The following is a 55,455-nucleotide window of genomic DNA, read 5'->3' as shown; positions in this document are numbered from 1 at the left end:
GTCGAAGCCTCCATGCGCGCTTCCTTCCCCACCAAGACCTTTCCCAATCACTGGGCCATCGTCACCGGCGACCGGCCCGACCGCAGCGGCATCGTTGCCAACAATATGGAGGATTCCTCGCGGCCCGGCGAGAAATTCACTATGGCGACCGACGATCCCTATTGGTGGAACGAGGCCGAACCGATCTGGGTCACGGCGGAAAAGACCGGCGTGCGCGCGGCGACCCTGTTCTGGCCCGGCTCCAACGTCGCCTGGGGCGGGACGAAGACTGCGGACTGGCCCCATCGGATCACCGGCGGCACACGCCCCAGCGACTGGGCGCAGTTCAACGAGGCAATTTCCGGGGAGCAGCGCGTGAACGGCGTGCTGGACCTGCTGCGCCGCCCGACGAACATCCGACCGCGCTTCCTGACGCTCTATTTCGATGCCGTCGATACGGCAGGCCATGAAAATGGACCGGACTCGTCGGAAGCGACGCAGGCCGTGGCAGAGGTGGACGGGCAAATCGGCCGATTGATGGCCGGTCTGAAGGAGTTGGACCAACCGGCCAATCTGGTCATCGTCTCCGACCATGGGATGGCGCAGAAGAGCAGCGAACGGGTGGTGGCGATGGACAGGGTTGCGAACCCCGCCGATTATCGCATCGTCGAGAGCGGCCCTTATGCCAGCCTCGCCGCGCAGCCGGGACGTGAGACGGCTTTGGAAGCGAGGCTCCTGAAACCGCAACCGCACATGCAATGCTGGCGGAAGGGCGAGATGCCCAACCGTTTCCACTATGGCACGCATCGGCGCATTCCGCCCTATTTCTGCCTGGCGCAAACCGGCTGGATTATCCAGCCGACTGCACCCGCCAAGCCCTTTGCCGGCGGCGATCATGGCTGGGACGACAGGGCACCGGAGATGCAGGCGCTGTTCATCGCTTATGGTCCAGCCTTCGACACCCGCTTTCGCGCGCCGGCGGACTTTACCAATGTCGATGTTTATCCTCTGCTGGCGCGCCTGCTGGGGATTGCTGCCGTGGCGAGCGACGGTGACGCGGCGGTGCTCGCGGGCCTCATAAAGAATTGACGGTGTCGCCGACGGCAACTTGACGGAAACGTAAAGCATTCCTAAGTTTCGGCCCGTTGCAGAAGGAAACGGGTGTGAGCGAGATCGTGTATTTTGAAGATGTCCAGATTGGCGACCGGAACGAATTCGGTCCAGTCAGTGTCGACCGGGAGCAAATCCTGGCCTTCGCCGCCGAGTTCGACCCGCAGCCCTTTCACCTGTCGGACGATGCGGCGGCGCAGACCCATTTCGGCAGCCTGGCCGCCAGCGGTTGGCACACCACGGCGCTTTCTATGAAGATCATGGTCGCCGCCTGGCAGAAGGACCCCGGCGTTCAGGCGGCAAGCCTGGGCGCGATGGGCGTGGACGAACTGCGCTGGCTGCAACCCGTGCGGCCGGGCGACACGCTGCGCGGCACATCCGAGGTGATCGAGAAAAAAGCGTCGAGAAGCCGCCCCGAAATGGGCATCGTCAAGTCGCGGATCACGCTGTTCAACCAGCGCGACGAGCCGGTACTGACGATGATCCCCATCGCCATGTTCCGAACGCGGCCTATGTGAATTACCGGACGCGTGGCTGGTTGGCGCGGGCGTCTGCCACCATGATGCGGATGGTCGATCGGGGTGCACCCGCAACCTGGACGGTATGAAGCCCCGATGGAAGGTCGAACCAGACGATCTTGCCGATGCCCGAACAATCCGGACCATGACCATGATCGACGGAAGGGAGCGCCGTCGATCCCGTCGCTACATCGACCCATGCGCTTTCCGATAGGGCGATGCCAATCCGCGCGGCATCCTTCACGGCCAGGGTGAAGAGGCCGGCATAGCTTTTCGGCACCATTTTGCCTGGCGGAACGGCGAACTGGACCTGAGCGCCGGGACGCAGGTTGGCCGTGACCGGCTTGCCCAGGATCAGGCGCGGCGCGGTGGAGGCTGTGCCACCGGCCACCGCCGCGCCGTTTTGCGTCCAACTGGTCCAGGGTTCCGCCAATCGTGGCGCGTCAGCGCAGGGGGTGGGTGCGGCTTGCACCGCCATCGGCCAGAGCGCCATCAGCAACAGCAGCCGCTTCATCCTGTTCCTCCCCGAAAACTCTGCAACGTCGCCATGTCCCGGCAGCACACAGGTTGGTGCAGGAAATGAGATTTGGCAATGTTCGGGGCGGATGAAAGGCGGGATATAAAGCTACCTTGCGCGCTCCATCCGCACGACTTTCCCCCTTTTCACCCGATAATCAAAGCCGCCCCATCTGATCCGGCTTGAACAAGCGGCCGCCAATTGCATCCCAAAATGCGCCCAGCACACGGCAAAGGGCGCCAGCACATCCCACCAGAGCGATCGCCGCGCCGCCCGGACCTGCTCCACCTCCAGCACGGCGGCAACGATCCGCCGCCGCAGCAGCATCCGTCCGACCGCCGCGCCATAGCCCACGGCCACGGCGCCCAAACCGCCCCAGACCAATGCCCAGACCCAGCCCAGCGCCTGCGCCGCAACCACCGCGCAGGCGATTTGCCACATGCCCGGACTGTTCGTCACGATATGCCGATATTGCCGCACCCCGAAATCAAGCGCGCCCCGCGCCTCCAGCGGCGATCCCACCAGCAGGTCCCGCACCGGCCGCAGCCGCAGCTTCGCGCGCCATCCGGCAAGGCCAATCGTCATGTCATCGGACAGGCGCCCCGCCAGCGCCGCATCCAGGTCAAGCCGTTCCGCCACCTCCCGCGTCAGCGCCATGGCGCCCCCCCACGGCATAGTCGCGCTCGCGGCACGCGGCAGGGTCGCCAACTGCATTTCCACCGCCCCCACCAGCGCGGCCACGACCCGCGCCTCCGGCAGCAACAGTCGGTAGCCGGTCGTGATGTCCGCCTTTCCGCGCACCAGAGGAAAGAGCAATCGCCCCACCAGCCGCGCCGGAGGCTGGATATCCGCATCCACGAAAACCAGATAGCGATCCTCCGGCCGCAACGCCCGCAAGGCCGCTCGCAGCTTGTGCACCTTCTGCCCCTCATCCACCGCGACGCCCGCGCGGACAAGCTGCACCCATTCTCGCTCACGGGCTGCCAAAGCCTCCGCCGCCGCGCAATCCCCGGAAGTCGCGATCACCAACCGGAACCGCGCCGTCTGCGCCCTCAACCGCGCGATCAGTTCCGCGCCGCCATCCCAGTCATCCCGGACCGACAGCAGCAACACGACACCCTCCGGCGCCTCTTCCTGCCGATTTGCGGGAACATGCCGCCAATAATTCAGCACCCCGGCCACGCTCAGCCCTTGCAACAGCATCCACAGCCAAAAGGCGAAATTCATCGCGAAGACCCAAACCCTTTACCACCCCGACCGCTGCTGTATGACGCTTGGGAAGATGCTCTCCAACCCCTTTCTCTTCACGCTGCTCCGCCTGCTGCCCGCCTCCGTCGCGTCCTGGCTGGGTGGCTGGCTGTCCGCGAACATCGCCCGCAAAAACATGAAGCTGCGCGATCGGCGCGCCCGCGCAAACCTGAACATCCTCCGCCCCGATCTGGACGAAGCCACTTGTGAGGCGATGCTCACCCGCCGCTGGTTCAACCTGGGTCGCACCATGGCGGAACTCACCAACATCGACCGGCTGATCGAGAAGAACCATATCACGGTGGAAGACCGCGACGGCTATCAGGCGATATTGGACGCCCCCGGCCCGCTGATCGCGCTGGCCGTCCATCTCGGCAATTGGGACCTGCTCGCCGCGCATATCAAGGCGTCGACCGACCGGCCCGGCCTGGGCGTCTATGACCCGCCCGAAAACGCGGAACAGGCCGCCATGCTGAAACGCGCCCGCTCCAGCTATATGGGGGAGGCCATCACCGGCGACGGCGCCGCCCGCGGCATCCTCAAGCATCTCACCACCAAAGACCGGGCGACCCTCTACATCTTGCTCGATGAGCGCCGCGATAGGCAGGTCTGGTTCCCGCGCTTCGGTCGCGACCTGCCACCCTCAGGCAACCTTTCCGTCGCGCTCCGGCTTGCGCGCAAGGTCGGCGCGAAATTCCTTCCCTTCTATCTGGTCCGCACACAGGGGCCGAATTTCCGTGTTCGCTGGCACGCCCCGCTCGATCCGGCGATCCTGACCGACGACCAGATCATGGATCAGGTGGATGCCTTCCTCGGCAAAGCCTGTATCGACCATGCCGACCAATGGCTCGCCCTGCACGACATGGACCTGACGCAGCCAACCGCCTAAAGCGCCTGCATGTCCCGACTCGCCATCAAGATCTGCGGTCTTTCGACGCCCGACACGGTAGGCGCCGCCATCAAGGCCGGCGCGACCCATCTGGGCTTCGTCCACTTCCCCAAAAGCCAGCGCCATGTGGAAGCGGAGCAGTTGCGCGCCCTCGCCGCGCCCGTGCCCTCCCATATCGCGCGCATCGCCGTGCTGGTGGACCCGACCGACGAAATTCTCTCCGAACTCGTCGCCACCGACGCCCTCACCGCGCTGCAACTCCATGGCCAGGAAAGCCCGGAGCGGTCCGCCGCCATCCGGGCGCGGTTCGGTCTTCCCGTCTGGAAGGCGATTTCGGTCAAGACCCGCGCGGACATAGACGCCGCCAGGACCTACACCGGCGCCGCCGACCGGCTGCTGTTCGACGCGAAGACCCCGGAAGGCGCGGCGCTGCCGGGCGGCATGGGACTTCGCTTCGACTGGACGCTGCTGCGCGGCGTTCCCATATCCGCTCCATGGGGCCTGTCGGGCGGTCTTGGCATCGACAATGTCGCGCAAGCCATCCGCATCACCGGCGCCCCGCTGGTCGATGTTTCGTCCGGCGTCGAAAGCGCGCCGGGCATCAAGAGTGTGGACAAGATCATGGCCTTCTGCAATGCGGCGTCCTCATGAGGCAGTTCTTCACCGCAAAGCGCATCGGTACCCGATGGCGTTGATCGCTTCCCCCGAGCGAAGTGATCCCCATCCATGCCTGACGAAAGTGAAGCGATGACCGATACCCCCATTTTGTCCAACAGCCTGCGCTCGCAGCCGGATGCTTCCGGCCATTTCGGCTCCTTTGGCGGCCGCTATGTCGCCGAAACGCTGATGCCGCTCATCCTCGAGTTGGAAAAGGTCTATAAGGAAGCCAGGCAGGACCCGGCCTTCGACGCCGAGTTCAGCGAACTGCTGCGTTCCTATGTGGGCCGCCCCAATCCGCTTTATTATGCTGAGCGCCTGACCGAAGCCCTCCGCGCCGACGCGCCTGAGGGCAAGGGCGCGAAAATCTACCTCAAGCGCGAGGAACTGAACCACACCGGCGCGCACAAGATCAACAATTGCATCGGTCAGGCCCTCCTCGCCCGCCGCATGGGCAAGAAGAAGGTCATCGCCGAAACCGGCGCGGGCCAGCATGGCGTCGCCACCGCGACCGTCGCCGCCCTGTTCGGCATGGAATGCAAGATCTTCATGGGCGCGAAAGACGTCGAGCGGCAGAAGCCCAACGTCTTCCGCATGAAGCTGCTGGGCGCGGAGGTCATTCCCGTGATCTCGGGTTCCCAGACGCTCAAGGACGCGATGAACGATGCCCTGCGCCACTGGGTTTCGAACGTCCACGACACCTTCTACATCATCGGCACGGCGGCAGGCCCGCACCCCTATCCCGAACTGGTCCGCGACTTCCAGTCGATCATCGGCAAGGAAACCCGCGAGCAGATCATGGCTCTGGAAGGCCGGCTGCCCGACATGCTGATTGCGCCGGTCGGCGGCGGTTCCAACGCCATCGGCCTGTTCCACCCCTTCCTCGACGATGCCGAGGTCAGGATGATCGGTGTCGAAGCCGCAGGCGAAGGTCTGCACGGCAAGCATGCCGCATCCCTTGCCGGCGGCAAGTCAGGCATCCTCCACGGCAACCGCACCTATCTGCTCCAGGACGAAGACGGTCAGATCACCGAGGCGCACAGCATTTCGGCGGGTCTCGACTATCCCGGCATCGGCCCCGAACATAGCTGGCTGCACGAAATCGGCCGGGTCGAATATATGCCCATCACCGACGAAGAGGCGCTGGCCAGCTTCCAGAAGCTCTCGGCGCTGGAAGGCATCATCCCCGCGCTCGAATCCGCCCATGCCGTCGCCAGCGCCGAAAAGATCGCCCCGACGCTCGACGCGGACCAGATCCTCGTCGTCAATCTTTCCGGCCGTGGCGACAAGGACATCTTCACCGTCGCCAGCGCCCTTGGTGTTGAAATATGACCTCCGCGATGACCGACCGCCTCTCCGCCCGTTTCGCCGCCTGCAAGACAGCAGGCCGTGCCGCCCTTATCACCTTCGTGACGGCGGGTGATCCGACCGTGGCCGACATGCCCGCGATCCTTGACGCACTGGTGGAGGGGGGCGCCGACATCATCGAACTCGGTATGCCCTTCACCGATCCCATGGCCGATGGTCCGGCAATCGAACTCGCCAATCTGCGCAGCCTGGGTTCCGGCACGAAGACGAAGGACATCTTCGCCATCGTCACCGCCTTCCGCGCCAGACACCCTGCGGTTCCGCTGGTTCTGATGGGCTATGCCAATCCGATGCTGGTGCGCGGGCCCGAATGGTTCGCCGACCAGTGCAAGGCCACAGGCGTCGATGGCGTCATCTGTGTCGATGTGCCGCCGGAGGAAGATGCCGAAATCGGTCCGGCCCTGCGTGCTGCGAACGTCCATCTGATCCGCCTGGCGACACCGACCACCGATGCGGCGCGCCTGCCCGCCGTGCTGAACGGCGCCAGCGGCTTCCTCTACCATGTCGCCGTCGCGGGCATCACCGGCAAGCAGCAGGCCGCGCAGGCCGCCGTGGAGCAGGCCGTCGCGCACCTCAAGGCCGCCACCGACCTGCCCGTCGCGGTGGGTTTCGGCGTCCGCTCCGCCGAGCAGGCCGCCGCCATCGGCCGGGTCGCCGATGGCGTGGTCGTAGGTTCCGCCATCGTGGACATTATCGGCTCGCACGGCGATGCCGCCGCGCCCTTCGTCAAGGATTTCGTCGCCGCCCTGCGCGGCGCGCTCAACGCCAACAGCCCTCATTTCCGGGAGACCGCCCTGTGAGCTGGATAAACCGCGTCCGCAACGCCCTTCCCTTCATGGCCAAGAAGGAAACCACGGCGGAAACGCTGTGGCACAAATGCCCGTCCTGCGCCGAGATGATCTTCATCAAGGAATGGGAAGACAACCTGTCCGTCTGTCCGCGCTGCGACCATCATGGCCGCATCGGTCCGTCGGAGCGTTTCGAGCATATCCTCGACGCCGGCTTCATCCTCCTGCCGACCCCGCATGTGCAGGAAGACCCGCTCAAATTCCGCGATTCCAAGCGTTATCCCGACCGCATGAAGGCCGCCCGCGCCTCGACCGGCGATCAGGATGCGCTCATCAACGCGCGCGGCGCGATCGATGGCGTGCCGCTGGTCATGGGCGTGCAGAATTTCGCCTTCATGGGCGGCTCCATGGGCATGGGCGTCGGTGCGGCGTTCATCCAGGGCGTCAACGAAGCCATCGCCCATAAATGCCCCTATGTGATCTTCACCGCGGCGGGTGGCGCGCGCATGCAGGAGGGTATCCTCTCCCTCATGCAGATGCCGCGCTCCACCGTCGCGATCCAGAAGCTCCATGCTGCGGGCCTGCCCTATATCGTGGTGCTGACCGATCCGACCACCGGCGGCGTGACCGCCAGCTACGCGATGTTGGGCGACATTCAGATCGCCGAACCCAATGCCCTGATCGGCTTCGCGGGCCAGCGCGTCATCGAAAGCACGATCCGCGAAAAGCTGCCCGATGGCTTCCAGCGTGCGGAATATCTGCTGGAACACGGCATGCTCGACATGGTGGTTCACCGCAGCGAATTGCGCGATACGCTCGCCCGGGTGATCGGCTACCTCACCCCCCGCGCCGCCGCGTAAACACATTGTAACGCATCATCATCGCGCAAAACCGGTTCCCACTTTGCGCGGGATGCTTGGGGAAAAAGCGCCAATGCCCGACCATGCCGTCTCCGACGATCCGGGCGTCCAGGCCCAGCTTGACCGCCTCGCGACACTGTCTCCCGGCGCGGACATATTGGGCCTGGACCGCATCACCCGCCTGCTGGAGCGTATCGGCAATCCTCACCGTTCGCTGCCCCCGGCCTTCCACGTCGCGGGCACCAACGGCAAAGGATCGACCTGCGCCTTTCTGCGCGCCGCGATGGAGGCCGACGGCAAGAGCGTTCATGTTTTCACCTCCCCGCATCTGGTCCGCTTCAACGAGCGCATTCGCATCAACGGCACGCTGATCTCGGACGAAGCGCTCGCCCACTATCTCTCACGCGTCCTCGACGTGGCGGAAGGCATCGGCGCCAGCTTCTTCGAAGTCACCACCGCGGCCGCCTTCCTGGCCTTTGCTGAACGTCCTGCTGACGCCTGCATCGTCGAAGTGGGTCTGGGCGGTCGCCTCGACGCCACCAATGTCATCGAGAAGCCGGTGATCTGCGGCATCGCCCAACTCGGCCTCGACCATCAAAGCTTCCTTGGGCACACGCTGAAGGACATTGCCGCCGAAAAGGCCGGCATTGCCAAGCCCGGCGCACCGCTGGTCACGCAGCGCTATTCCGATTCCCTGTTCCCCGTGATGCTGGATGCCGCCGCCCGCAACCGCACCCAATGGTTCGCCATGGGCGAAAGCTGGGACGCCGCCATCTATCGTGACCGCCTCCATTATCGCGACGATCACGGTCATCTCGATACGCCGCTGCCGCGCCTCCCCGGCGCGCATCAGGCTCAGAACGCAGCGCTGGCCTTCGCCATGTTGCGTCATCAGAGCGTCATTCCGATCAGCGAAGCAGCGTTGAAGGCCGCTCCGCTTTGGGCGCACTGGCCGGCTCGCCTACAAAGGCTCGAGCACGGCCCGTTACTGGAAACGCTGCCGGAACGCGCCGAGGCGTGGTTGGACGGCGGCCATAATGCGGGCGCGGGCGAAGCGATCGCCGCCTTCTTCACCCCCGACCGGCTGGAAGGGCAGAAGCTCCAGCTTATCATCGGCATGCTTTCGAACAAGGATCTGGACGCTTATCTCATCCCCTTTGCAGGCCGCGTCGCCCATATCCACGCCCTGCCTGTTCCCGGTCATGACCATCACCCGCCGGAACGATTCGCCGCTATCGCCGACCTTTGGGGCATATCCTGCACTCCGCATGACCACGCCGCCGACGCCATCGCCGCTGTTGCGGGAGAGAATCAGCCCGCGCCCAAGCTGTTGATTGCGGGATCGCTTTATCTGGCAGGCGAGATTTTGCGTCTGAACGACCAATATCCAGATTGAATTTACTTGCGATTGACTCGCAATAGCGTACTCTTGCCTTCCAACGACAAGGCAGAAGGTACCAACGCATGGCGCATGGAGAGTCCCCCTCCCTCGATCAGCCCAGCCCAATTCCCGGAAGCTATGGCAACCGGCTGTTTCTCTATGTGATGCGCCGGATGGCGACCGCCGGGGTCAATGACGCCCATGCCGCCAACGCGATGCTGGGCGCTTTCGGAAGAAGCTATCGCCGCCCGCTGGTCCTGATGCGCGCCATGATGTTGGAACTGGCCCGCATGTCGAGCCGCAAGATTCTGGTCGCCCCCTGCTGCTGCTCCCGCATGACGACGGACGAAGCGTTGATGATGCAGGCGGTCGGAAATGCCCTGCGCGACCCGCGTGCCGCCTATGACAAGGTTGCGACGCTGCTCGGCAACGACCATGCCTTGGGAGCGCTCACCTGCCTGCAAGCGGTGGCCCAAGCCCACAATGATCTGGGCCGTCCGCTCGATCTTTATGCGGCGGGCTGAGTTGCATCCCCCGCCGCGCTGCCGACGCTGGTTTCAACCAGCCCGGCGCGCATCAGCAGCCAGAACAACAGGATGCCCGGCAGCGCCAGGACGGTCGTGAGCAGATAAAAGTCCACATACCCAAAACGCTCGATCAACGCTCCGGCGGTGGTCCCGGTCAGGAACCGCCCCAATATGCTCGCCGCCGCCGAGATCATCGCATATTGGGCCGCGGTAAAGCGCAGATCGCACAGCGCCGAGAAATAGGCGACCACCGCGACCCCACCGATCCCGCTGGCGAAATTCTCGAAGCCAATGGCACCGGCCATGCCGAAATTGCTTTTCCCCGCCGCCGCAAGCGCCGCGAAGCTGAAATTGGAAATGGCCATCAGGATCAGGCTGACCATGACCGACCGCTTCAGCCCCAGCCGGGCATAGAGCACACCGCCCACGAAAATGCCCGCGAGCAGCGCCCAGAAACCCACGCCGACATCGTAAAGCGCGATCTCGTCATTGCTATAGCCCAGATCGTTGAAGAGCAGACGGAACGTCAGATTGGCCAGCGTGTCGCCGATCTTGTGAACGATGATGAATAATAGGACGAGCAGCGCGCCCCTGCGCTGGAAGAAGTCGATGAACGGCCCGACAATCGCCTGCGCCAGATTGCCGACGCTTTGGCGCGTCGCAATCTCGCGATGCCGTTGCGGTTCCCCGACCACCAGTGCCGCCAATATCGCGGGCAGCGCGAAGAGCGAACAGGCAAGATAGGCCACCGTCCAGTTCCAATGCTGCGCGACCACCAGCCCCACGGCACCGGCCGCCGCCGCGCCGATCCGCCAACCATATTGCGACATGCCCGCGCCGATGCCCAATTGCTCGGGCTTCAATATCTCGATGCGATAACCGTCGATGATGATGTCAAAGGTGGCGCCCGCGATGCCCAGCAGGATCGCGGCCCGCACCGTGCCCATGATGTCGGCCGCCGGATCGACCATCGCCAGATTGATCACGGCCGCCATCACCAGCAATCCTGCCACCAGCATCCAGGACACGCGCTGCCCCATGCGGTGCAGCAGGGGCAGCTTCACCCCCTCAATCACCCAGGCCCACAGCCATTTGAAATTATAGGCCAGTAGAACCAGGCTGAAGGCGGTGACGCTTTTCTTGTCGATCCCGTCCTGCGCCAGCCGCGATGCCAGATTGGCCCCGATCATCGCAAAGGGAAAACCGGAGGATATCCCCAGGAAAAGCGCTGCCAGAGGCGCTTTTTCGACATAGGGTTTGACCGCATCCAGCCAATTTCCGGTACCCTTGGCGATGTCGGTCATAAGTGCGTGCGCCCCCACATGGTTTGATCGGGGCCACCATATGGGCAAATGCGCCTGAGGCAAGCGGCGCAGCGCGTCTGGAGCATCGGACAGAAAAGTGGCAAACGGTTTTCTGCTCAAAAGGATGCAACAACAAGATTGAGAGCGTGCGTCTTGGCCTCCGCTTTAACGCAGCGCACTCTAAAAATTCAGCCAATTTCCTCGAACAGATGCAACCCCTCCGGGAAACGCGGCAATGTCTTTCCACGCAGCAGCGCGTCGATCACGTCAATCGCGCCCAGCAAGTCCCGGGGCGCATAAGGCTTTGCAAGACAGCCCAAAGCCACTTCCTGCGCATCGACGGGACAGGCGCCCGTCACGAACAGCACCGACACCCCCTTGCCGCTGGCAAAGCGGGCGAGGTCGATTCCGGTCCTTTTGCCGTGCAATGTCACATCCGCAATGACCAGATCGACATTTTCCTCCTCGATCACGCTAACGGCATGGGCATATTCATCGACCGTCGCAGCCACGCGATAGCCGGCCGTTTCCAGCGCATGTTCATTGTCGAAAGCAACCAGCGGCTCATCCTCGACTACCAGGATGCTCCGAATGGCCTTGCGGCGCCCTCGCGCCCCGGCTTCCCCTTTTACCAGCCCGAAAAACATTTGCCGATCCGCCCCAATTGCGCCATTCAGCCAACCAACGTGCAACGCCCAAGAGCGTTTCCTATCGCTCCTGCGCACAGGCGCAGGCACAGCACCATTGGTCAATTTTCCGGCCCTCCCGATATGGGAATGCCACCCCGTTTTGAAAAGGAACTCTTCCGTGGAACCGCCGAAAAAATCTGGACCGCCGCGCCGGTCAGGCCCCGGCGGTCCCAAACGGACTGGGACCCCCGGGCCCGCAGCCTCGCGCCCGTCCCGCCCGCCCTTCAAAAAGGCGAAGACGGCGCCGAAGACCCCCGCAAACCCGCATCCGGCCCGCGCGGCGGCGGCCGCCAGCGGCAAGAACGAGCCGCAGCGTATCGCAAAACTGCTCGCCCGCGCCGGCGTCGCCTCGCGCCGGGAGATCGAGCGGATGGTGGAGGACGGCCGGATCACGCTGAACGGCGAAGCGATCACCACGCCGGCGACGCTGCTCACATCGCTGCAGGGCATCGCGGTCGATGGCAATCCGGTCGCGGCTCCTGCGCCTACGCGCCTGTTCCTGTTCCACAAGCCATCGGGCTTCCTCACCACCGAGCGCGACCCGCGCGGGCGCCCGACCATTTATGACAAGCTGCCGGCGGATTTGCCGCGTGTCATGCCGATCGGCCGGCTCGACATGACGACCGAGGGCCTGTTGCTGCTGACCACCGACGGCGAATTCAAGCGCCAGATGGAACTGCCCTCCACCGGCGTTCCGCGCACCTACCGGGCGCGCGCCTTCGGTGAAATCAGCCAGAACCAGCTTGAGGACCTGTTCGAAGGCATAGAGATAGACGGCATTCGCTACGGTCAGATCGAGGCCAATCTGGAACGCCGCACCGGCCGCAACCAGTGGATCGAAATGACCCTGACTGAAGGCAAGAACCGCGAAGTCCGCCGCGTGCTCGAACATCTGGGGCTTCAGGTGAACCGCCTGATCCGCACCAGCTATGGCCCGTTCCATCTTGGTGAACTGGCTTCCGGCGCGGTCGAGGAAGTGCGCCAGCATGACCTTGTCCTGTTCCGCAAAAACCTGAAGGCGCCGAAATGAGGATCATTGCAGGGCAATGGCGCGGCCGCCCGCTGGCCGCGCCCAAAGGCGACGCCACGCGCCCGACGGCGGACCGCACCCGCGAAACGCTTTTCTCGATGTTGCTGAGCCGTATCGGCTCCTTTGAGGGGTTGGCCGTGGGCGACTTCTTCGCAGGCTCCGGCGCGCTGGGCTTCGAGGCCCTGTCGCGCGGCGCGGCGAGCTGTATCTTCGTGGAGCAGGACCGCGCCGCGCTCGACGTGATCCGGGCCAATGGCGACAAATTCGGCCTGCGCCCCGACATCCGCCAGAGCAGCGTCCTGTCCCTCGGCCCGACGACGCAACCGCTAGACCTGATCTTCATGGACCCGCCCTATAATACGGGAGCGGGATCGGTGGCGCTGGACAAGCTGGGCCGTCTGGGTTGGACTGGACCCGCCACCTGGATCAGCATAGAAACCGACCGGCGCGAGGATGTGGAGGTCAAGGGCTTCACCGTCGAGGCAACCCGCGACGTCGGCAAAGCCCGTCTGACCCTCTTGAGGGCGACGGCTTAAGCCGCTTCCGCATCCTCATAAGCCTGGGCTTCCTTGCCGATCAATATGTTGGCGAGGAACCAATAAGCCTGCCCCCAGGCATTGAGCACGGCATCGGTCGCCCCGTCTTCGCCCAGCACGTCGCGGATCGCCGGCAGCAGCGCTTCGGCCACCTGGGATAATGTTCGGCCTTCACGCCCGTTTCGATATGCCGCTGCACCATCCGCGCGACCGCGCCGTTCAGCGTCTGCAACTTATCGATATTCTCCGCATAACCCAGAATGGCGGCGGCCAGGCGCTTGGGCTGTTCGCCGCTTTCCTGCGCAGCCTCATCGAACATGCCCTTGATCGACTCGTCCTGAAACAGCCTGGCGTACATGGCCGTCGTGATCTCCACCCCATGCTGGCGCAGCAGGGGCGCGGTAGCCTTGACGATGGCGATGGTTTCGGCGGTCAACTGGGTCATTCATGCACCTTTCCGTGAGACTCGATAAGGTGCATTTACGTTGCATCTTTTAAGATGTAAACAGAATGAATGTTTGAAAAGCGATGTTTCCGCTTCTAACGGTGACGTCATGCAATTAACCCGCCATACCGACTATGCCCTGCGCGTCCTGATCCATCTGGCGGTGAAGCCTTCCGGCCGCGCCACGATCCCGGAGGTCGCGGACGCCTACGGCCTGTCGCGCAATCATCTGATGAAGGTCGTTCATCATCTGGGCCAAGGCGGCTTCCTCGATACCCAGCGCGGGCGCGGCGGCGGGTTCACCCTCGCCCGCCCCGCCGAAACCATCAGCATCGGGGAAGTGGTCCGTCACGCCGAACCCGATATGAACATGGCCGATTGCGGTTCCTGCGCGATCCGTCCCGCCTGCGGCCTGTCCGGCATTTTGAAGGCGGCCACCGCCGCCTTCCTGGCCGTCCTCGACCAGCACAGCCTGGCCGATGCGGCGCGCGACCGGGCCGGGCTGGCGGCGATCATCGCTGCCCTGCCCAACCCGAACACCTTAGCTACCGATGCCTGCGCGTCGCCTTCTTCATCGCCCGCGGAGCCTCGCTCGGATTGATGCAGCTATCCTGTATCGTCTTGCTGCACATCGGATAGTCTTTCGCCTCGGTCGGAGGCGGCGTCATATTGCCACCGACTGTTGCAGGATTGGCCGAAGTGCCTACAGGCGCGGTCGGGTCCTTGGGCACGCCCGCAGGCGCGGGCGCCATGCCTGTATCCGGCGGTACGGCACCGGTCGGCTGCCCCGCATTGGGATCCATGCCGGGAGCCGGCGTGGCCGGCGCTGAAGGAGGCGCAGGCGGCGCGGCCTGATCGGGCGGAGGCGGCATTTCGGTCGCCGGCGGCTGCGTGGACGCAGGCATGTCCTGCGCGACCGCGACGCCGGCACCAAAGGTCAGTATTGCCGCGCCCGCCAATAGGATCGATTTCATCGGGATCATCCTTTCCTTGTTCTTCACCCCGTTCCGCCGCTTGGGCTGAGGGAAAAACCGGAATTGTGACGCCAGCGTTCCAGCCACGGCGACGAACCGTGGCGGACGCGCCGCCAGATGAACCTTGTTGCTTCAAACCTCTGGATAGCGATCGAATTTCGGCAATTCATGGGCCGATCCCATCCAGGGCGCGGCTTCCGCAAATTGCACGTGGATGGAGGGCGGAAAGGCCGACTGGTCATCGAGCGTCGCCGACTGGATATCCACCCTGCCCGGAAAAGCCACCGCATTGCGATAGAACAGCCCTGTGCCGCATGTCCCACAAAATTGCCGCGTCGCATGTTCAGACGACTGGTAACTCACCGGATCACCGTGGACCGTGACCATGTTTTCGGGGAACAATGTCCAACCGACCATGGGCGCTCCCGCACTTTTCCGACAATCGGAACAATGACAAAGCGCGCTATGGGACGGTTCGCCCCGCGCTTCATACTGGATCGCTCCGCAGTGGCACCGCCCCGTAACCATGGCCTTTCTCCTTGCATGATTCTGCTTTTGTTCTCATAAACGGCGGACCGGCGCAAGGCCGCTCGCCCTTGCCGCCCTTCGTTCCGCACCTTAGTTGATGGCCTATGACCCTGCCCGCTCCCTCGCCCGACGACCCCGCCTATCTTCAGGGCCTCAACGAACCCCAGCGGGAAGCCGTACTCACCACCGAAGGCCCGGTGCTGGTCCTCGCGGGCGCGGGGACCGGCAAGACGGCGGCGCTTACCGCCCGCCTCGCCCATCTGATCGCCACTCGCCGCGCCTATCCTTCGGAAATCCTTGCCGTCACCTTCACCAACAAGGCGGCGCGCGAAATGCGCGAGCGCGTCGGCCGCATGATCGGCCCGGCGGTCGAGGGCATGCCCTGGCTCGGCACCTTTCATGCGATCGCCGCCAAGATGCTACGCCGCCATGCCGAACTGGTCGGGCTGCAATCCAATTTCACCATCCTCGACACCGACGACCAACTTCGCCTGATCAAGCAACTCATCCAGGCGGAGGGGATTGATGAAAAGCGGTGGCCCGCCCGCCAGCTTGCGGGGCTTATCGACCAGTGGAAAAACCGGGGCTGGACGCCAGAGGAAATCGGCGCCGGCGAAAGCGAGGGCTATGCCAATGGCCGTGGGCAGAAGCTTTATGCCGCCTATCAGGCCCGTCTGCGTGACGTAAATGCGTGTGATTTCGGTGACTTGCTGCTGCATGTTCTGACGATCCTCAAACGCCACCGCGATGTGCTGGAAAGCTATCAACAGCGGTTCCGTTACATCATGGTCGACGAATATCAGGACACGAACAGCAGCCAATATCTCTGGCTGCGCCTGCTCGCCCAGCAACGCAAGAACATCTGCTGCGTGGGCGACGACGACCAGTCCATCTATTCATGGCGTGGCGCAGAAGTGGCCAATATCCTGCGGTTTGAAAAGGATTTTCCGGGCGCGAAGATCGTCCGCCTCGAACAGAATTACCGCTCGACTCCGCATATCCTCGGCGCAGCCTCCGGCGTGATCGCGGAAAATGGCAACCGCCTCGGCAAAACGCTCTGGACCGAGATCGACGTGGGCGAGAAGGTCCGCATCATCGGCGTCTGGGACGGCCCGGAGGAAGCGCGCCGGGTAGGCGATGAAATCGAATCGATCGAACGCAGCGGCCAATCGCTGGACGAAGTCGCCATCCTCGTCCGCGCCCAGCATCAGACCCGCGAATTCGAAGACCGCTTCATCCAGATCGGCCTGCCCTATCGCATCGTCGGCGGCTTCCGCTTTTACGAGCGCGCCGAAATCCGCGACGCGCTGGCCTATCTGCGCCTGGTCAACCAGCCGGCCGACGATCTTGCCTTTGAACGAATCGTCAACGTCCCCAAACGTGGCCTTGGCGACAAGGCGGTAGAGAAACTCCACCGCCTCGCCCGCGCCGAGGGCATCCCGCTGGCGCTCGCCGCCGCGCGCATACTCGATACCGACGAGATGACACCGCAAGCGCGGCGGTCGTTGGGCGCGTTTATCGGCGACCTTGCCCGCTGGCGCGACCGGGCGACGCAACTGCCTCATGCGGAACTTGCCCGGCAGATATTGGACGAAAGCGGCTACACCGCGATGCTTCAGGCCGAACGCACGGCCGAAAGCGCGGGCCGCCTCGAAAACCTCAACGAACTCACCCGCGCCATGGAGGAATATGAGACGCTGGGCGCGTTCCTCGAACATGTGTCGCTGGTCATGGACAATGAAGCGCAGGCGGACGAGCGCAAGATCACGATCATGACCATTCACGCCGCCAAGGGGCTGGAGTTCGACACGGTCTTCCTCGCGGGCTGGGAAGAAGGCATCTTCCCCTCCCAGCGCGCACTCGACGAAGGCGGGCTGAACTCCCTGGAGGAAGAGCGCCGCCTCGCCTATGTCGCGCTCACCCGCGCGCGGCGGCGCTGCATCGTCCTCCACGCCGCCAACCGCCGCATCTACGGCCAATGGACCAGTTCCATCCCCTCGCGCTTCGTAGGCGAACTCCCGCCCGAGCATGTGGAGGAGGAAAGCAGCATGTCCGGCGGCGCCTCGCTCTGGCGCGCCAACTGGTCGGAACGGGCCGACCCCTTTGCCAATGTCCAGCGCGGAACGGGAAGAGGCCCGGGCTGGCAACGCGCCCAGCAAAGCGGTCCATTCGCGAAGGAACCCATCCGCATCGTCGAAGCCCGTACCTCAGCAGTATCGCTGGGCAATAAAGGCCGCGACGACATGAGCGTGGGCCTGCGCGTCTTCCACCAAAAATTCGGCTACGGCACCGTCGCGGAAATTGAAGGCAACAAGTTGGAGATCGACTTTGAAACGGCGGGACGGAAGCGAGTGATGGACAGCTTCGTGCAGCCTGCATGACCGGTCATTGGAGGCCAATGCGCGGGCCTGACCTGCCAGCGGTCAAAGCCATCTCCGACGCCGTCCATGGCCCGTATACGGAAGACGAAGCCATCTATGCGGAAAGGCTGGCGCTGTATCCTTCGGGCTGCCTGATCTTGGAACGCGACGCAGTGCCGGTCGGCTATCTCATAGCGCATCCCTGGCACAGCCGGACGCCACCGCCACTGAACAAGCCCCTGGGCGCCCTACCCGATGATGCAGACACTTATTATCTGCATGACATCGCCCTGCTGCCCGTTGCCCGAGGCAGCGGCGTAGGCGTCAAGGGTACCATGCTGGCATTGAGCGAGGCCGCAAAAGCCGGATTCGACACGGTCACATTGACGGCGGTGAACGGCGCCGATCGCTTCTGGTCATCGCAAGGCTTTACAGCAGTCGAAAGCCAGCCAGACCTTTACGATCCTGCATCGCAGTTCATGCGGCGTCGCTTGTCCCGCTAACCGCCGAATCAGCGTATTGAACCGTGGAAATCGCGGAAGGAATTGGGCGCGCAGCCGCATTTTTCTGCGGCCTCATCATGTCACTGTCATCGTCCAAATCCTACAGGCACGCAAAGGACCAAAGCAAAAAGCCCCGATCCGAACCGGATCAGGGCGCGCTGTTCAAGGATGTAGGAATAACCGCAGCCCTCGCCTGCGCTCGGGAGTTTTGCCGGAAGCCATCTCCCCGGACGGCTGCTGCTTTTGTTTTTCGGTGAAATCGAAAATTGGTGGAGCCTAGCGGGATCGAACCGCTGACCTCCTGCATGCCATGCAGGCGCTCTCCCAGCTGAGCTAAGGCCCCATCGTTTCGCGGCATTATACCGCATCCCAATGGATCAGGCCATGACCGGCAAATGCCGTCGGCCGCATGTCCGTTTTTCGGTTAAACCGAAAATTTGGTGGAGCCTAGCGGGATCGAACCGCTGACCTCCTGCATGCCATGCAGGCGCTCTCCCAGCTGAGCTAAGGCCCCGTTTCCAGTGTGGCGCCGTTGGGTTCGGCGCCTCGGAGGTCGCTGCCATTAGGTGGCGGCTTCCTCCTTGGCAAGCACAAAATTCAATTAATTGTCGTCGCCGTCATCATCGCCGCCAGCGTCGACACCCAGATCGTCGTCGCCGCCCAGATCGACGTCATTATCCGGCGAATCGCCGTCATCATCCACGTCCAGATCCAGGTCCAGATCGTCGTCCGCCGTCTCGCGTTCACCGTCAGCGGTTTCGATGACCTTCTTGGGCGCTTCCTCATAAGGCAGCGGCTGTTTCGACTTCAACACCGGTTCGGGTTCCCAGGCGGTTGCGCAGTTAATGCAGGTGACCGGGTCATCCTTGCCCAGGTCGTAGAAGCGCGTGGCGCATTTCGGGCAGGTACGCTTCGTGCCCCATTCAGCCTTGACCATGTCCGGCCTTGTCCTTCTCGCGAGTGCTCAAAATAGATATTACGCGGCACGACTGGGTCGCCCGCGAAGAGACGGCGCCTTGCCATAGCCAAACCGCGCTGTCAAAAGCCGGGCGCATTTTTTCAAGTTTTGCAGACGGATTGACCGTGACCGCTTCTTCAGACCAGCCTACCCCCATGACCTTCACCGCCGCTCCGGCGCTTTCCGGCTCGATCACCGTGCCCGGCGACAAGAGCATTTCGCACCGCTCGCTGATGCTTTCCGCTCTGGCCGTGGGCGAAAGCCGGGTCGAAGGGCTGCTGGAGGGGGAGGACGTGCTGGCAACCGCCGCTGCCATGCGCGCCATGGGCGCCGACATTCAGCGCGACGCCGATGGCATCTGGCATATCCATGGCGTTGGAGTCGGCGGCCTGCTCCAGCCGGAAAGCGCGCTCGACATGGGCAATAGCGGCACGTCCACCCGTCTGCTGATGGGCCTGATCGCCAGCCACGCGATCACGGCGACCTTCGTGGGCGACGCAAGCTTGAGCAAGCGCCCCATGGCCCGCGTCACCGACCCCTTGTCCCGCATGGGCGCCAGCTTCACGACCAGTCCCGGCGACCGCCTGCCGCTCACCATGCGCGGCGCCTGTCCGGCGGTACCGCTCGACTATCGCCTCCCCGTCGCCTCGGCGCAGGTCAAATCCGCGATCCTTCTCGCGGGCCTCAACGCCCCCGGCACCACCCGCATCGTCGAGCCCATCCCGACCCGCGACCATAGCGAACGCATGCTCAAGGGCTTCGGCGCAGACCTGAATGTGGAGATCGAAGCCGACGGCACCCGGATCATCACGCTGAAGGGCGAAGCCGAACTCCGCCCGCAGTCGATTATCGTGCCCGGCGATCCCTCCTCCGCCGCCTTCCCGATGGTGGCCGCATTGCTGGTCCCCGGATCGACGGTCACCATCGCCAATGTCGGCCTCAACGCGACCCGCGCCGGCCTGATCGACCTGCTGCGTGAAATGGGCGGCGATATCGTCATCGAAAATCCGCGCGAAGTCGGGGGAGAGCCGGTAGGTGACCTCCTCATCACCGCGTCGTCTCTGAAAGGCATCGAACCCGACCCGGCCCGCGCCCCGTCGATGATCGACGAATATCCCGTCGCCTTCATCGCCGCCGCCTTTGCGGAAGGGCGCAGCATCTTCCGCGGGCTGGAAGAACTGCGCGTCAAGGAATCGGACCGCATCGCCACCATGGCGACCGGCCTGCGTGCCATCGGCGTTCAGGTGGAGGAACTGGAAGACGGCATCGTCATTCAGGGCAGCGGCGGCGCGCTTCTGCCCGGCGGCGGCCCCATTTTCACCAAGCTCGACCACCGGATCGCGATGAGCTTCGCGGTGGCGGGCCTTGTGTCGAAAAACGGCGTCGCCATCGACGATATGCGCCCCGTCGCCACCAGCTTCCCCGGCTTCACCCACCTGCTGCAAACACTCGGCGCCATGGTATGATCTTCGACCTCGCCAACATCATAGGCCTGATCGGCAGCGGCCTGATGGTTGCAGCCTATGCCTATAGCAATGTGGCGAAGGCGCTGAATTTCACGCTCTTCAACTTGCTGAACCTCGTCGGCGCCCTGCTGCTCATTTCATCACTGACGGTTCACTTCAACATCGCATCGATGGCGATGGAAATCATCTGGGCTGTCATCGCCCTCATCGGCCTTGCCAAGGCCTTGTGGAAAGGCAAAGCATCATGATCATCGCCGTCGACGGCCCCGCCGCATCGGGCAAAGGCACGATCGCCAAGGCGCTCGGCCACCATTACGGCCTGCCCGTCCTCGACACCGGCTTGCTCTACCGGGCGGTCGGACTGGCGGTCCTCAAGGCCGGCGGCGATCCCGATCATGAAGCGGACGCCCTTGCCGCCTGCGATTTCGAGGATGCCGTCCTGACAGACCCCGCCCTGCGCAGCGAAGCGGTAGGCTCCCTCGCCTCGCGCGTGTCCATTCACCAGAGCGTCCGCCAGGCACTGGTGCAGCGCCAGCGCGACTTCGCCACCCAGCCCGGCGGCGCGATCCTCGACGGCCGGGACATCGCGACCGTCATTGCCCCTGACGCCAATGCCAAGATCTTCGTCACCGCCAGCGTCCACGTCCGCGCCCAGCGCCGCTATGACGACGCCCTGTCCCATGGCGGCCATCCCGACATGGACAGCCTGATCGCGGACATTCAGGCCCGCGACACCCGCGACATGAGCCGCGACCATGCCCCGCTGCGCATGGCCGATGGAGCGGACTTGCTCGATACCAGCAATTTGACTATAGACGCCGCCGTCCAGCAGGCCATTGCACTGGTGGACGCCCAGTTGGAACGTCGGCAACAGGCCTGACGCGATGCCGGGTGCCGGGGATTCCCAGGCGCCCTTTTCGCTTATCCACGGGGCGTCGACTCGTCAGGGCCGAACGGATGTTCGCGCGCTATTCGGGCGCGCGGGCGGTTTGGCCTGAAAGACCACCGGACACAACCGGTAGGCCAGTAATGACGAGTGAAGGAAAACTGCATGGCCTCTACGGCATTCCCCTCGCGCGACGATTTCGCCGCGCTTCTCAATGATTCTCTCGGCGGTGAGGACGGCGGCTTCGAAGGCCGCGTCGTCAAGGGCACCGTGACCGGCATCGAAAACGACATGGCGCTGATCGACGTCGGCCTGAAGTCGGAAGGCCGCGTGCCGCTGCGCGAATTCGCCGCACCCGGCCAGAAGGCTGACTTGAAGGTCGGCGACGAAGTCGAAGTCTATGTCGACCGCGTCGAAAACGCCCATGGCGAAGCCATGCTGTCGCGCGACCGCGCGCGCCGCGAAGCCGCCTGGGACAAGCTCGAAGCGGAGTTCACCGAAAGCGCCCGCGTCGAAGGCGTCATCTTCGGCCGCGTCAAGGGCGGCTTCACCGTCGACCTCGACGGCGCCGTGGCGTTCCTGCCCGGCAGCCAGGTCGACATTCGCCCGGTTCGCGACGTCACCCCGCTGATGGACATTCCTCAGCCCTTCCAGATCCTCAAGATGGATCGCCGCCGCGGCAACATCGTCGTGTCGCGCCGCGCCATTCTGGAAGAAACCCGCGCCGAACAGCGCAGCGGCCTCATCCAGACGCTGGCCGAAGGTCAGATCATCGAGGGCGTCGTCAAGAACATCACCGATTACGGTGCGTTCGTTGATCTGGGCGGCATCGACGGTCTGCTGCACGTCACCGACCTGTCGTACAAGCGCATCAACCACCCGAACGAGATGATCAACATCGGCGACACCGTCCGTGTCCAGATCATCCGCATCAACCGCGACACCCAGCGCATCAGCCTCGGCATGAAGCAGCTGGAAAGCGATCCGTGGGAAGGCGCCGCCGCCAAGTACCCGGTCGGTGCGAAGCTGTCGGGCCGCGTCACGAACATCACCGAATATGGTGCGTTCGTCGAACTGGAGCCGGGCATCGAAGGTCTGGTCCACGTTTCGGAAATGTCCTGGACCAAGAAGAACGTCCACCCCGGCAAGATCGTTTCGACCAGCCAGGAAGTCGAAGTTCTGGTTCTGGAAGTCGATCCCGAAAAGCGCCGCATCTCGCTCGGCCTCAAGCAGGCTCAGAACAACCCCTGGGACAGCTTTGCCGAACGTCACCCGATCGGTTCGACCGTCGAGGGCGAAGTCAAGAACGCGACCGAATTCGGCCTGTTCATCGGCCTGGACGGCGACGTCGACGGCATGGTCCACATGTCGGACATCGCCTGGGGCATTTCGGGCGAAGACGCTCTGGCTCTGCACCGCAAGGGCGAGACGGTTCAGGCCGTCGTTCTCGACATCGACGTCGAGAAGGAGCGCATCAGCCTCGGCATGAAGCAGCTTGAGCGTGGCGGTCCTGCCGCTGGTGGCACTGCTGCTGCGGCTGCCGGCCTCAACAAGAACTCGATCGTCACCGTGACGGTTCTGGAAGTCCGCGACGGCGGTCTGGAAGTCCAGGCTGGCGAAGACGGCGCTGCCGGCTTCATCAAACGCAGCGACCTTGGCCGCGACCGCGACGAACAGCGTCCGGAACGCTTCCAGGTCGGCCAGAAGTTCGACGCCATGGTCACCGGTTTCGACCGCGCCAAGAAGCCGACCTTCTCGGTCAAGGCGATGCAGATCGCCGAAGAGAAGCAGGCTGTGGCGCAGTATGGCTCGTCCGACAGCGGCGCGTCGCTGGGCGACATCCTTGGCGAAGCGCTGAAGGCCAAGAACGAAGGCTAAAGTCTCCTTCGATATCTAACCAAAGTAATAGAGCCCGCCGGAACTTAACTCCGGCGGGCTTTTTCTATTCTCATAATGAGAAAAACATACCGATATTGGCCAATTGTCAGAAGGTTGGAGATTCAGTATAAATTAAACGGGAACCAGAAGGGGGAGTCTGGAGGACCGATGATACGCTCGGAACTGATACAGAAACTGGCTGAGGAAAATCCAAACCTCAACCTCCAGGAAGTCGAAAGGATCGTCGATCTCTTTTTCAAGGAGATTGTCGACCGCCTTTCCAGCGGCGGACGCGTGGAGCTGAGAGGCTTTGGCGCGTTCACAACCCGCGCCCGCGACGCACGCACCGGTCGCAATCCGCGCACCGGCGAACAAGTGTCCGTGGACGCCAAGCGCGTTCCCTATTTCAAGCCCGGAAAGGAAATACGGGAACGGTTGAACGACAAGCCGCTCTAAGATTTCCGCGAGGTTTCAGGCCGGAACAGGCCCATGCCTGATGCGCAATCGAAACGAGGCGCATGCCTCGTTTCGACATTATTTCAGCCGCCGGCTCCAGACGGCCGTGGCAGATCGATCCTCGCCACTTGAACTGCTCGTTCAGGCACATCTTGACCTGTGTGTCTTTAGCCTTCAGGGGATGTTTGCCCAAGCGGACGTGGCGAAATCGGTATACGCAGCGGACTTAAAATCCGCCTCCCCCCGGGAATGCGGGTTCAAGTCCCGCCGTCCGCACCATTTGCGCAGTCGACAAAGCATCGGCGCAGGCTATTTTCTCAACCTTAAAGCTGGATGTTTGCGGCATTTGTCGCAATGATTGACCATGGCCGGCGCGATCAATCCCCAGAGCTTCAGCGATTCCCTTGTTATTCTGGGCGCGGCGGGGCTGGTCATCCCGGGTTTTGCGCGGTTCCGCATCAGCCCGGTGATCGGCTTCATTCTGGTCGGACTGGCGGTCGGACCGTCGGGATTGGGCGCTTTGGTCGGCCAATATCCCTGGCTCTACCATGTCACCATTTCCAATAGAGAAGCCATCGAGCCTTTTGCGGAACTTGGCGTCATATTGCTGCTGTTTTCCATTGGGCTGGAATTGAGCTTCCGGCGCCTGTGGACCATGCGAACACAAGTATTCGGAGTCGGCGCCGCAGAATTAATCGGCGGCGGGACGCTCATTGCGCTTGGTCTTTACTTGCTGGGACAATCGTCTGCGGGTGCTTTTGGCCTGGGGCTTGCCCTGGCGCTGTCGTCCACGGCGGTTGTGCTTCCCATGGTCGGCACGCAAAGCGCCGTCGGCCGCGCGGCCTTTTCCATGCTGCTTTTCGAGGATCTGGCACTCGTCCCGATCATCTTCATGCTGGGCGCGCTTGCCCCTTCGGTCGCCGCCAGCCCGGACGGTCCGTGGGACCAACTGGCCGATACGCTGGTCAGGAGCGGCATCACCATCGCCATCATGCTGGTGCTGGGACGCGTCTGCCTGCCGCATATTTTCCGCCAGGCCGCGCGCACCAAAAGCCCGGAAGTATTTCTGGCGGCAAGCCTGCTGGTCGTCATCGTTTCCAGCATGGCGACGTCGATCGCCGGGCTCTCGCCCATTGTCGGCGCCCTGCTGGCAGGCCTGCTGATCGCCGAAACGGATTATCATGGCGAGGTCGAGGTGATGACCGCCCCCTTCAAGGGGCTGGCGCTCGGCGTGTTCCTGATCACGGTCGGCATGGGGCTGGACGTTCGTGTGATCCTGGCCAACTGGCCGACGCTGGTGCTGGCGGTGGTGGGCGTCGTCCTGACGAAGACCATCGTGACCGCCGCGCTTCTCTATGTTTCGGGCGCGCGCAAGGCCGTCGCGCTGGAGGTCGGCTTGCTGATGGCCAGCCCTTCCGAAACCACCCTGATCGTCCTGTCCGCCGCCGCCGCCGCGCAGTTGATCCTGCCTTCGACCGCCGCCTTCTGGCAGATCGTGACCGCCATCGGCCTTACTATCACGCCGCTTCTGGCGCGGCTGGGCCATGACATCGCCCGGCGGCTGGAAATGGCGCTGGGCGAGGAGGCGGTTGAGGTCAGCGAGGATCATGTCGAGGCTGCTGCCGTGGTGATCGGCTTTGGCCGGGTCGGGCGCATGGTCTGCGACCTCCTGACCCTTCACAAGCAGCGCTTCATCGTCGTCGAATCGGACGCCGATGTCGTCGCGGAGGCACGTCGCGACGGCTATCCGATCCTGTTCGGCGACGTGTCGCGGACGGAGATGCTCGACAAGCTGCGATTGGGCCATGCGAGAGCGCTGATCCTGACGATGGACGATCCGGTGCTGTCCGTCCGGGTGACGAAGCGTGTGCGCGGCTGGGTGCCGGACCTGCCGATCATCGCCCGCGCCCGCGACACCGATCATGCCGCGCAGCTTTACCGCGCCGGCGCCAGCGATGCAGTGCCCGAAACGCTGGAAAGTTCGCTTCAGCTTGCCGAAACGGCGCTGGTCGACCTGGGCGTGGCGATGGGACCGGTGATTGCCTCCATCCATCAGACGCGGGAGGACCTGCGCATGGGGATCAAGGATGCCGCGCAACTCGAAAAGGCGCCAAAGCTCCGGCGGTTGCGGGCCGACGAAGTGCCTTAACGCTCATCCTGCGGCGGGCTGAACACCGACCAGCCGGTGCGGCGGGCCAGTTCCTCCAGGGCCTGGGTGCCTAACTGACTGTTGCCATTTTCGTTGAGGCCGGGCGACCAGACGGCGATGGAAGCGCGACCGGGAACGATCGCCAATATGCCGCCGCCCACGCCCGACTTGCCGGGGATGCCGACGCGAAAGGCGAAATCGCCCGACGCATCATAATGACCGCAGGTGAGCATCAGGGCGTTGATGCGCTTGGCGCGGCTGGACGAGACGACCCGGCCGCCCTCTGGATGCCGCCCGTCGAGCATCAGGTAACGGCCGGCAAGAGCAAGCTGGCGACAGTTCATTTCCATCGCGCATTGGTGAAAATAGGTGCCCAGCACCAGATCCACCGGATGGCGGACATTATCGAAGGCGCGCATATAATTAGCGAGCGCCATGTTGCGGAACCCCGTGGCGGTTTCCGACGCGGCCACGGCTTCGTTGATGGCGATGCTGTCGTCGCTGGCCAGATAACGCACGAAACGGAGCATTTCCCCAATGGCGACACGGGGTTGGTGGCCGCCCAGATTGACGTCCGCAACGACGATGGCGCCCGCATTGATGAAGGGGTTTCGCGGAATGCCCTGTTCCTGCTCCAACTGCACGATGGAGTTGAACGCGTTGCCGGACGGTTCCCGCCCCACCCTTTCCCAAAGCTGATCGCCGACCTTGCCGAGGGCCAGGGTCAAGGCGAAAACTTTCGAGATGGATTGGATGGAAAAGCCCACATCGCAATCGCCGCCCTCGATCAATCGGCCGTCCGCCGTGGCGATGGCAATGCCGAATTGGCCCGGGTCGACCTTGGCGAGTTCCGGTATGTAACTCGCAACCGTGCCGCGCTCTTCGCGGGCGGCCGCAGCGGCGACGATGTCGGCCAGAATGGCGGGAAGATCGGGTGACATGGATGACATTATAGAGGCGCGGCGAAGCTCCATTTCCAGAAAAAATTCCTGCCGGCCCCAAAAGCGGGTTCGAGATGGGGCGGATTTGCCGCTGTCATGGGCTGCGCGATCCTGTAGAGGACGCGATAAGTCCCCCCGAACAGGAGCCCAAGCCCATGACTTTCCGTATGCCTGCCGAATGGGCGCCGCACGAATGGACCTGGATTGGTTTTCCCACCTATCCCGATGAATGGCCCGGCGCTTTCGAGGAGGCGCGGCAACAGATTGCGAGCTTTGCCAATGCGCTTCATGGCAAGGGTGAGGATGTGCGGCTGGTCGTCGCGCATGATGGCGATGCGGAGGTCGCGCGCGGGCTGGTGACGCCCGGCGTTCAGATCGTGGTGCAGAAGCTGGGCGACATCTGGCTGCGCGACACGGCGCCGATTGCGGTGATGCGTGGGACTGAGCGGGCACTGGTGGATTTCGGCTTCAATGGCTGGGGCGGCAAATATCGGATGCCGGGCGATGAGGATATCGGCGCGCGGCTGGCGGCGATGACCGGCCTGCCGACCTCCACCCAGAATTGGGTGTTCGAAGGAGGCGCGGTCGACACTGACGGTACAGGACTGTTCGTGACGACCGAGCAATGCCTGCTCCATCCCAATCGCAATCCGGACCTGGACCGGGGGAAGATCGAGACATTGCTGGCGGGATCGCTGGGCCTGTCCGACATGCTCTGGCTGGGCGATGGACTGCTGAACGATCATACCGACGGGCATGTCGACAATCTGGCCCGCTTCGTGGCGCCGGGCGTACTGGCGCTGCCCGAGACCAGCACGCAGGATGACCCCAATGCCGCCATCTATGCCGATGCACGGGCGCGGGCCAAGGCATTCGGGGTGGAGGTGGCATCCATCCCTTCCCCCGGCCGCGTCGTCGTGGACGGGGAAGTCATTCCGGCCAGCTATATGAATTTCTATATCGGCAACGCCGCCGTCATCGTGCCCATCTATGGCCAGCCAAACGATCAGGCGGCTCTGGAGGCGCTCAAACCCTTTTTCCCCGGTCGGAAGATCATCGGCCTGCGCAGCGACGCCATCCTGTCGGGCGGCGGCAGCTTCCACTGTTGCAGTCAGCAGATGCCGGCGGGCGAATGAGCGCGATGCTCGCGTTGCGGGCGCTGATCTCCGGCGTCATCATCGCCATCGTGTCCGTGGTGTCGCGGCGCTATCCGGCATTGGGCGCGCTGATCGCGTCACTGCCACTCATTTCGGTGATGGGGATGATCTGGCTGTGGAACGACAGGCCGGATGCCGAAAATATGGCGCGTCATGCGGAGGCGACATTCTATTATCTCATCCCATCCCTGCCAATGTTCCTGCTCATCCCGATGCTGCTGCGGCGGGGCGTTGCCTTTGCGCCTGCGCTGATCGCGGGTTGCGTGCTGACGATCCTGCTCTATCTCCTGACCGTTGCCGTTGCCGCCCGATTGGGCATTCGTCTCTAGGGTATTGTTTATGACCAAAGTTACCGTCGCCGCGCTCCAACTCGCCTTTTCCGACGACCGGGCGGACAATATCGACATGGTCGCGGGCCATGTGGTGAAGGCGGCCGCGCGCGGCGCAAAGATCGTGCTGCCGCCCGAACTGTTCGAAGGCCCCTATTTCTGCAAGGTCGAGGATGAGGCGCTGTTCGCCAACGCGCTACCCCTGGACGAGCATCCCGCCGTGCAGGAAATGTGCAAGGTGGCCAAAGCCGAAGGCGTCTATATCCCCACCAGCTTCTTCGAGCGCGACGGGCATCATTATTACAACTCGCTCGCCATGATCGATGACGGGGGCGAGATTATGGGCGTTTATCGCAAGAGCCATATTCCCGACGGGCCGGGTTATGAGGAGAAATATTATTTCCGCCCGGGCAATACGGGCTTCAAGGTGTGGAAGACGAAGTTCGGCACCATCGGCGTCGGCATCTGCTGGGATCAATGGTATCCCGAAACCGCGCGGGTCATGGCGCTGATGGGGGCGGAGATGCTCTTCTACCCGACGGCCATCGGCTCCGAACCCTATGATGCCGACCTCGACACCAGCCGCATGTGGCGCCGGGCGATGATCGGCCATGCCGTCAGCAACTGTATGCCGGTGATCGCCGCCAACAGGATCGGTGAGGAGGACGGGCAGAAATTCTACGGCCACAGCTTCATCACCGACCAGTGGGGCGATTTCGCTGCGGAGGCCGACGCCAGGGACAATGGCGCTCTGGTGGCGACGTTGGACCTGGAGCAGGCAAAGATGCATCGCGCCGGCATGGGTTTCTTCCGCGACCGGCGGCCGGAGCTTTATGCACGGATCGCACAGGATATTTAATAAGCAGGAGAGAGACGATGACCGTTGCCCGCCACTATATCATACACGCGAAGGAAGGCATGGACGCCGAACTGGAAACCGCCCTGCGCGCGGTGGCGGATGCGGTTCGGTCCCTGTCCGGCTGCGAAGGCGTGGAAATGCTGCGCGACCTGGGCAATGAACGGCGCTTCGTCTTCATCGAACAATGGGCCGATATCGATGCCCACAAGGCAGCCGGAGCGATGCTGGACAAAGGATTGTTCGCACCGATGATGGCGGCGCTCGACGGGCCGCCGGACGGCGCCTATTTCGACTATCTCATCCGCTGATTTCCAGCGCCCGCGCGAACACCGCTTCGAACATCTCCGCCGTCAGACGGCCAGTATTCTGATTGTATCGCGAGCAATGGTAGCTGTCGATCACGATCCGGCCGTCGGGCATGCGATGCTCCGCCAGATGGGCAAAGCGGGCCTTGGGCAGCTTGCCGCCCAGCGCCTTGACCGCTGACTGGTGGGCGATCTGGCCCAGGGCGATGAAGACGCGGGCGTGGGGCAGCGCCGCGACTGCTGGCTTCAGGAAAGCGCGGCAGTTGCGGATTTCCTCCGGCAGCGGCTTGTTCTGCGGCGGCAAGCATTTGACCGCGTTGACGATGATGATGTTGCGCAATGCCAGTCCATCATCGGACCGGGCGTCATAGCTGCCCTCCGTCAGGCCGAATTTGCCGAGCGTGGCAAATAGCAGGTCGCCGGCAAAATCGCCGGTGAACGGACGGCCCGTGCGGTTGGCGCCGTTCTTGCCTGGGGCAAGGCCGATAATCGCAATTCTGCCCGCCGGATCGCCGAAGGACGGCACCGGCGCGTTCCACCAATCGGGATGCTCCGCCCGGCATTCCTTGCGAAATGCGACAAGGCGGGGGCAAAGCCCGCAATCATGGGGCGGTTCGGTGTGCGGGATGGGGCTTTGCAGCGTCATGTAGACCCGATAGGCGCAGCATCATGGCCAAGACAAGCATTCCTCACCTTTATGCGCTGGCGCTGGGATCGAACCGGTCCTTATCCGCGACACTCACGCCGGCGCGGATCGTGGATGCGGCAGTGGCGAAGATCGGCGCAATCGGCACCGTCCGAGCCGTGGCGCCGATATTGACGACGCCGCCTGTCGGACCTTCGCGCCGGGTCTTCGCCAATAGCGCGCTGATCATCGAAAGCGTCCTGCCGCCCGACAGGATGCTGGCACGCCTCCAGGAAATCGAACGATCGCTGGGGCGGCGGCGCTTCAGGCGCTGGGGCGCGCGCAGCATCGACATCGATATCATCTTCTGGTCGGGCGGACGATGGAACAGCCGGTCGCTGCACATCCCCCACCCCACTTTTCGACAGAGGGACTTCGTACTGAAGCCCCTTTGCGCCATCGTTCCACGCTGGCGCGATCCGGTTTCGGGGCTTTCGGTACGCCATTTGCTCGCCCAATTACGAAAAGCGATTTCTGGAGGTTGACCATCCGCATCGCCGCCTCTAGTGCGTGCAAACCTCAAAACATGAGGGCCCTTAGCTCAGTCGGTAGAGCAACTGACTTTTAATCAGTAGGTCGCTGGTTCGAATCCAGCAGGGCTCACCATTTTTCCCTTATATTTCAGTCTTTTATATGCGCAGCAACGTCGCATGATTGTAGGCTCTGCAGCTTCATAGAAAGCTGGTAAGCCGCGCTCACGCCATCAAATAACGCATCACATGTCGGGAAGGTTGCCCCGGACAAACATGAAGTTCTGCCGCGGTCAGTCCAGCGCCTTTGCGATAATCGCGGCAAAGCACCAGATTTCGATCGATAACAGCATGCCGAAAAGAATGCCAAACATGGCATGAGGCTTTAGCACATTGTCCATCGCCCTCTCCAATTCATCATTTATTTCTGCAAGATTAACGGGTTAACTCAGCAATCGGTTCCCGCAGCACTTCAACCCGACTTTGGCGCATCGTGGCGCTTCGCGATAGAGCAGCGCCCATTCCACCGGGTTCACCATGGACGCGCGGACAAGAGCAGGCCGAACGCCCACTGCATTTTTCATGATCGCATCAAAATTCGGCATGACGCCGGATCGATCATCGGCCTTTCAGCATGGTTCACGATCAGCAATCAGCCGCCCTATTGCCGCCGGTGTCGTGCACGACACCGGCGGCAATAGGGCTTCGGTCCTGATATTCCTGTCAGACGCCGGTGATGCGGATGCCGGAGCCGGGAACCTTATATTTGCGGTTGAGCGCGATGAGGACGGAAGTCAGTCCTTCGGCCACCACCGAATTGCACAGCGGTCCGGCATTCCATGCGCGCAGACCGATTTCCTGCGCCAGCGCGACCACCGTGTCGGCGGCTTTGCTGTCATCGGCGCAGACCAGAACGTCGCATTCGATTTCCTCATCCAGCTTGGTCAGGTGATGCGCGCTGATATTCTGGAAGGCGGAGACGACGCGAACCCCGTCGCCCAGCATCTTCTGCACCGCCTCCACGGCGGAACCGCCTTCGGGAAGTTGCACGCGGCTAACTTTCGGCGGGACCAGAGGCACCGTCACGTCGATCAGGATCTTGCCAGCCAGCGCCGGCTCCACATCCTTCACCGTCGATTGCTGCGCCGCATAGGGCACGGCCAGAACGACAATGTCGGCCTGCGCGGCGGCGTCCGGATTGGCGGCGCCGGTGACGGTGCCTTCCCCCAGCACCGCATTCATCTGGGCGGCGGCTTCCTGCGCGCGTTCGGCGGTACGGCTGCCGATGATGACCCTGTGCCCCTTATGCGCCCAGCGGAGCGCGAGGCCGCCGCCTTCCTTGCCGGTGCCGCCAAGGACGGCGATGCTCGCCAGAGTTTCATTCTGCATAAATCAAATTCTCCTGTTCATTCCGGTCACCCCGCGCACGTTTGCGCGGGGGCGTGAGGATCATGGGGGTGAGGTCCGCCGCAGCCATGCCGCGATCGTGCATGTCCTCCGACACCGCGCCATAGGCAGTGCTGCGCTGGCGCGGGGTGCGGCCGAGCGAGCGGATCAGCGCTTCCATCGCAGCGGGGGGCATTTCCTGACCATGCTGCGTGCCCGCAGCGCGGGAAATGCTCTCATTCATGAGCGTTCCGCCCAGATCGTTGGCGCCGGAGGTGAGGCAGGCCTTCACCCCCTCCTCGCCCAGCTTTACCCAGCTGGTCTGGATCGAGCGGATATGCGGATGCAGCGCCAGTCGCGCGACCGCGTGCATCAGCCGCACTTCGCGGAAGGTGGGGCCATGACGCGCCTCGCCCCGCACGCCCATCGGCGCTTCCATATGGACGAAGGGCAGCGGCACGAATTCGGTGAAGCCGCCGGTCCGGCGCTGGAGGTCGCGGATGCGGATCAGGTGGCGCGCCCAATGGCGCGGCGTGTCGACATGGCCGAACATGATGGTGGCGGTGGTGGTGAAGCCGACCTTATGCGCGGTTTCGATGACATCCAGCCACTGTTCCGTGTTGAGCTTGTCCGGGCAGATGATGGCGCGGACCTCATCGTCCAATATCTCCGCCGCCGTGCCGGGAAGCGTGTCGAGGCCCGCTTCTTTCAGACGCAGGAGGAAGTGTCCGACGCTCAGACCCAGCGTCGCGGCGCCCTGCGACACTTCCAGCGGCGAAAAGGCATGGATGTGCATGTCCGGCACGGCGGCGCGAACGGCCTTGGCGAGGTTGATATACGTGTCGCCGGTATAATGCGGGTGGATACCGCCTTGCAGGCAAACTTCGGTGCCGCCGCGCTCCCACGCCTCGCGGGTGCGGCGGACGACTTCTTCCAGGTCGAGATCATAGGGTTTGCCGCGCAGTTCCTCCGCCTTGTCCCCCTTGGAAAAGGCGCAGAAGCTGCATTTATAGGCGCAGATATTGGTATAATTGATGTTGCGGTTGACGACATAGGTGATGGTGTCGCCTATCACCTGTTCGCGCACGGCGTCGGCGCTGTCGCAGACATGCTCAAGGTCGAATTCGCGAGCGGAAAAGAGGGTGGCGATCTCCTCCTCATCCAGCAGCGCGCCCACCATGGCGCGATCAACAATGGCGGCGATCTTCGGGTCGACCGGCAGAATGGAAGGGCGCGTGATGCGGGGTTCGAGCGCGATGCCGGGTGACCACCTGTCTTCGCGGGCAAAGCCCTCCGCATCGGCATGGGCGAGGATATGGCGGACCATGGCACGGTCCTGCCATCGGGCATTATCCTGCGCATAGGCGGGATAGACCGGCAGGCGCGCGACCAGCATCCGTCCCTCCCCTTCGGTGGCCATGCGCAGGCGTTCGACTTCGGGCCAGGGGGCCTCGGGATTCACATGATCCGGCGTGACTGGCGAAACGCCGCCCCAATCGTTGATCCCCGCCGACAGCAGGCGCGGAAAATCGGCGGCCGAGAGATTGGGCGGCGCCTGAATATTCATCTGCGGCCCCAGGATCAGGCGCGCGGCGGCGATGGTCCAGAGCAACTCATCCATATCCGGTTCGGGCGCATGGGCCATCACCGTCCGTTCTTTCGCGCGGAAATTCTGCACGATCACTTCCTGGATATGACCATGGGTTTCGTGCAGGTCGCGAATCGCTTCGAGCGCTTCGATCCGCTCGCCACGGGTTTCGCCGATGCCGATCAATATGCCGGTCGTGAACGGGATTTGCAGTTCGCCCGCGAGGCGGATGGTTTCCAGGCGGGCCGCCGGTTCCTTGTCCGGCGAGCGGTAATGCGCCTCGCCCTTCTGGCAGAGCCGGTCGGACACAGACTCCAGCATCAGGCCCTGGCTCACCGACACGCCGCGCAGCGCAGCCATTTCCTCGCGGGTCATGACGCCTGCGTTGATGTGCGGCAGCAAGCCGGTTTCGTCGCGGACCGCTGCGGCCATTTCGATCAGATAGGAGATGGTCGTGGCATGGCCGAGCCTTGCCAGCTCATCACGCGCGGCGGCGAAGCGCAATTCCGGCTTGTCCCCCAGTGTGAACAGCGCCTCGGTGCAGCCCGCCGCCTTGCCCGCGCGGGCAACTGCCAGCACTTCGTCGCGGGTCATATAGGCGTTCTCGCCGGGCCGGGGCGGCTGGGAGAAGGTGCAGTAATAGCAAAGATTGCGGCAAAGCTGGGTCAGCGGAATGAACACCTTGCGCGACCAGCTCTGAACCCGGCCATGGCCTTCGTCACGCAGCGCAGAGGCTGCGGTCAGCATGTCGGACAGCGGCGCATTTTGCAACGCAATCGCAGGTCCAACCTTACCCACATTTCCTCTCATTCGGACCACTCCATGATATTCATTCCGCGTTTCCGACCTTTGCCTCCAACTTCACGCATGTGCAAAAATAAATTCACGGGTAGGCGCGAATCATGCCCGCCACAACCAGGTTGCTGGATGGTGGGCAGTGCCTCCGTGCGGGGATCATGCGCTCCAGATTATGCTGTATCATGGCTACGCCCGCACGCTGACCGATCTCGTTCATGCTGAGCGCAGCGATGCCCTGTTCAGCGATGAGCTTGCGCGTTTCCTCCAGGATTCGGCGACGGCGCTCGATAATATCAGGACTGAAACAAGAGGTTCACGCGCGTGCCCCTTGCCGTGAGTCCGGGCGGATGATTGCACGGCCCACCCCTCGCCAACAGCAAATTTAGATGGCATGTCCGCGATGATCGACGATTGCGTCGCGAATGCCGCGCCGCAATTCGCCCCGCACTGGATAAGTGCTGGAGGGGAAATGCTGGGTCATGAAAATGCCGATCAACCGCTCCACCGGATCGATGAAGAAGAAGGTGGAGAACACGCCGCCCCAATAATATTCCCGCGTCTGGAGATCGGTCGCGAAGCCGAGGCCGAAGCCGATGCCGGCATAATCCGCCTCGCTGAACATGGAGGAGGACAGGCTGGCCAGATCCTTGCCCCCCGGCAGGTGATTGGCATGCATGGCCGCCACGGTTTCGGGTTTCAGAAGCCGCGCGCCGTCCAATTCCCCGCCCCGCAGCAGCATCCTGGCAAAGCGATGATAATCCGCCACACAAGACACCAATCCCCCGCCACCGGACCGCAATTGCAACGGCCTGCGCCAGCCGCTGCGCGATCCCCGTTCGTAGAGGGACAGGGCACCGTCCGGCCCCAACTGCCAGGCGTCGGTCATGCGTTCGACACGGTCCTCCGGCAGTTCGAAGAAGGTGTCGGTCATGCCCAGCGGATCGAAAATACGCTCCCGGAAAAAACGCTCCAGATCGATACCGCTTAACCGTTCCACGACCACGCCCAGCACATCGGTCGACACCGAATAATTCCATCGCTCGCCGGGGGAAAATTCGAGCGGCAGTTCGGCAAGCGCCGCAATGAACGCATTCGAACTGCGCTTCTGCTGAAATTCGTCGAGGCCCAATTCCCGATAACGCGCGTCAATCGGGGTCTGTCGCTGGAGACCATAAGTCAGGCCGGAGGTATGCCGCAGCAGGTCGATCATCAGCATCGGCCTTCGCATCCGCCCGCGACCGTCCGCGCCGACCGCCAGATCGCCAAATTCAGGCAGCACCGTCGCCACCGGATCGTCCAGCGCGACCAGTCCTTGTTCGACCAGCATCATGAAGGCGACCGAGGTGACCGGCTTGGTCATCGACGCGATCCGGTATAGCGCATCCTCCCCCAGCGGGGCGCCAGTCGCCCGCGCGATGCCGCTGCAGACCGACAGGATCGGCCGCTCTTCGCGCGACACCAACAACTGCATATGGGGCAGTTTGCCCGGCGCGACATAAGTTTCGTGAACATGGTCCGCCAGCGCCTGTAACTTCGCGGCGTCCATGCCCGCTGCCCGCGCTGCCGCTACGTCCACCTGCCCTGTCGCCTGCATCATGCCTCCTGCCGGTACACCCAGGATCAGCTAGAACAGTCGGCGCCGCAGGTAAATGCCATGTCTCCCTCGACGCTTGCCCGTTGCAACGCCCATCCCGGCCCTTTATGGCAAATGTTGATCCCATTGGACGCACGTTCTTCATGGCTACCGGCCTTTCCGCGATTTTCCTGCACAACCGACCCGCCCTGCTGCGCTTTCTGCGCGCCCGTGGCGCGGGCGATGAGTCCGAGGATCTGTTGCAGGATATGTGGATGAAGCTGGAGGAGAAGGACCTGGGACCGGTCGCCGATCCGCTGCCCTATCTTTACCGCATGGCCAACAATCTGATGCTGGACCGCTACCGCTCCGCCACCCGGCGGGAGCGGCGGGAACAGGACTGGGCCGAGGGCGCGGGCGGTGTCATGGCCGATCCGTCGGAGGACATCGCGATAGACGAACGGCTGATCCTGACCGAAAGGCTGGAGGAGGCCCGTGCCGTGTTGCAATCGCTGGGACCGCGCATCGAGCTGGTGTTCCGCCGCTTCCGTATCGAAGGCGTCGGCCAAAGGCTGATCGCGGAGGAACTGGGGGTGAGTCTCACCACCGTGGAGAAGGACCTGCAAAAGGCGTATCGCGCCATGATCGCCCTCAAGCAGAAAATGGATACGGAATGAGGACGGCGACGGCGTCTCGCCCTATAAGGGGCATGCAATGAACAGGGCTGGAGCCATGATGAATGAGGAGGCGCTCGGATGGGTCATCCGTACGCGCGATCCTGAATTTGCCGATTGGGAAGCGTTCACGCAATGGCTGGAGGCGGATTTCGGCCACGCGGCGGCCTATGACGCGCTGATGGCGGCGGATGCCGACCTCGCCAGGATCGTGCCGGCCAAACCTGTCGCCATCGCTGTGCCCGCCAATGACACAGGACCACGCGGCTGGCGGCCGATGCGCTGGATCGCGAGCGGCGCGGTCGCGGCGGCTCTGGTCGGGGTGGTTTCGGTCGGCATGATGAAGCGGCCCGACATCTACACCGTCGCCACCCGGCCCGGCGAGACCCGCACCGTCGCACTGGACGATGGCACCCGGGTCGAGATGAACGGCGGCACCACCATGCGCCTCGACCGCCATGATGCACGCTTCGCAGCACTCGACAGCGGCGAGGCGGCCTTCACGGTCCGGCATGACGCCGCCCATCCCTTTCGCGTGACCGTGGGCGACGCCGTGTTCGAGGACGCAGGCACCGTTTTCAACATCGTCCATAGCGGCAATGCCACGCGCATCGGCGTATCGGAAGGCAAGGTGATCTATAATCCCGGTGCGGAGGCCATCGCCCTGCCCGCTGGCCGTGCGCTCAGCGAGGATGAAAGCGGGCTGCGCGTCATGGATATCGCCCCCGATGCGGTCGCGAGCTGGCGTCAGGGGCGGCTGACCTATGCCAATGCCCCGGTGACGCAGATCAGCGCCGACATCGCCCGTTCTCTGGGGGTGCAACTGACCGCCACCCCCGGCGCGGGCGCCATGCACTTTACCGGCACGATCCGTCTGGACCGCGATCCGGCGCGTTTCTTTGGCCAGGCCGCGCCGCTGATGGGGCTTAGCGCCGTCAGGCAAAAGGATGGATGGTTGTTGAAGGAGGGGGATGGCCCGTCACGCTGACGTCCTTTTCGTCACCGCCCTCGCCATAACGGCCGCTTCGCCCGTGCAAGCGGCGGAAAGACAGGAGATCAGCATCGCCCCCGGACGGCTGGGCGAGGCAGCGATAGCGCTTGGGCGTCAGACCGGTGCCAGCATCGGCATGTCGGACCAGTCGCTCGCCGGGATCGCGACCCCCGCCATTCAGGGCCGCATGTCGGTGGAAGCCGCGCTCAAGCGGCTGCTCAGGGGCAGCGGCGCCAGCATCCGCAGGATCGACGACAACACCTACCGGATCGTGCGCGAACGGGTGGTGCGGGCGCAGTCCCGCAGGGCCGTTGCCACTCCTGCGCCGGCAGCCGAACAGGAACCGGCGGAGATCATCGTCACCGCCTCGAAGCGCGACACGCCCCTCCCCCGCTATGCCGGGATGGTCGATGTGGTGGGCAATAATGCGTTCAGCGCAAGCGAAGCGGCGGGCGGCACCGCCAGCCTGATCTTCCGCGTGGCAAGCCTCAGTTCCACCCATGCGGGCGCGGGACGCAACAAGCTGTTCATCCGCGCCATTGCGGATAGCGGCGTCGCCGGGCCGACCCAGGCGACGACCGGCCAATATCTGGGCGATATGCGCCTGAACTATGCCGCGCCCGATCCCGACCTGAAGCTCTACGACATGCAGGGCGTGGAGGTGCTGGAAGGACCGCAGGGCACGCTCTACGGCGCGGGTTCGCTGGGCGGCATCGTGCGCATGATCCCCAACGCGCCCAATCTGGGTCAGGCGGGCGGCCAGATTTCCGCCGGGGTGAGCGCCACGCAGCATGGCGATCCGGGCGGCGACCTTGCCGCGACGATCAACCTGCCGATCGTTGCGGAGAAGATCGCGCTGCGCGTCGTCGGCTATGGCGTGCAGGATGGCGGCTATATCGACGATGTCATGCGCCACAAGGATGACGTCAACCGCACCCGCACCGTCGGCGGCCGCGCGGCGCTGCGGTTCGCGCCGGACGAGGATTGGACGATCGACCTCACCGGCGTCTATCAGCGGATCAAGGCCGACGACGCCCAATATGCAGCGAAGAAGATCGGCGATCTGGAACGCGCCTCCGCCGTCGCGCAGCCCTATTCCTCCGACTATGCGCTCGCCAATCTCAGGGTGGAACGGCAATGGGACGATCTGCGCTTCGTGTCCTCGACCGGCTATGTGCGCAACATCTTGTGGGAAAGCTATGACGCGACCCAGCCCGGCGGCCCGCCAGCCTTGTTCCGGCAGCGGAACAAGGTCGACATCTTCTCCACCGAAAACCGCATCGTGCGCGATCTGGACAATGGCCTGGGCTGGATATTGGGCGCATCCTATCTGGAAAGCACGTCGAATATCGAACGGTCGCTGACCTCCTACGGCACGCCGCCCATTCAGCAACAGATCATTCCCGGCGTTCCCGTCTATGGCCGGGGGATGCCCGCGACCTCGACCGGCGTCCGCAACCGCATTCGGGAAGCGACGCTGTTTGGCGAGGCATCCTTTGAACCCGTCAGCGGCCTGATCGCCACGGTGGGCGGACGGCTGACCAACAGCCGCCTCACCGGCGAAGCGCTCGATCCCATCGCCTTCCTGTCCACCGCCGCCATCGCCCGGGCCGAGGCGCAGGCGAACAGGAACGAAACGATCTTCCTTCCCTCCTTCTCGCTGCTGACCGACGCCTTGCCGGGCATGACGCTCTATGCGCGCTTCCAGCAGGGCTTCCGTCCGGGCGGGCTTGCCGTGGACGACCAGCATATTCAGCGCTTCCGCAACGACCGCACATCGACGGCGGAAATCGGCTTCCGCAAGGGCGTGCCCGGCGTCGATCCGGTCGCGCTGACGGGCAATGTCGCCTATACCCGGTGGAAGAACATCCAGGCCGACGTCACCGACCGCATCGGCATCCCCACCACGGCCAATATCGGGGACGGACGCATCTACACGGTGGAGGGCCGCATCGTCGTCCATCCCGCGCCCCGGCTGACGTTCGACGGCAGCTTCATCTATAATGACAGCCGCCTCAGCCGCCCTGCCCGGTTCGTGCAGATGCTTTCCTACGAAGGCCAGACGCTGGCCCTGCCCAATGTCGCCAATTGGGGTGGACGCGCCAGCTTCGACTATCGCGCTCCGTTGGGCGACGCCATGCAATTCCACATCAACGGTTCGGCCCGCTATGTCGGCAAGTCGCGCCTGGGCGTCGGGCCGATATTGGGCCGGGAACAGGGCAATTATGTCGACACCGCGCTCAGCGCCGGTCTGACGCGAGGGGCGGTGCAATGGTCACTTTCCCTCTCCAATCTGCTCGGCAGCACCGGCAACCGCTTCTCGCTGGGCACGCCCTTCGACCTGCGCGGCGATTATGTGACGCCGCTGCGCCCCCGCACCGTGCGGCTGGGGATGGATTTCGCCTTCTGAACCTGCATCGCATTATTTTTATCTGACGGAACGCACAGTTCAGCGCCGTCTCCCGCTCATGCGCGCTCATCAAAAAAGGCGCGGCACGCAGAGGAGACATCATGCGCAATCTATTGGCCTGCACGGCCATCGCCCCCGTTCTGGTCGCCCTGATCATGGGCAATGCGGCGGCGGAAACCACCATCGGTTCTTCCACCACCACGGCCGTCAGGACCTCCACCGCCGCCAGCGGCGGCGCCGATGACGTCACGGTCAGCTCCGCCGGATCGATCACGCTTACCAGCGGCGCCGCAATCACCCAGGACAGCAACAATGTCGTCAGCAATGCCGGCGCGTTGACGATCACGGACTCCAATGGCGCAACCGGCATCCTTGCCCAAGCCGGGACGACCGGCGCCATCACCAACAGCGGCACCATCACCGTCGATGAAAGCTACACCGCGACCGACACCAATAGCGACGGCATCCTCGACGGCGCCTTCGCTCAAGGGGCGAACCGCAACGGCATATGGATCGCATCCGGCGCCGCCCATACAGGCGACCTCGTCAACAGCGGCACCGTCACGATCAAAGGCAACCAGTCGGCGGGCATCCGCATCGACGCGCCGCTGACCGGCAATCTTTCGTCCAGCGGCACCATCAGCCTGCTCGGGGACAATGGCTATGGCATATTGGCTCATGGCGTCACCGGCGATGTGAAGCTGACCGGCACCACATCCGTAACCGGCGCGGGCAGCATCGGCACCGCGCTGCTGGGCGATGTCGGGGGCACGGTCCAGTTTCTGGGCTCGACCACCAGCACCGGTTACCGCACCACCACGCGGCCGACCGACACCAGCACGCTGAGCGCGGCCAATCTGCAGCAGGGCGGATCGGCCGTGATCATTGCCGGCAATGTCGCGGGGGGCATCGTCTTCGACTATGTGCCGGCGACGACCAGCACCGACAGCAGCGGCAACACGACCACGACCGCCGCCGTCACCTCCACGATCCTCAGCTACGGATCGGCGGCCGCTGTGCAGATCGGATCGGCGACCAACAATATCAGCGTCGGCGCCGTCACGTCGGAAACCAGCGGATACGGCCTGATCGTCAAGGGAACCCTCGCCGGCTATGGCATTTATAATGGCGTGGATGCCAACGGGCTGGCCATCGGCGGACTGGGAGGCAATGTATCGCTGACCAAGGGCGTGTCGGTCACGGGAACGGTCGGCGCGGTATCCTATGATAGCAATGCCACCGCCCTGCATCTGGGCAGCGGCGTCACGGCCGACAGCATCCAGATCAGCGGCAGCGTCGGCGCTACGGGATCCAGCGTGGCGGGGACATCCGCCCGCGCGCTGGTGATCGACGCGGGCGCGACGAGCAGCAGCATCGTCAACAGCGGCACGATATCCGCCACCGCAGCGAGCACCATGAACGGGACCGCGATCGCCATTCTCGATTCCTCCGGCACCGTGTCGAGCCTCAGCAACACGGGCACCATTGCGGCGGCCGGCGGCAAGGACGGCGCCAACATCGCCATCGACATGAGCGCCAACAGCAGCGGCGTGACGCTGACGCAGGCCCTGGCTTCCTCCACCGCCTCCGCGCCCAGGATCGCCGGCGACATCCGCCTGGGATCGGGCAATAATATCGTCACCGTCTCCGCGGGCACCATCACCGGCAATGTCAATCTGGGTACGGGCAGCAACAGCCTGACGCTCTCGGGTTCCTCCGCCCTGACCGGCGACGTCATCCTTGGCGGCAACGGCTCCAGCCTCAGCCTGGCGGGCGCCTCGCAAATTGCGGGCGGGGTCGATTTCGGCGGCGGCACGAGCACGCTCACTCTGTCCGATACCGCCGCGCTGATCGGCGCGATCAGCAATACGGCAAACACCGCGGTGGTCGTGAACGGCGGCACGCTCAACGCGACCAACACCGGCACGGTCGCACTGGCCTCGCTGACCATGGGCGGTTCGTCCGTGATCGGCGTCACCGTCGACGCGGCGAACGGCACCAACACGCTCTATGACGTCGCCGGCGCCGCGACCTTCGCCAGCGGATCGCAGGTCAAGGCATCGCTGACCAATGTCGCCGGGTCCGAAGGCGATTATGTCATCGTCCGCGCCGGATCGTTGAGCGGCGCGCCCGTCCTTTCCAGCACCACGCTGATCCCCTATATGTTCACCGGATCGGTGGCGAGCGACGCTTCGACCGGCGAAGTCACCTTGTCCATCAAGGCCAAGACGGTTTCCGAACTGGGCCTCACCGGATCGCGGGCGCGCGCCTATGATGCGATCTTCAACGCGCTCGACAAGGACAGCGCGATGGCAAAAGCCTATCTCGCCATCACCGATGGCGACACGCTGAAGGCCGATCTGCAACAGATGCTGCCCGACCATGCAGGCGGCGCCTTCGAAGCGGTGACGGCGGGATCGCGCGCCACCGCCCGCATCCTGTCAGACCCCGGCGGCATCTATCGCACGCCCGACGGCAATCTGGGCTTCTGGTTGCAGCAGGTCGCCTTTGGCAGTTCCAAGAGCGTGGGGGACACCGCCTCCTACGACATCAACGGCTGGGGCGCGAGCTTTGGCGTCGAATATCTGACCGGCTTGGGCGCCTTTGGCGGATCGTTCGCCTATATTCACGGCAGCGATTCCAGCGGCGACACCGACAATGCCGTGGATTCCGACCAGTTCGAACTGGCGGCGCACTGGCGCGGCGATTGGGGTCCGTTTCAGACCTATGCCCGCCTGTCGGCGGCGCAGATCGACTTCAGCGGCAGCCGCCATTTCGCGAGCGGCGATGTCGTCCGCACGGCCAAGGGCGACTGGACCGGCAAGCTCTATTCGGCGATTGCGGGAGGATCCTATGAGTTGCGCTTCAACCGCTTCACCCTGCGCCCGGCGGCGAGCATCGATTATTATCGGCTGAAGGAAAACGGCTATAGCGAAACCGGCGGCGGCGATGCGTTCAACCTGATCGTGGACGGCCGCACCAGCGATGAACTGACCGCCAGCGGCAATGTGACGGTCGGCTATGATTTCGGCAGCCTCCAGCGCGAGGACGGCTGGATGCGGGTCGAACTGGAAGGTGGCCGACGCCAGATCATCGGCGGCTCACTAGGCGATACGATAGCGCATTTCACCGGCGGGGAGGACTTCACCCTGATCGCGGACAAGCGCACCAGTGGCTGGACCGGACGCGCGCGCCTGATCGGCGGCACGGAAAGCTTCCGCGTGGGCGGCGAATTCGGCGCCGAGCAGCAACAAAATCACGTCGCCCTCTCTTTGCGGGCGACGGTTAACTTCATCCTGTGACGTCCTGTCAGGAAAGAATTGGCGGGCCTTACCCCACAGACCCTCCCTTGGCCCGCCAGTCTGCCATGACATAACCCATCCCCACGGGTTCATGGCATAAGGAAGGGGCGCCGCCTCCCCGGGCAGCGCCCCTTTTCATCGCGACCTTGACGATCAGCGGCGCGCAACCGCGACGGCGCTTTCCAGACGGGCGGTGGTCGCCATTTGCCGGAAAGCGGCGATATCCCGGTCGAAATAGAGAATGGCGGGCGCGTCGAAGCTCATCAGATAGAGCCTGCCGTCCACGATTGCGCCCACGGCCTCGCCGTTGCGCGACACATCCTCCATCTGCTTGCGGAAACTGTAGGAAAAGCGCACGCCCTTGGTGCCGAGAAACGGCATCGGCTCGATCTCGCCCATGGTGAAAAGCGTGGTGCCGAGCGCAATGCGATAGCTGTTCTCCAGCAGCGCGGGAATGTCGGTCAGCAACATGGTCGAGGAAAAATGCGGCAGCGGCTTGGTCTTCTTGCTAACCTCGCGGAACAGCGCGCGCCCGCTTTCAATGCTGTAGAAATTGACGCCGTTGAGATCGTCGCCATCCAGCGTCCAGGTTTCGGAATTGCGGCCGGGGCGTGCCGACAATCGGTTCCATTCCTGCTCCGGCGTGACCGTCAACGTCGACCGGGCGACAGCGACCGGCGTTCCCGCCGACATCAGGGCATTGCCCGCCATCAGCGGCTGCGCCGACAATAGTGCGCTCATCGCACCTGCTATGGAAAAAATTCGTTTCGCCATGGGAATATCCTATTCGCCGATCATTGCATGCAGCATGGAAATATCGGCTGCCTGCGGACGCAGCCGGATGTAGTTTTGCAGCGCCTCCGCGCCTGCCCCCTGCTCACGGTTGCGCATCAGGCACAGGCCGAGGCCGCGCCATGCTTCCGCCAGATCGGGATCGGCGCCGATGGCCGATCTGTAGAAATCGGCAGCAGCCACCAGATCGCGGGGATTGCCGCGCTGGCGATAAAGTTCCGCACGGGCAAAGAGCAGCGGCGCGGTCCAATGCTCCCCCGCCAGGGAAGAGAGCAGATATTCGGTCCCGCCGAAATCGTTGAGCTTGAGCTGATCGGACAGAAATTCTGGCAGCCACCGGCCCAGCGCCGACGCATAGCGTTCCTCTTCCTCCGGCTTTACCGCGACATCGGCGGACAGGGTGGAAAGATAGGACGCCCGCTCCAAATTGGTCGGGTGGGTCGAGAAGAAGGCCACCCGGTCATAGCGCTGGCTGCGCTGCTTGCGGCCCAGGGCGGTGGCATCCGCCTCCTCCATCAGCCGCCGCCAGATATGAGAGGCGGCCTGCGCCGAATAGGGCGACTGCATCGCATATTTCAACGACAGCAGATCGGCCTGCTTTTCCTGCTCGCGGCTGAATTGAAAGATCGATCCGATCGCGCCCTGCTGGATCGCCGGGGCATATTGCCCCAGAAAGGCCGCCCAGACGGCTATATCGGTCGCCGTCCGCCGCTGGCGAAAACCCGCAAGGCTGTGGCGCAGTTCGAAATGCGCAAACTCATGGCCCAGCACGGCCGCCAGTTCCGCCTCGCTCCGCACCCGCAGCAACAGGCCGCTCCACACCTGCATCGTACCGTTGGGCGCCATATTGGCGTTGAAGGATGCGACCCCCACCAGATAGATGCGTACGCCCCGGCACCGGTCGTCACCCACTGCCCGGCACAGGACCCCGCCGACATAGGCCTGCAACACGGGATCGTTGAGGAGGAATTTCGAGTCCCTCAAGGTCCGCTCATCCTCATCGGCCAGCATCCAGAGGCCGCGTTCATCGGTCCCCTGCGGCTGATAGGCTGACGCATAAGGCGGCAGCCCGGCGGGAGCGGCCACCGCCGCCTGAACCGGCAATGCCAGCGCCAGAAGCGGGACGACCCGCAGCAGCAGGCGCTTCACTGGGCTGGGGCAGCAAAATTGGCGGTGCTGCCGGGGAAATCCTCCAGCAACTGGGCGACACGGCGGCGGGCACCGTCCATGGTCCGCACGTCACCGCCCATCTGCAAATCGGCATTCAGCCACAACAGATCGCCGTTGTGCAGGTCGACCAGCCCGGCAAAGCCTTTATGCTGGCCCGACTGGACGCTGACGCCGCCCATGGCCGCGAAGACCTGAAGCATCTTGCGCCCTGTCGAACCGAACTGATCCTCGGTGAAGATGAAAAGGCCGTAGCGCGCGCCGGACCGGGCGGCGAGCGCAGACACATCCGGGCCGAGCGTCCAGTCGAATGCTGCCCCCTTGCGCTTTTTGGTCGGCAGGCGGTTGCCGGGGAAGAACTGAAATTCGATCACCGACTGGGCGACGATGCCGAACAATGACTGATATTCGGCGAGGGTGTCGGCCTGTTGTCCGAAAAGATCGCCCGAACCGACAATCTCATTGCCCAGATTCTGCTGCGCTTCGGCGAGCGCCATGTCCAGATTGTCGCGGGCCTGCTGCGTCCAGTCAGCATTGGGTTCGAACATGCCGGCGGTCGACTGGCTGCCGACCGTCACCTTGGGCCGGAACAGCAATATCCTGGTGGAATTGCTGTCGAGAACGAAGCCTTGCCGGACTGCGGATTTTTCCTGCGCCATCGCCATGGGCGACAAAGTGCCCATCAACAGGCACAAGACGGCAAAGCCGAACGCGAAACGCATGATTCCCCCCTGTACGCAGCCGAGTCCCCCCGACTCATTTTGGCTGCATTCAGGGATTTAACGAGGAAAAAGAGCGCCGTACAGAGGACGCGATGCCTGCCGGGCAGACATCGCGCCAAAATGGACCAATCAGGCCAGCGCCTTCTTGATCAGTTCATTGACGACCTGCGGATTGGCTTTGCCTTGCATCGCCTTCATCGTCTGGCCGACGAAGAAACCGAACAGCGCGTCCTTGCCCGCCTTATACTGCTCGACCTTGTCGCCATTATCCGCCAGGACCTTGGCCACCGCCGCCTCGATGGCGCCGGTGTCGCTGGTCTGCTTCAGGCCCTTTTCCTCGACGATCTTGGGTGCGCGGTCTCCGGTTTCGAGCATGATCTCGAACACCTGCTTCGCGATGGTGCCGCTGATCGTGCCGTCCGCGACGAGGGCCAGCAGTTCCGCGCCCTCTTCAGGGCCGACCGGGCTGTCTTCCAGCGACTTGCCAAGGCGATTGAGCGCGCCGTAAAGCTCCGACAGCAGCCAGTTGGCCGAAGCCTTGGCGACTTCGCCCTCGCTCTTCTTCTGGATGCGTGCGCCTTCGGCCAACAGCGCCTCGAACCAGCGAGCCGTGTCAGCATCAGCGGTCAGCGTCGCGGCGTTATAGGCGCTCAGGCCCAGCGCCTGCTCATAACGCTGGCGCTTGGCGTCGGGTAGTTCCGGGAGCGACTGGCGGCATTCCTCCAGAAATGCGTCGTCCAGTTCCAGCGGCAACAGGTCCGGGTCCGGGAAATAGCGATAGTCATGCGCGTCTTCCTTCGACCGCATGGAGCGCGTTTCGTTCCTGTCGGGGTCGTAGAGGCGGGTTTCCTGCACCACCTTGCCGCCGGCCTCCAGCACGTCGACCTGACGGCTGGCCTCATGCTCGACCACCGCCATGACGAAACGGACCGAGTTCACATTCTTCGTTTCCGTGCGCGTGCCGAACTCCTCACCGGGCCGGCGGACCGACACGTTGACGTCGGCGCGCATCGAACCCTGATCCATATTGCCGTCGCACGAGCCGACATAGCGCAGGATCGTCCGCAGCTTCGACAGATAGGCCCCAGCCTCGGCGGGCGAGCGCATGTCGGGCTTCGACACGATCTCCATCAGCGCCACGCCGGAACGGTTGAGGTCGACATAGGAGCGCGTCGGATGCTGGTCGTGCATCAGCTTGCCCGCATCCTGCTCGACATGGATACGCTCGATGCCGATCGTCTTGGTGCTGCTGTCCGGGTTCTTTTCGTCCAGCGTGATCTCGATCTGCCCCTCGCCCACGATCGGGTGGTAGAGCTGGCTGATCTGATAACCCTGCGGCAGATCGGCGTAGAAATAATTCTTGCGGTCGAAGCGCGACCATTTGTTGATCTGCGCATCGATCGCCATGCCGGTGCGTACGGCCTGACGGATGCATTCGCGGTTCGGCACGGGCAGCATGCCAGGCATGGCCGCGTCGACCAGCGACACCTGCGTGTTCGGCTCCGCGCCGAAAGCCGTGGCCGCGCCGGAAAAGAGCTTCGCCTGGCTCGTCACCTGCGCATGGACTTCCAGGCCGATCACGACCTCCCACTCGCCGGTTGCACCCTGAATGCGATAGGTTGATTCAGTCATATTACCACCACTTGTCCGGTCGAGCGTTAAAGCCCGCGCGTTCTTCAATCGCGAGGCCCGCGTTCAGCACGGTCTGCTCGTCCAGCGCCTTGCCGATGATCTGGAGACCCAGCGGCAGCCCTTGCGAGTCCAGCCCGCCCGGCACCGCCATGGCAGGCAGCCCGGCCAGCGAAGCCGGAACGGTGAAGACGTCGTTCAGATACATGGCGAGCGGATCGGCCTGCTTCTCGCCCAGCGCGAAGGAGGCGCTCGGCGCGGTCGGCGTCAGCAGCAGGTCGCACTTTTCAAAAGCCTGTTCGAAATCGCGCGCGATCAGCGCCCGGACCTTCTGCGCCTGCGTGTAGTAGGCGTCGTAGAAGCCCGCCGACAGCACATAGGTGCCGATCATGATGCGGCGCTTGACCTCCGGTCCGAACCCCAAGGCGCGGGTCGCGGCATACATGTCCTGCAAGCCCGCCCCATCGGGCAGGTCGCGCTGGCCATAACGCACGCCGTCATAGCGGGCGAGGTTCGAGGAAGCCTCGGCCGGCGCGATGATATAATAGGTCGGCAGCGCGTACTTCGTGTGCGGCAGCGACACTTCCACAACCTCGGCACCCGCATCCTTCAGCCATTCGATGCCGCGATCCCACAGCGCCGCGATTTCGGCGTTCAGGCCATCGGGGCGATATTCCTTGGGAATGCCGACCTTCTTGCCCTTGAGATCGCTCGTGAGGTTAGCTTCCCACTGCGGCACGGCCAGATCGAGCGACGTCGAATCCCTGGGATCGAAGCCCGACATGGTTTCCAGCAGGATCGCATTGTCGCGCACCGTCCGCGCCATGGGCCCGGCCTGATCGAGCGACGAGGCGAAAGCCACGATGCCCCAGCGCGAGCAACGGCCATAGGTCGGCTTGATGCCCGAAATGCCGGTGAAGGCGGCGGGCTGGCGGATCGAGCCGCCCGTATCGGTCCCGGTCGCCGCCGGGCAGAGCCGCGCCGCGATGGCCGACGAAGAACCACCCGAGGAACCACCCGGCGCCAGCGCGGCATTGTCACCGCCGCCACGCCGCCACGGCGAGATCACATTGCCATAATAGCTCGTCTCGTTGGACGACCCCATGGCGAACTGGTCGAGGTTGAGCTTGCCCAACATGCCCGCGCCCGCTGCCCAGAGCTTGCCCGAAACGGTGGACTCATAAGTCGGCGTGAAGCCTTCCAGCATGTGGCTGGCGGCGGTCGTCTGCACGCCCTCGGTGCAGAACAGGTCCTTCATGCCGATCGGCACGCCAGCGAGCGCGCCCAGCGCCTCGCCGGCCGCCTTCGCCTTGTCGGCGGCATCGGCGGCTTCCAGTGCCTTTTCCGGCGTCTCGACGATGAAGGCGTTCAGCGCCTTGGCGCCCGCCACATTGGCATTGAACGCCTCAGCCACTTCCCGCGCCGAAAAATCGCCGCCACGGAAGCCGTCGCGGATTTCCGCGACCGTCAGATCAGTAAGATTATTGCTCATTATTCGATCACCTTCGGCACGGCGAAGAAGCCATGCTCAGCCTGCGGCGCATTGGCCAGCACCTTGTCGCGCACATCGCCGTCGGTAACGGCGTCCTCGCGCAGGCGCTGATGATTGGGGATGACGGCGGTCATCGGCTCAATGCCGGTCACGTCCACCTCGCCCAATTGCTCCACCCAGCCCAGGATGTTGTTGAGTTCCGGTACCATCGCTTCGGCTTCGGCGTCGGTCACCGAAATGCGCGAGAGGCTGGCGATCTTTTTCACGGTCTGAAGGTCTATCGACATGGGCCGCCGCTACCATTGGCGCACCCTTGCTTCAAGTCCTTGCGCGCATGGCACGCTTCCGCCAGACAGAGAAACATACCAACCACCATGGAGAGCGCCTGTTGGCCCGCAAGTTCCTCTACGTCGTTGCCGGGCTGATCGTGCTCGTGATCGGGGCATCGCTGGTTTATCGGGTCTGGGGCATGGAACTGATCCGCATGGTGATGGTGCCGCGGGAAGCCCTTGCGCAGATCGCGCCACTCCCCGCCAATGCCTATGACGATCCGAAGATGTGGATCGCCCGTCCCGACATGGTGAAGGACAATCCCGCGCTCTGGACCCCGGAAGGAATGAAGGATGCCCCGTCCGCGGAAAAAGCGGCGGTCTTCTTCATCCACCCGACATCCTACATCACCACGCTGGGCGATGCGCATTGGAACATGCGGCTGGACGATCGGGAACCACTGACCACCGCCCGCCGCTTCGTGAAAAATCAGGCGAGCGCCTTCAACGGGATCGGTGCGATCTGGGCGCCCCGCTATCGCCAGGCCAATTACGGCGCCTTCCTGACCGACAAGCCCGCGGGCGATCAGGCCCTTGCCCTCGCCTATCGCGACGTGAGCCAAGCCTTCGCCGCCTTCCTCAAGGCCAATCCCGAAGGCCCGCTGATCCTCGCCGCCCATAGCCAGGGGTCGCGCCACCTGCTCCAACTGCTGAAAGACCAGGTCGCGGGCAAGCCCGTCGCTGACCGGATCGCCGCCGTCTACGCCGTGGGCTGGCCAGTCTCGGTCGAAGCGGACCTCCCAGCCCTCGGCCTTCCCGCCTGCGCACGGCGCGATCAGTCGCATTGCATCATGAGCTGGCAAAGCTATGCGGAGCCAGCCGATCCCTCTCCCGTGATCGAAAGCTTCGAACGCAAGCCCAGTTTCACCGGCAAGCCGCATAAGGGCACGCACATGCTCTGCACCAATCCGATCACCGGCGTCGTCAATGGAGCCGCGCCGGCCAGCGCCAATCGCGGCACGCTGGACGCCCGCGATGCGGAAAAGCCGGCGCGCCTGCTTCCCGGCATCGTTCCCGCGCGGTGCGATGCCAGCGGCGTTCTGATGATCGGGGAACCAGTCGACATGGGGCCGTTCACCTTGCCGGGCAATAATTATCACGTCTATGACTATGCGCTGTTCTGGGCCGATGTCCGCGAGGACGCAAAGCAGCGGCTCGCCGCCTTTTTGAAGAAGTAAGCATGACCATCCTCACCGCCGAACGCGCGATCTTCCGCGAAGCCCTGCCCCATGGCGGCCGCCTGATCGGGCTGGACGTCGGCACCAAGACCATCGGCCTTGCGCTCTGCGATGCGGGCTGGTCCATCGCCAGCCCGGCGCACACCGTCAGCCGGGGCAAGTTCAGCAAGGACAAGATCGCGCTGGCCGCCTTCATGGAACAGCAGCAAGTGAAGGGCGTCGTGATCGGCCTGCCGCTCAACCTCGACGGCAGCGAAAGCCCGCGCAGCCAGGCCAGCCGTGCCTTTGGCCGCAATATAGCCGATCTGGGTTTGCCGATCCTGCTCTGGGACGAACGCTGGTCGACGCAGGCGGTGACGCGGACGTTGCTGGAGGCTGACGCGAGCCGGGCGCGGCGGGACGAATTGGTGGACAAGCTCGCAGCCAGTTACATCCTGCAAGGCGCCATCGACGGACTGATGGCGGGCTTCTGAGGAACGGGGTGAAGGCTACTCCTCAAACGCTGCGATAATCGGGCAAGGCCCCTCTTCCGAGGCATGGCAGGCGCTCGCCAATCGCCGCAGGCTATCCCGCGCCGTCTGCAATTCCGCGATTTTGAGATCCAGCGCCGCCAATCGCTCCGCCGCCAGTTCCCGCGCCCGTGTCCGATCCTGCCCGGCGTCCAATCGCAGCAATTCCCCGATCTGCTCCAGCGTGAAGCCCGCCGCCTGCGCCGAACGGATGAACCTCAACCGCCGCACATCCTCATCCGCATAGCGCCGCACCCCGCCGGAAATCCCGCCACTCTCCGGCCGATCCGGCCTGTCGAGCAAACCCCGCCGCTGATAGAAGCGCACCGTCTCGATCCCCACGCCGCCTGCGCGCGCCAGACCAGAAATCGTCATTGCCATGCTTGACTCCGTACCATAGTACGGAACCCATATGGGCAGCATCGGATTTTATTCCAAGGGAAACGATGCCATGACGACCTCCGCCGCCGCCACGACCCCGGCCAAACGCGCCACGCTCTACCGCATGGTGATGCCGGGCCATGTCTGCCCCTATGGCCTGAAGGCGCGTTGGCTGCTCAAGCACAAGGGTTATGAGGTTGAGGATCGCTGGCTGACCAGCCGCGCCGAAACCGATGCCTTCAAGGCGGCGCATGACGTCAAGACGACGCCCCAGATCTTCATCGACGGCCAGCGGATCGGCGGCCATGACGATCTACGCCGTTTCCTCGGTCTGAAGGTCGCCGATCCCGCCGCGACCAGCTACAGGCCCGTTCTCGCCGTGTTTGCGGTCGGCGCGCTGCTGGCGCTGGCGACAAGCTGGCTGATCGCCGCGCCGCTGATCGGCGTCGCCACGGTGGAACGCTTCATCGCCATCACCATGATGCTGCTCGCCATGCTGAAATTGCAGGATGTGGAACGCTTTGCGACCATGTTCCTGAACTATGACCTGCTCGCCCGTCGCTATATACCCTATGGGCGTGCCTATCCCTTCCTGGAACTGGGCGCGGGCCTACTGATGTTGACCGGCATGCTCCACTGGCTGTCGATCCCGGTCGCGCTGTTCATCGGCGGAATCGGCGCGGTGTCGGTCTTCAAGGCGGTCTATATCGAGAAGCGCGAACTCAAATGCGCCTGCGTCGGCGGCGGCAGCAATGTGCCGCTGGGCTTTGTGTCGCTCACCGAAAATCTGATGATGGTGTCGATGGCGCTGTGGATGCTCTTCACGATTTGATGGAAGCTCACATGGCATCCCGCCCGTAGACGTCGGGCAGGAATTGTACCCCATCCCCGGAAGGCACCGCCGTCAGATAGGTCAGATACACCGGCACCGGCTGGGGCAGCGGTTCATGCTGCTCCGGCTCGTCGCTGTCGGCCTTGAGCGGTTTCCCGAAGAACCAGCGGCCCAGCCGCTCCGCATCCTCCAGCCGCACGCAGCCATTGCTGAACTGCCGCGCCGGTTTCGCCAGCAGATCGCGCGAAGGCGTATCGTGCAGGTAGATGCCCAGATCATTGGGGAACATGAACTTGACCTTCCCCATGGCATTGTTGCCGCCGGGCAGTTGCCGCACGCGCAGTTCGGTGCGCCCATCGGCCACCGCGCGCCAGTCGATGCTCGTCGGATCGAGCCGCTGCGCACTGGCGCTCCAGTCGGACAGCGCCTCATAATGTTTCTTCGTGAAGCTGCCCCCCGCCAGCATCCTGGGCGCCAGCTTCCGTTCGACGAGGTCAGAGGGCACGTTCCAATAGGGGTTCAGTGTCGCATAGCGGATCATGCCCGCCATCATCGGTGTCTGGCTTTCCCTGGCGCCGACGACGACCTTCATCGTCCCGTCCTGCTCCCCCTTGCTGAAATACCAGAGCCGCGCGGAGGCCGCATCGACCACCACATGACGCACATAAGGCCCCGGCAACAGACGCGCGCGTTCCAGATTGAGCGCGATCGCCCGATCATAATAATCGTCGCCCCGGTTGAGCGCCTCAACCGTCGCCGCGCCCGCGACCCCATCCTCCTTCAACCCATGGTCGCCCTGAAAGGCCTTCACCTTCGCGACCAGCGCCTTGTCATAGGCCGCGCCGCTTTCCAGCCCCAGCCGTCGGCGCAGGGACGCCGCGCCGGACTTCATGCCGGGACGCATCTTCACACCGGTCGGCACGGCGTCTTGCGGCAGCCCGCTCCAGCGCTCCGCAAAACCGGCTCGCACATTGCGCAGATTCACATAGAAGGGACTCATCCAGCCGATAGTGCGCACATAGTCGACAAAGGATGGCGCCACGGCGGCCGCCCGCAAAATATCTCGCGGTTCCTCGTTCTTAGGCTCCACCTCCGGATCGAGATAACGCACCTTCACCCTTCGCGAAGGCTTGCGCATGTCGCTGACCAACGCCGCAAAGGCCCTGGAAAAGGCAAGGTCGGCCCGCGCCAACAGCTTGGGATCGCCGCTTGCGTCGGCCTCCTCCATCAAGCTTCTCAACTGGCGGGGATCATAATCCCTGGGCCTCAATCCATCGGCATCCGCGCTTTCGATCAGGCCGATCAATGCATCGCCTTGCGGCCCGACCTTGCCCTTCTCGATCCAGAGCGGCCAATAACCGCGCGGGCCGTAGAAATCCCTGAGTTTGCCGCTCACTGATGACCGGATTTCCCCTGCCACGCTGGTGCGCGCGGCGTCTGAAGCGGCGGCGGATTGTGCGAATACGGGTCCGGGCCATGTCGTCAGCAACAGCGCCGGAAGCAGGATCGTACAAAAAATGGGGGCGCGGCGATGATGCCGCGCCCGAAGGGTAGACTGTGTCAGCCGCGTTCTCCACGACGCGAGGCCGGCGGAGGCGGCGGCGGGGGCGGACAGGGCGGCCCCTGGATTTCATGATACATGCCGTCGGGCGAATAATAGCCATCGACAATGCCATCGCCATTGCGGTCGGCGGCGACCGTGCCGGCAATCGCGCCCGGGCCGACCGGCGGCGCTGGCGCGACAGGTTCATCCCTCGTCGACGCGCAAGCGCTCAGAGCGAGCGCCGTGCCGCCGAGAAGTGCCAATAACCTGATCTTCATACCCTCTCCCTTGGCGCTTCGAGGACCGCGCGCCGGCTAGATTGGACGCTGCCGATTGCAGCGGAATCGTAACGACCGAAGGGCGGATTGGATTCCATGACGCACGCGCAATGACGACGAAACGTGCTCAACTAGCGCCTAGCCGCTCCTAATTTGGGTTAACCTCAGGCTTCAACCCATTCTGCGGAGGGAATCCCCTGCGCATAAAGCAATACGGAAAGATCGCCATGCACGATCTCCGCAGCGGCCGCCTCCCGCGTCTTGGGTTTGGCGTGATAGGCAACGCCCAGCCCCGCGCCCTGGATCATCGGAATATCGTTCGCGCCGTCACCTACGGCCAGAGTCAGCGCCCGGTCGATGCCATCCTCGATAGCCGCTTCCAGTTCCGCCCGCTTGCGCGCGGCATCCACGATCGGCACCGTCACCGTACCCAGCAAGGCGCCGTCCGCAATCTCCAGCACGTTGGCAACCGCGGCATCGAACCCGATCTCCTCCGCCACCGGCCCGGTGAAGCGCGTGAAACCGCCCGACACCAGCAACGTCTTCGCGCCCCGCGCCTTCATCGTACGCACGAGCGCCCTGGCGCCGCCCATGATGACGACCCGTTCTTCCCGGCACTGGTCGATGGCGGCATCCGCCAGCCCCTTGAGCAGCGCCACACGCTCATGCAGCGCTCCCGCGAAATCCAGCTCGCCGCGCATCGCCCGTTCAGTGATCTCTGCGATCTGCGGCTTGATTCCGGCATAATCCGCCAGTTCGTCGATGCATTCGACGGTAATCATGGTGGAGTCCATGTCGGCGATCAGCAGCTTCTTCTCGCGCCCTTCAGCGCGTTGCACGATCACATCGACCCTGTCACCGATCCCGGTCAGTGCCGCCCGCGCCGCCGTGGGGTCGGCCCCGAAGAAAATGTCAGCCGCCTTGCCCTCGTCCAGCCACGCGCTATCCACCGGCGCGCAGCCTGCGGTCGCCAGCCGTCCGGCGGCCTCCGCAATATCCTCCTGACTCAAGGCAGCACTTGCCACTAAGGTCGCGACGAACATGGACACTCCTGAAACAGATAAGGGCGAATCCCGCCCGCGCGTCGCGCTTATTGCCGGGCCTACCGCCAGCGGCAAGAGCGCGCTTGCC

At 63.8% G+C, this 55,455-nt stretch carries 56 protein-coding genes, 4 tRNA genes and 1 pseudogene (2 of these 61 cut by a window edge); 35 read left to right on the top strand and 26 right to left on the bottom strand.

Translation table 11 applies throughout. The annotated features are described in order from the left end of the window. Together F7P65_RS13140 and F7P65_RS13135 are read left to right on the top strand one after the other, a co-directional pair. Positions 1–1,068: the 3' portion of an alkaline phosphatase family protein gene (locus tag F7P65_RS13140; protein ID WP_150292387.1), read on the top strand. It extends 207 nt beyond the left edge of the window; the window shows 1,068 of its 1,275 coding nt (coding positions 208–1,275); its start codon lies off the left edge, out of view; its stop codon occupies positions 1,066–1,068. Positions 1,069–1,142: 74 nt separating this feature from the next. Further along, positions 1,143–1,607 (top strand): MaoC family dehydratase, encoded by a 465-nt coding sequence (locus tag F7P65_RS13135; RefSeq protein WP_150292385.1) that lies wholly within the window; start codon positions 1,143–1,145, stop codon positions 1,605–1,607. Between the two features lies 1 nt (position 1,608). On the opposite strand, the gene F7P65_RS13130 is transcribed toward F7P65_RS13135, so the two are convergent. After that, positions 1,609–2,121, bottom strand: coding sequence for a hypothetical protein (locus F7P65_RS13130; RefSeq protein WP_150292383.1), 513 nt, complete (start codon positions 2,119–2,121; stop codon positions 1,609–1,611). A gap of 111 nt (positions 2,122–2,232) precedes the next feature. Further along, positions 2,233–3,351 carry a glycosyltransferase family protein gene (locus F7P65_RS13125; RefSeq protein ID WP_150292381.1) on the bottom strand — a complete coding sequence of 373 codons (1,119 nt, stop codon included), beginning with the start codon at positions 3,349–3,351 and terminating at the stop codon, positions 2,233–2,235. A gap of 55 nt (positions 3,352–3,406) precedes the next feature. Between F7P65_RS13125 and F7P65_RS13120 the strand changes: the two genes are divergently transcribed. The 7 genes from F7P65_RS13120 to F7P65_RS13090 all read left to right on the top strand — a co-directional run bounded on the left by F7P65_RS13120 (position 3,407) and on the right by F7P65_RS13090 (position 9,839). Next, a complete protein-coding gene (locus F7P65_RS13120; protein WP_150292431.1) occupies positions 3,407–4,261 on the top strand; it encodes a lysophospholipid acyltransferase family protein in 855 nt (284 codons plus the stop codon). Positions 4,262–4,270: 9 nt separating this feature from the next. Then, a complete protein-coding gene (locus tag F7P65_RS13115) occupies positions 4,271–4,912 on the top strand; it encodes a phosphoribosylanthranilate isomerase (RefSeq protein WP_150292379.1) in 642 nt (213 codons plus the stop codon). 96 nt (positions 4,913–5,008) lie between these two features. Then, entirely contained in the window at positions 5,009–6,250 is a 1,242-nt protein-coding gene (gene trpB / locus F7P65_RS13110) for a tryptophan synthase subunit beta (protein ID WP_150292429.1), read from the top strand. An 8-nt stretch (positions 6,251–6,258) separates the two neighbouring features. Beyond that, the gene (gene trpA, locus F7P65_RS13105) at positions 6,259–7,086 is read left to right on the top strand and encodes a tryptophan synthase subunit alpha (protein WP_150292377.1); all 828 of its coding nucleotides are present in this window, start codon (positions 6,259–6,261) and stop codon (positions 7,084–7,086) included. Then, positions 7,083–7,934: an acetyl-CoA carboxylase, carboxyltransferase subunit beta gene (gene accD, locus F7P65_RS13100; protein ID WP_150292375.1), complete on the top strand. Its 852-nt coding sequence runs from the start codon at positions 7,083–7,085 to the stop codon at positions 7,932–7,934. The genes trpA and accD overlap by 4 nt, the downstream gene beginning before the upstream one ends. Positions 7,935–8,007: 73 nt before the next feature. Further along, a complete protein-coding gene (locus F7P65_RS13095; RefSeq protein ID WP_150292373.1) occupies positions 8,008–9,330 on the top strand; it encodes a bifunctional folylpolyglutamate synthase/dihydrofolate synthase in 1,323 nt (440 codons plus the stop codon). A gap of 68 nt (positions 9,331–9,398) precedes the next feature. Further along, positions 9,399–9,839 (top strand): DUF6628 family protein, encoded by a 441-nt coding sequence (locus F7P65_RS13090; protein WP_150292371.1) that lies wholly within the window; start codon positions 9,399–9,401, stop codon positions 9,837–9,839. On the opposite strand, the gene F7P65_RS13085 is transcribed toward F7P65_RS13090, so the two are convergent. Beyond that, complete coding sequence (locus F7P65_RS13085; protein ID WP_150292369.1) at positions 9,824–11,146, bottom strand: AmpG family muropeptide MFS transporter; 1,323 nt, start codon at positions 11,144–11,146, stop codon at positions 9,824–9,826. The two genes, F7P65_RS13090 and F7P65_RS13085, sit on opposite strands and share 16 nt — an antisense overlap. 188 nt (positions 11,147–11,334) lie before the next feature. Then, positions 11,335–11,793, bottom strand: a complete 459-nt coding sequence (locus F7P65_RS13080) for a response regulator (RefSeq protein ID WP_150292367.1) — start codon at positions 11,791–11,793, stop codon at positions 11,335–11,337. Between the two features lie 160 nt (positions 11,794–11,953). Here F7P65_RS13080 and F7P65_RS13075 point away from each other — a divergent pair, with 160 nt between their 5' ends. After that, positions 11,954–12,865, top strand: a complete 912-nt coding sequence (locus F7P65_RS13075; RefSeq protein WP_150292365.1) for a pseudouridine synthase — start codon at positions 11,954–11,956, stop codon at positions 12,863–12,865. After that, positions 12,862–13,401, top strand: a complete 540-nt coding sequence (rsmD, locus tag F7P65_RS13070) for a 16S rRNA (guanine(966)-N(2))-methyltransferase RsmD (protein ID WP_150292363.1) — start codon at positions 12,862–12,864, stop codon at positions 13,399–13,401. The genes F7P65_RS13075 and rsmD overlap by 4 nt, the downstream gene beginning before the upstream one ends. On the opposite strand, the pseudogene F7P65_RS13065 reads toward rsmD, so the two are convergent. Continuing rightward, positions 13,398–13,846: pseudogene (locus F7P65_RS13065) on the bottom strand (globin domain-containing protein). The gene rsmD and the pseudogene F7P65_RS13065 sit on opposite strands and share 4 nt — an antisense overlap. Before the next feature lie 109 nt (positions 13,847–13,955). On the opposite strand from F7P65_RS13065, the gene F7P65_RS13060 reads away from it, so the two are divergent. After that, positions 13,956–14,447 (top strand): Rrf2 family transcriptional regulator, encoded by a 492-nt coding sequence (locus tag F7P65_RS13060; RefSeq protein WP_150292361.1) that lies wholly within the window; start codon positions 13,956–13,958, stop codon positions 14,445–14,447. Here the strand turns inward: F7P65_RS13060 and F7P65_RS13055 are convergent. Together F7P65_RS13055 and F7P65_RS13050 are read right to left on the bottom strand one after the other, a co-directional pair. Next, complete coding sequence (locus F7P65_RS13055) at positions 14,392–14,829, bottom strand: Fe-S oxidoreductase (RefSeq protein WP_150292359.1); 438 nt, start codon at positions 14,827–14,829, stop codon at positions 14,392–14,394. The two genes, F7P65_RS13060 and F7P65_RS13055, sit on opposite strands and share 56 nt — an antisense overlap. 123 nt (positions 14,830–14,952) lie before the next feature. After that, a complete protein-coding gene (locus F7P65_RS13050; RefSeq protein ID WP_150292357.1) occupies positions 14,953–15,348 on the bottom strand; it encodes a GFA family protein in 396 nt (131 codons plus the stop codon). A 104-nt stretch (positions 15,349–15,452) separates the two neighbouring features. On the opposite strand from F7P65_RS13050, the gene F7P65_RS13045 reads away from it, so the two are divergent. Together F7P65_RS13045 and F7P65_RS13040 are read left to right on the top strand one after the other, a co-directional pair. Further along, positions 15,453–17,729 (top strand): ATP-dependent helicase, encoded by a 2,277-nt coding sequence (locus F7P65_RS13045; protein ID WP_150292355.1) that lies wholly within the window; start codon positions 15,453–15,455, stop codon positions 17,727–17,729. 17 nt (positions 17,730–17,746) lie between these two features. Further along, the gene (locus tag F7P65_RS13040; RefSeq protein WP_240334285.1) at positions 17,747–18,211 is read left to right on the top strand and encodes a GNAT family N-acetyltransferase; all 465 of its coding nucleotides are present in this window, start codon (positions 17,747–17,749) and stop codon (positions 18,209–18,211) included. Positions 18,212–18,478: 267 nt separating this feature from the next. On the opposite strand, the gene F7P65_RS13035 is transcribed toward F7P65_RS13040, so the two are convergent. The 3 genes from F7P65_RS13035 to F7P65_RS13025 form a co-directional block, all read right to left on the bottom strand. Next, positions 18,479–18,554: transfer RNA gene (locus F7P65_RS13035), tRNA-Ala, on the bottom strand. 95 nt (positions 18,555–18,649) lie between these two features. Beyond that, positions 18,650–18,725 (bottom strand) — tRNA-Ala (locus F7P65_RS13030). A gap of 87 nt (positions 18,726–18,812) precedes the next feature. Further along, entirely contained in the window at positions 18,813–19,148 is a 336-nt protein-coding gene (locus F7P65_RS13025; RefSeq protein WP_150292351.1) for a TIGR02300 family protein, read from the bottom strand. A gap of 146 nt (positions 19,149–19,294) precedes the next feature. On the opposite strand from F7P65_RS13025, the gene aroA reads away from it, so the two are divergent. From aroA to F7P65_RS12990, 7 genes are all read left to right on the top strand, one after another. Beyond that, a complete protein-coding gene (gene aroA, locus F7P65_RS13020; RefSeq protein ID WP_150292349.1) occupies positions 19,295–20,635 on the top strand; it encodes a 3-phosphoshikimate 1-carboxyvinyltransferase in 1,341 nt (446 codons plus the stop codon). After that, positions 20,632–20,883 (top strand): CBU_0592 family membrane protein, encoded by a 252-nt coding sequence (locus F7P65_RS13015; RefSeq protein ID WP_150292347.1) that lies wholly within the window; start codon positions 20,632–20,634, stop codon positions 20,881–20,883. The genes aroA and F7P65_RS13015 overlap by 4 nt, the downstream gene beginning before the upstream one ends. Beyond that, positions 20,880–21,515 carry a (d)CMP kinase gene (cmk, locus tag F7P65_RS13010; protein ID WP_150292345.1) on the top strand — a complete coding sequence of 212 codons (636 nt, stop codon included), beginning with the start codon at positions 20,880–20,882 and terminating at the stop codon, positions 21,513–21,515. The genes F7P65_RS13015 and cmk overlap by 4 nt, the downstream gene beginning before the upstream one ends. Before the next feature lie 171 nt (positions 21,516–21,686). Beyond that, entirely contained in the window at positions 21,687–23,399 is a 1,713-nt protein-coding gene (rpsA, locus tag F7P65_RS13005) for a 30S ribosomal protein S1 (protein WP_150292343.1), read from the top strand. 168 nt (positions 23,400–23,567) lie between these two features. Continuing rightward, complete coding sequence (locus F7P65_RS13000) at positions 23,568–23,855, top strand: integration host factor subunit beta (protein ID WP_150292341.1); 288 nt, start codon at positions 23,568–23,570, stop codon at positions 23,853–23,855. Positions 23,856–24,048: 193 nt separating this feature from the next. Continuing rightward, a tRNA-Leu gene (locus F7P65_RS12995) sits at positions 24,049–24,134 on the top strand. An 85-nt stretch (positions 24,135–24,219) separates the two neighbouring features. Next, a complete protein-coding gene (locus F7P65_RS12990; RefSeq protein WP_150292338.1) occupies positions 24,220–26,004 on the top strand; it encodes a cation:proton antiporter domain-containing protein in 1,785 nt (594 codons plus the stop codon). Here the strand turns inward: F7P65_RS12990 and F7P65_RS12985 are convergent. Next, complete coding sequence (locus F7P65_RS12985) at positions 26,001–26,945, bottom strand: glutaminase (RefSeq protein WP_150292335.1); 945 nt, start codon at positions 26,943–26,945, stop codon at positions 26,001–26,003. The genes F7P65_RS12990 and F7P65_RS12985 overlap by 4 nt on opposite strands. Positions 26,946–27,100: 155 nt before the next feature. On the opposite strand from F7P65_RS12985, the gene F7P65_RS12980 reads away from it, so the two are divergent. Genes F7P65_RS12980 through F7P65_RS12965 form a run of 4 tightly spaced genes read left to right on the top strand, consistent with a single transcriptional unit; the run spans position 27,101 to position 29,598 of the window. Further along, positions 27,101–28,081, top strand: a complete 981-nt coding sequence (locus F7P65_RS12980) for an agmatine deiminase family protein (protein ID WP_150292333.1) — start codon at positions 27,101–27,103, stop codon at positions 28,079–28,081. A gap of 5 nt (positions 28,082–28,086) precedes the next feature. After that, positions 28,087–28,431 carry a DUF3147 family protein gene (locus F7P65_RS12975; RefSeq protein ID WP_150292427.1) on the top strand — a complete coding sequence of 115 codons (345 nt, stop codon included), beginning with the start codon at positions 28,087–28,089 and terminating at the stop codon, positions 28,429–28,431. 10 nt (positions 28,432–28,441) lie between these two features. Further along, positions 28,442–29,290, top strand: coding sequence for an N-carbamoylputrescine amidase (gene aguB, locus F7P65_RS12970; protein WP_150292331.1), 849 nt, complete (start codon positions 28,442–28,444; stop codon positions 29,288–29,290). 17 nt (positions 29,291–29,307) lie between these two features. Further along, a complete protein-coding gene (locus tag F7P65_RS12965; protein WP_150292328.1) occupies positions 29,308–29,598 on the top strand; it encodes a putative quinol monooxygenase in 291 nt (96 codons plus the stop codon). On the opposite strand, the gene F7P65_RS12960 is transcribed toward F7P65_RS12965, so the two are convergent. Next, positions 29,588–30,241 (bottom strand): uracil-DNA glycosylase, encoded by a 654-nt coding sequence (locus F7P65_RS12960; RefSeq protein WP_150292326.1) that lies wholly within the window; start codon positions 30,239–30,241, stop codon positions 29,588–29,590. The genes F7P65_RS12965 and F7P65_RS12960 overlap by 11 nt on opposite strands. Before the next feature lie 23 nt (positions 30,242–30,264). On the opposite strand from F7P65_RS12960, the gene folK reads away from it, so the two are divergent. After that, the gene (gene folK, locus F7P65_RS12955) at positions 30,265–30,765 is read left to right on the top strand and encodes a 2-amino-4-hydroxy-6-hydroxymethyldihydropteridine diphosphokinase (RefSeq protein ID WP_150292324.1); all 501 of its coding nucleotides are present in this window, start codon (positions 30,265–30,267) and stop codon (positions 30,763–30,765) included. A gap of 45 nt (positions 30,766–30,810) precedes the next feature. Continuing rightward, positions 30,811–30,886, top strand: a tRNA-Lys gene (locus F7P65_RS12950). A 587-nt stretch (positions 30,887–31,473) separates the two neighbouring features. Here the strand turns inward: F7P65_RS12950 and npdG are convergent. The 4 genes from npdG to F7P65_RS12930 form a co-directional block, all read right to left on the bottom strand. Continuing rightward, positions 31,474–32,139, bottom strand: coding sequence for an NADPH-dependent F420 reductase (gene npdG, locus F7P65_RS12945; protein ID WP_150292322.1), 666 nt, complete (start codon positions 32,137–32,139; stop codon positions 31,474–31,476). Further along, complete coding sequence (gene cofH / locus F7P65_RS12940) at positions 32,129–34,471, bottom strand: 5-amino-6-(D-ribitylamino)uracil--L-tyrosine 4-hydroxyphenyl transferase CofH (protein WP_240334287.1); 2,343 nt, start codon at positions 34,469–34,471, stop codon at positions 32,129–32,131. Before cofH ends, npdG begins: the two co-directional genes overlap by 11 nt. A gap of 136 nt (positions 34,472–34,607) precedes the next feature. Continuing rightward, positions 34,608–34,790, bottom strand: coding sequence for a TetR family transcriptional regulator (locus tag F7P65_RS22375; RefSeq protein WP_275897559.1), 183 nt, complete (start codon positions 34,788–34,790; stop codon positions 34,608–34,610). Positions 34,791–34,904: 114 nt separating this feature from the next. Continuing rightward, on the bottom strand, positions 34,905–36,116 hold the full coding sequence (locus tag F7P65_RS12930) for a serine hydrolase domain-containing protein (protein WP_150292425.1): 1,212 nt from the start codon (positions 36,114–36,116) through the stop codon (positions 34,905–34,907). A 143-nt stretch (positions 36,117–36,259) separates the two neighbouring features. Here F7P65_RS12930 and F7P65_RS12925 point away from each other — a divergent pair, with 143 nt between their 5' ends. From F7P65_RS12925 to F7P65_RS12910, 4 genes are all read left to right on the top strand, one after another. After that, positions 36,260–36,772, top strand: coding sequence for an RNA polymerase sigma factor (locus tag F7P65_RS12925; RefSeq protein WP_150292318.1), 513 nt, complete (start codon positions 36,260–36,262; stop codon positions 36,770–36,772). Between the two features lie 55 nt (positions 36,773–36,827). Further along, positions 36,828–37,757 carry a FecR family protein gene (locus tag F7P65_RS12920; protein WP_150292423.1) on the top strand — a complete coding sequence of 310 codons (930 nt, stop codon included), beginning with the start codon at positions 36,828–36,830 and terminating at the stop codon, positions 37,755–37,757. Continuing rightward, positions 37,741–40,170, top strand: a complete 2,430-nt coding sequence (locus F7P65_RS12915; protein WP_150292316.1) for a TonB-dependent receptor — start codon at positions 37,741–37,743, stop codon at positions 40,168–40,170. The genes F7P65_RS12920 and F7P65_RS12915 overlap by 17 nt, the downstream gene beginning before the upstream one ends. Before the next feature lie 101 nt (positions 40,171–40,271). Then, on the top strand, positions 40,272–43,472 hold the full coding sequence (locus tag F7P65_RS12910; protein ID WP_150292314.1) for an autotransporter outer membrane beta-barrel domain-containing protein: 3,201 nt from the start codon (positions 40,272–40,274) through the stop codon (positions 43,470–43,472). Between the two features lie 153 nt (positions 43,473–43,625). Here the strand turns inward: F7P65_RS12910 and F7P65_RS12905 are convergent, their stop codons facing one another. From F7P65_RS12905 to gatC, 6 genes are all read right to left on the bottom strand, one after another. Then, on the bottom strand, positions 43,626–44,246 hold the full coding sequence (locus F7P65_RS12905; protein ID WP_240334284.1) for a hypothetical protein: 621 nt from the start codon (positions 44,244–44,246) through the stop codon (positions 43,626–43,628). A 9-nt stretch (positions 44,247–44,255) separates the two neighbouring features. Further along, positions 44,256–45,413, bottom strand: coding sequence for a M48 family metallopeptidase (locus F7P65_RS12900; protein ID WP_150292312.1), 1,158 nt, complete (start codon positions 45,411–45,413; stop codon positions 44,256–44,258). Further along, complete coding sequence (locus F7P65_RS12895; RefSeq protein ID WP_150292310.1) at positions 45,410–46,153, bottom strand: hypothetical protein; 744 nt, start codon at positions 46,151–46,153, stop codon at positions 45,410–45,412. Before F7P65_RS12895 ends, F7P65_RS12900 begins: the two co-directional genes overlap by 4 nt. 129 nt (positions 46,154–46,282) lie before the next feature. Next, positions 46,283–47,785: an Asp-tRNA(Asn)/Glu-tRNA(Gln) amidotransferase subunit GatB gene (gene gatB / locus F7P65_RS12890; protein WP_150292308.1), complete on the bottom strand. Its 1,503-nt coding sequence runs from the start codon at positions 47,783–47,785 to the stop codon at positions 46,283–46,285. 1 nt (position 47,786) lies between these two features. After that, entirely contained in the window at positions 47,787–49,274 is a 1,488-nt protein-coding gene (gene gatA, locus F7P65_RS12885; protein WP_150292306.1) for an Asp-tRNA(Asn)/Glu-tRNA(Gln) amidotransferase subunit GatA, read from the bottom strand. Beyond that, positions 49,274–49,561 carry an Asp-tRNA(Asn)/Glu-tRNA(Gln) amidotransferase subunit GatC gene (gatC, locus tag F7P65_RS12880; protein ID WP_150292304.1) on the bottom strand — a complete coding sequence of 96 codons (288 nt, stop codon included), beginning with the start codon at positions 49,559–49,561 and terminating at the stop codon, positions 49,274–49,276. Before gatC ends, gatA begins: the two co-directional genes overlap by 1 nt. 101 nt (positions 49,562–49,662) lie before the next feature. Between gatC and F7P65_RS12875 the strand changes: the two genes are divergently transcribed. Continuing rightward, complete coding sequence (locus F7P65_RS12875; protein ID WP_150292419.1) at positions 49,663–50,781, top strand: DUF3089 domain-containing protein; 1,119 nt, start codon at positions 49,663–49,665, stop codon at positions 50,779–50,781. A 2-nt stretch (positions 50,782–50,783) separates the two neighbouring features. Further along, positions 50,784–51,254: a Holliday junction resolvase RuvX gene (ruvX, locus tag F7P65_RS12870; RefSeq protein WP_150292302.1), complete on the top strand. Its 471-nt coding sequence runs from the start codon at positions 50,784–50,786 to the stop codon at positions 51,252–51,254. 15 nt (positions 51,255–51,269) lie between these two features. Here the strand turns inward: ruvX and F7P65_RS12865 are convergent, their stop codons facing one another. Continuing rightward, positions 51,270–51,671 (bottom strand): MerR family transcriptional regulator, encoded by a 402-nt coding sequence (locus F7P65_RS12865; RefSeq protein ID WP_150292298.1) that lies wholly within the window; start codon positions 51,669–51,671, stop codon positions 51,270–51,272. Between the two features lie 70 nt (positions 51,672–51,741). Here F7P65_RS12865 and F7P65_RS12860 point away from each other — a divergent pair, with 70 nt between their 5' ends. After that, a complete protein-coding gene (locus tag F7P65_RS12860) occupies positions 51,742–52,503 on the top strand; it encodes a MauE/DoxX family redox-associated membrane protein (protein ID WP_150292296.1) in 762 nt (253 codons plus the stop codon). A gap of 7 nt (positions 52,504–52,510) precedes the next feature. On the opposite strand, the gene F7P65_RS12855 is transcribed toward F7P65_RS12860, so the two are convergent. The 3 genes from F7P65_RS12855 to serB form a co-directional block, all read right to left on the bottom strand. Beyond that, positions 52,511–53,899, bottom strand: a complete 1,389-nt coding sequence (locus F7P65_RS12855; RefSeq protein ID WP_476749603.1) for a L,D-transpeptidase scaffold domain-containing protein — start codon at positions 53,897–53,899, stop codon at positions 52,511–52,513. Between the two features lie 164 nt (positions 53,900–54,063). Then, on the bottom strand, positions 54,064–54,324 hold the full coding sequence (locus F7P65_RS12850; RefSeq protein WP_150292292.1) for a hypothetical protein: 261 nt from the start codon (positions 54,322–54,324) through the stop codon (positions 54,064–54,066). A gap of 164 nt (positions 54,325–54,488) precedes the next feature. Then, on the bottom strand, positions 54,489–55,367 hold the full coding sequence (serB, locus tag F7P65_RS12845) for a phosphoserine phosphatase SerB (protein ID WP_150292290.1): 879 nt from the start codon (positions 55,365–55,367) through the stop codon (positions 54,489–54,491). Between serB and miaA the strand changes: the two genes are divergently transcribed. After that, positions 55,366–55,455: the start of a tRNA (adenosine(37)-N6)-dimethylallyltransferase MiaA gene (miaA, locus tag F7P65_RS12840; RefSeq protein WP_150292288.1), read on the top strand. The gene runs 855 nt beyond the window's last position; 90 of the gene's 945 nt are visible here — the first part of the coding sequence; its start codon is at positions 55,366–55,368; its stop codon lies off the right edge, out of view. The two genes, serB and miaA, sit on opposite strands and share 2 nt — an antisense overlap.

Source organism: Sphingobium estronivorans, assembly GCF_008692605.1.
Lineage (GTDB): Bacteria > Pseudomonadota > Alphaproteobacteria > Sphingomonadales > Sphingomonadaceae > Sphingobium > Sphingobium estronivorans.
The sequence above is the reverse complement of the archived record's forward strand: the minus strand, read 5'-3'. Positions and strand labels throughout refer to the sequence as shown.

Excerpts from the sequence above, each read along its gene's own strand:
- F7P65_RS12980 (WP_150292333.1), top strand. The coding sequence starts at position 27,101 with ATGACTTTCCGTATGCCTGCCGAATGGGCGCCGCACGAATGGACCTGG.
- F7P65_RS12925 (WP_150292318.1), top strand. The coding sequence starts at position 36,260 with ATGGCTACCGGCCTTTCCGCGATTTTCCTGCACAACCGACCCGCCCTG.
- F7P65_RS13015 (WP_150292347.1), top strand. The coding sequence starts at position 20,632 with ATGATCTTCGACCTCGCCAACATCATAGGCCTGATCGGCAGCGGCCTG.
- F7P65_RS12910 (WP_150292314.1), top strand. The coding sequence starts at position 40,272 with ATGCGCAATCTATTGGCCTGCACGGCCATCGCCCCCGTTCTGGTCGCC.
- F7P65_RS12930 (WP_150292425.1), bottom strand. The coding sequence starts at position 36,116 with ATGCAGGCGACAGGGCAGGTGGACGTAGCGGCAGCGCGGGCAGCGGGC.
- serB (WP_150292290.1), bottom strand. The coding sequence starts at position 55,367 with ATGTTCGTCGCGACCTTAGTGGCAAGTGCTGCCTTGAGTCAGGAGGAT.
- F7P65_RS13115 (WP_150292379.1), top strand. The coding sequence starts at position 4,271 with ATGTCCCGACTCGCCATCAAGATCTGCGGTCTTTCGACGCCCGACACG.
- F7P65_RS12915 (WP_150292316.1), top strand. The coding sequence starts at position 37,741 with ATGGCCCGTCACGCTGACGTCCTTTTCGTCACCGCCCTCGCCATAACG.
- F7P65_RS12905 (WP_240334284.1), bottom strand. The coding sequence starts at position 44,246 with ATGGCGAAACGAATTTTTTCCATAGCAGGTGCGATGAGCGCACTATTG.
- F7P65_RS12975 (WP_150292427.1), top strand. The coding sequence starts at position 28,087 with ATGCTCGCGTTGCGGGCGCTGATCTCCGGCGTCATCATCGCCATCGTG.
- rpsA (WP_150292343.1), top strand. The coding sequence starts at position 21,687 with ATGGCCTCTACGGCATTCCCCTCGCGCGACGATTTCGCCGCGCTTCTC.
- F7P65_RS13055 (WP_150292359.1), bottom strand. The coding sequence starts at position 14,829 with ATGATCCCGATGAAATCGATCCTATTGGCGGGCGCGGCAATACTGACC.
- F7P65_RS13090 (WP_150292371.1), top strand. The coding sequence starts at position 9,399 with ATGGCGCATGGAGAGTCCCCCTCCCTCGATCAGCCCAGCCCAATTCCC.
- F7P65_RS13080 (WP_150292367.1), bottom strand. The coding sequence starts at position 11,793 with ATGTTTTTCGGGCTGGTAAAAGGGGAAGCCGGGGCGCGAGGGCGCCGC.
- F7P65_RS12960 (WP_150292326.1), bottom strand. The coding sequence starts at position 30,241 with ATGACGCTGCAAAGCCCCATCCCGCACACCGAACCGCCCCATGATTGC.
- gatA (WP_150292306.1), bottom strand. The coding sequence starts at position 49,274 with ATGAGCAATAATCTTACTGATCTGACGGTCGCGGAAATCCGCGACGGC.
- F7P65_RS13025 (WP_150292351.1), bottom strand. The coding sequence starts at position 19,148 with ATGGTCAAGGCTGAATGGGGCACGAAGCGTACCTGCCCGAAATGCGCC.
- aguB (WP_150292331.1), top strand. The coding sequence starts at position 28,442 with ATGACCAAAGTTACCGTCGCCGCGCTCCAACTCGCCTTTTCCGACGAC.
- F7P65_RS13120 (WP_150292431.1), top strand. The coding sequence starts at position 3,407 with ATGCTCTCCAACCCCTTTCTCTTCACGCTGCTCCGCCTGCTGCCCGCC.
- trpA (WP_150292377.1), top strand. The coding sequence starts at position 6,259 with ATGACCGACCGCCTCTCCGCCCGTTTCGCCGCCTGCAAGACAGCAGGC.
- F7P65_RS13085 (WP_150292369.1), bottom strand. The coding sequence starts at position 11,146 with ATGACCGACATCGCCAAGGGTACCGGAAATTGGCTGGATGCGGTCAAA.
- folK (WP_150292324.1), top strand. The coding sequence starts at position 30,265 with ATGGCCAAGACAAGCATTCCTCACCTTTATGCGCTGGCGCTGGGATCG.
- gatB (WP_150292308.1), bottom strand. The coding sequence starts at position 47,785 with ATGACTGAATCAACCTATCGCATTCAGGGTGCAACCGGCGAGTGGGAG.
- F7P65_RS12895 (WP_150292310.1), bottom strand. The coding sequence starts at position 46,153 with ATGCGTTTCGCGTTCGGCTTTGCCGTCTTGTGCCTGTTGATGGGCACT.
- cmk (WP_150292345.1), top strand. The coding sequence starts at position 20,880 with ATGATCATCGCCGTCGACGGCCCCGCCGCATCGGGCAAAGGCACGATC.
- trpB (WP_150292429.1), top strand. The coding sequence starts at position 5,009 with ATGACCGATACCCCCATTTTGTCCAACAGCCTGCGCTCGCAGCCGGAT.
- F7P65_RS12920 (WP_150292423.1), top strand. The coding sequence starts at position 36,828 with ATGATGAATGAGGAGGCGCTCGGATGGGTCATCCGTACGCGCGATCCT.
- F7P65_RS12865 (WP_150292298.1), bottom strand. The coding sequence starts at position 51,671 with ATGGCAATGACGATTTCTGGTCTGGCGCGCGCAGGCGGCGTGGGGATC.
- F7P65_RS12965 (WP_150292328.1), top strand. The coding sequence starts at position 29,308 with ATGACCGTTGCCCGCCACTATATCATACACGCGAAGGAAGGCATGGAC.
- rsmD (WP_150292363.1), top strand. The coding sequence starts at position 12,862 with ATGAGGATCATTGCAGGGCAATGGCGCGGCCGCCCGCTGGCCGCGCCC.
- F7P65_RS13040 (WP_240334285.1), top strand. The coding sequence starts at position 17,747 with ATGCGCGGGCCTGACCTGCCAGCGGTCAAAGCCATCTCCGACGCCGTC.
- npdG (WP_150292322.1), bottom strand. The coding sequence starts at position 32,139 with ATGCAGAATGAAACTCTGGCGAGCATCGCCGTCCTTGGCGGCACCGGC.
- cofH (WP_240334287.1), bottom strand. The coding sequence starts at position 34,471 with ATGCTGACCGCAGCCTCTGCGCTGCGTGACGAAGGCCATGGCCGGGTT.
- F7P65_RS12990 (WP_150292338.1), top strand. The coding sequence starts at position 24,220 with ATGGCCGGCGCGATCAATCCCCAGAGCTTCAGCGATTCCCTTGTTATT.
- F7P65_RS13050 (WP_150292357.1), bottom strand. The coding sequence starts at position 15,348 with ATGGTTACGGGGCGGTGCCACTGCGGAGCGATCCAGTATGAAGCGCGG.
- F7P65_RS12860 (WP_150292296.1), top strand. The coding sequence starts at position 51,742 with ATGACGACCTCCGCCGCCGCCACGACCCCGGCCAAACGCGCCACGCTC.
- F7P65_RS13000 (WP_150292341.1), top strand. The coding sequence starts at position 23,568 with ATGATACGCTCGGAACTGATACAGAAACTGGCTGAGGAAAATCCAAAC.
- F7P65_RS13060 (WP_150292361.1), top strand. The coding sequence starts at position 13,956 with ATGCAATTAACCCGCCATACCGACTATGCCCTGCGCGTCCTGATCCAT.
- ruvX (WP_150292302.1), top strand. The coding sequence starts at position 50,784 with ATGACCATCCTCACCGCCGAACGCGCGATCTTCCGCGAAGCCCTGCCC.
- gatC (WP_150292304.1), bottom strand. The coding sequence starts at position 49,561 with ATGTCGATAGACCTTCAGACCGTGAAAAAGATCGCCAGCCTCTCGCGC.
- F7P65_RS12985 (WP_150292335.1), bottom strand. The coding sequence starts at position 26,945 with ATGTCACCCGATCTTCCCGCCATTCTGGCCGACATCGTCGCCGCTGCG.
- F7P65_RS13095 (WP_150292373.1), top strand. The coding sequence starts at position 8,008 with ATGCCCGACCATGCCGTCTCCGACGATCCGGGCGTCCAGGCCCAGCTT.
- F7P65_RS13125 (WP_150292381.1), bottom strand. The coding sequence starts at position 3,351 with ATGAATTTCGCCTTTTGGCTGTGGATGCTGTTGCAAGGGCTGAGCGTG.
- F7P65_RS13045 (WP_150292355.1), top strand. The coding sequence starts at position 15,453 with ATGACCCTGCCCGCTCCCTCGCCCGACGACCCCGCCTATCTTCAGGGC.
- F7P65_RS13130 (WP_150292383.1), bottom strand. The coding sequence starts at position 2,121 with ATGAAGCGGCTGCTGTTGCTGATGGCGCTCTGGCCGATGGCGGTGCAA.
- F7P65_RS12850 (WP_150292292.1), bottom strand. The coding sequence starts at position 54,324 with ATGAAGATCAGGTTATTGGCACTTCTCGGCGGCACGGCGCTCGCTCTG.